Source organism: Clostridium sartagoforme (assembly GCF_004794105.1).
Lineage (GTDB): Bacteria > Bacillota > Clostridia > Clostridiales > Clostridiaceae > Clostridium > Clostridium sartagoforme_B.
On record NZ_SRYR01000014.1, the window covers coordinates 1 to 57,671 of the forward strand.

Annotated in this window: 46 protein-coding genes, 3 tRNA genes, 1 rRNA gene and 1 other annotated feature (1 of these 51 running past the window's edge); of the genes, 41 read left to right on the top strand and 9 right to left on the bottom strand. The window is 29.4% G+C overall.

What is annotated here, in order from left to right:
- Nucleotides 1-2 precede the first annotated feature (2 nt).
- From rrf to E5347_RS15245, 6 genes are all read left to right on the top strand, one after another.
- Nucleotides 3-119: ribosomal RNA gene (gene rrf / locus E5347_RS15225) — 5S ribosomal RNA — on the top strand.
- Between the two features lie 7 nt (nucleotides 120-126).
- A tRNA-Ile gene (locus E5347_RS15230) sits at nucleotides 127-203 on the top strand.
- A gap of 5 nt (nucleotides 204-208) precedes the next feature.
- Nucleotides 209-284, top strand: a tRNA-Ala gene (locus tag E5347_RS15235).
- A 353-nt stretch (nucleotides 285-637) separates the two neighbouring features.
- On the top strand, nucleotides 638-793 hold the full coding sequence (locus tag E5347_RS16980; RefSeq protein WP_168354983.1) for a hypothetical protein: 156 nt from the start codon (nucleotides 638-640) through the stop codon (nucleotides 791-793).
- 144 nt (nucleotides 794-937) lie between these two features.
- Nucleotides 938-1,381 carry a hypothetical protein gene (locus E5347_RS15240; RefSeq protein WP_136008085.1) on the top strand — a complete coding sequence of 148 codons (444 nt, stop codon included), beginning with the start codon at nucleotides 938-940 and terminating at the stop codon, nucleotides 1,379-1,381.
- A 106-nt stretch (nucleotides 1,382-1,487) separates the two neighbouring features.
- Nucleotides 1,488-1,946, top strand: a complete 459-nt coding sequence (locus tag E5347_RS15245) for a VanZ family protein (RefSeq protein ID WP_136008086.1) — start codon at nucleotides 1,488-1,490, stop codon at nucleotides 1,944-1,946.
- A gap of 141 nt (nucleotides 1,947-2,087) precedes the next feature.
- On the opposite strand, the gene cls is transcribed toward E5347_RS15245, so the two are convergent.
- On the bottom strand, nucleotides 2,088-3,527 hold the full coding sequence (gene cls, locus E5347_RS15250) for a cardiolipin synthase (RefSeq protein ID WP_136008087.1): 1,440 nt from the start codon (nucleotides 3,525-3,527) through the stop codon (nucleotides 2,088-2,090).
- 319 nt (nucleotides 3,528-3,846) lie between these two features.
- Between cls and E5347_RS15255 the strand changes: the two genes are divergently transcribed.
- Entirely contained in the window at nucleotides 3,847-5,388 is a 1,542-nt protein-coding gene (locus E5347_RS15255; RefSeq protein WP_136008088.1) for an AbgT family transporter, read from the top strand.
- A 214-nt stretch (nucleotides 5,389-5,602) separates the two neighbouring features.
- On the opposite strand, the gene E5347_RS15260 is transcribed toward E5347_RS15255, so the two are convergent.
- Complete coding sequence (locus E5347_RS15260; RefSeq protein WP_136008089.1) at nucleotides 5,603-6,835, bottom strand: helix-turn-helix transcriptional regulator; 1,233 nt, start codon at nucleotides 6,833-6,835, stop codon at nucleotides 5,603-5,605.
- A gap of 262 nt (nucleotides 6,836-7,097) precedes the next feature.
- Between E5347_RS15260 and E5347_RS15265 the strand changes: the two genes are divergently transcribed.
- Together E5347_RS15265 and pulA are read left to right on the top strand one after the other, a co-directional pair.
- Entirely contained in the window at nucleotides 7,098-9,248 is a 2,151-nt protein-coding gene (locus E5347_RS15265) for a TIM-barrel domain-containing protein (RefSeq protein ID WP_136008090.1), read from the top strand.
- Between the two features lie 18 nt (nucleotides 9,249-9,266).
- Nucleotides 9,267-11,162, top strand: a complete 1,896-nt coding sequence (pulA, locus tag E5347_RS15270; protein ID WP_136008091.1) for a type I pullulanase — start codon at nucleotides 9,267-9,269, stop codon at nucleotides 11,160-11,162.
- A gap of 160 nt (nucleotides 11,163-11,322) precedes the next feature.
- On the opposite strand, the gene E5347_RS15275 is transcribed toward pulA, so the two are convergent.
- Nucleotides 11,323-13,269, bottom strand: a complete 1,947-nt coding sequence (locus E5347_RS15275) for an amylo-alpha-1,6-glucosidase (protein ID WP_136008092.1) — start codon at nucleotides 13,267-13,269, stop codon at nucleotides 11,323-11,325.
- Nucleotides 13,270-13,704: 435 nt separating this feature from the next.
- Here E5347_RS15275 and malQ point away from each other — a divergent pair, with 435 nt between their 5' ends.
- The 11 genes from malQ (at nucleotide 13,705) to E5347_RS15330 (ending at nucleotide 29,325) form a co-directional block, all read left to right on the top strand.
- A complete protein-coding gene (malQ, locus tag E5347_RS15280; RefSeq protein ID WP_136008093.1) occupies nucleotides 13,705-15,183 on the top strand; it encodes a 4-alpha-glucanotransferase in 1,479 nt (492 codons plus the stop codon).
- Nucleotides 15,184-15,188: 5 nt separating this feature from the next.
- Complete coding sequence (locus E5347_RS15285; protein ID WP_136008094.1) at nucleotides 15,189-17,642, top strand: glycogen/starch/alpha-glucan phosphorylase; 2,454 nt, start codon at nucleotides 15,189-15,191, stop codon at nucleotides 17,640-17,642.
- A gap of 63 nt (nucleotides 17,643-17,705) precedes the next feature.
- The gene (locus tag E5347_RS15290; RefSeq protein WP_136008095.1) at nucleotides 17,706-19,016 is read left to right on the top strand and encodes a sugar ABC transporter substrate-binding protein; all 1,311 of its coding nucleotides are present in this window, start codon (nucleotides 17,706-17,708) and stop codon (nucleotides 19,014-19,016) included.
- Between the two features lie 66 nt (nucleotides 19,017-19,082).
- A complete protein-coding gene (locus E5347_RS15295) occupies nucleotides 19,083-19,568 on the top strand; it encodes a hypothetical protein (RefSeq protein WP_136008096.1) in 486 nt (161 codons plus the stop codon).
- A gap of 14 nt (nucleotides 19,569-19,582) precedes the next feature.
- A complete protein-coding gene (locus tag E5347_RS15300) occupies nucleotides 19,583-21,670 on the top strand; it encodes a carbohydrate ABC transporter permease (protein ID WP_207670499.1) in 2,088 nt (695 codons plus the stop codon).
- A gap of 2 nt (nucleotides 21,671-21,672) precedes the next feature.
- A complete protein-coding gene (locus E5347_RS15305; RefSeq protein WP_243109799.1) occupies nucleotides 21,673-22,572 on the top strand; it encodes a sugar ABC transporter permease in 900 nt (299 codons plus the stop codon).
- Nucleotides 22,573-22,582: 10 nt separating this feature from the next.
- Entirely contained in the window at nucleotides 22,583-23,668 is a 1,086-nt protein-coding gene (locus E5347_RS15310; protein WP_207670500.1) for an ABC transporter ATP-binding protein, read from the top strand.
- A 702-nt stretch (nucleotides 23,669-24,370) separates the two neighbouring features.
- Nucleotides 24,371-26,446: an elongation factor G gene (gene fusA / locus E5347_RS15315; protein WP_136008098.1), complete on the top strand. Its 2,076-nt coding sequence runs from the start codon at nucleotides 24,371-24,373 to the stop codon at nucleotides 26,444-26,446.
- A 130-nt stretch (nucleotides 26,447-26,576) separates the two neighbouring features.
- Nucleotides 26,577-26,813, top strand: a complete 237-nt coding sequence (locus E5347_RS15320) for a hypothetical protein (RefSeq protein ID WP_136008099.1) — start codon at nucleotides 26,577-26,579, stop codon at nucleotides 26,811-26,813.
- A 129-nt stretch (nucleotides 26,814-26,942) separates the two neighbouring features.
- Complete coding sequence (locus E5347_RS15325; RefSeq protein ID WP_136008100.1) at nucleotides 26,943-28,181, top strand: competence/damage-inducible protein A; 1,239 nt, start codon at nucleotides 26,943-26,945, stop codon at nucleotides 28,179-28,181.
- A gap of 196 nt (nucleotides 28,182-28,377) precedes the next feature.
- Complete coding sequence (locus tag E5347_RS15330) at nucleotides 28,378-29,325, top strand: CPBP family intramembrane glutamic endopeptidase (RefSeq protein ID WP_136008101.1); 948 nt, start codon at nucleotides 28,378-28,380, stop codon at nucleotides 29,323-29,325.
- 33 nt (nucleotides 29,326-29,358) lie between these two features.
- On the opposite strand, the gene E5347_RS15335 is transcribed toward E5347_RS15330, so the two are convergent.
- The gene (locus tag E5347_RS15335; protein WP_136008102.1) at nucleotides 29,359-29,784 is read right to left on the bottom strand and encodes a hypothetical protein; all 426 of its coding nucleotides are present in this window, start codon (nucleotides 29,782-29,784) and stop codon (nucleotides 29,359-29,361) included.
- Between the two features lie 125 nt (nucleotides 29,785-29,909).
- Between E5347_RS15335 and E5347_RS15340 the strand changes: the two genes are divergently transcribed.
- The 5 genes from E5347_RS15340 to E5347_RS15360 all read left to right on the top strand — a co-directional run bounded on the left by E5347_RS15340 (nucleotide 29,910) and on the right by E5347_RS15360 (nucleotide 31,621).
- Nucleotides 29,910-29,985 (top strand) — tRNA-Phe (locus E5347_RS15340).
- 355 nt (nucleotides 29,986-30,340) lie between these two features.
- Nucleotides 30,341-30,535 carry a hypothetical protein gene (locus E5347_RS15345; RefSeq protein WP_136008103.1) on the top strand — a complete coding sequence of 65 codons (195 nt, stop codon included), beginning with the start codon at nucleotides 30,341-30,343 and terminating at the stop codon, nucleotides 30,533-30,535.
- 175 nt (nucleotides 30,536-30,710) lie between these two features.
- Nucleotides 30,711-30,920 carry a helix-turn-helix transcriptional regulator gene (locus tag E5347_RS15350; protein ID WP_136008104.1) on the top strand — a complete coding sequence of 70 codons (210 nt, stop codon included), beginning with the start codon at nucleotides 30,711-30,713 and terminating at the stop codon, nucleotides 30,918-30,920.
- Entirely contained in the window at nucleotides 30,914-31,393 is a 480-nt protein-coding gene (locus tag E5347_RS15355) for a DUF6442 family protein (RefSeq protein WP_136008105.1), read from the top strand. Before E5347_RS15350 ends, E5347_RS15355 begins: the two co-directional genes overlap by 7 nt.
- Nucleotides 31,394-31,408: 15 nt before the next feature.
- Complete coding sequence (locus tag E5347_RS15360) at nucleotides 31,409-31,621, top strand: hypothetical protein (RefSeq protein WP_136008106.1); 213 nt, start codon at nucleotides 31,409-31,411, stop codon at nucleotides 31,619-31,621.
- Between the two features lie 37 nt (nucleotides 31,622-31,658).
- Here E5347_RS15360 and E5347_RS17130 read toward each other — a convergent pair whose 3' ends face one another.
- Nucleotides 31,659-32,351: a CDGSH iron-sulfur domain-containing protein gene (locus E5347_RS17130; protein ID WP_243109800.1), complete on the bottom strand. Its 693-nt coding sequence runs from the start codon at nucleotides 32,349-32,351 to the stop codon at nucleotides 31,659-31,661.
- 323 nt (nucleotides 32,352-32,674) lie between these two features.
- Here E5347_RS17130 and E5347_RS15370 point away from each other — a divergent pair, with 323 nt between their 5' ends.
- Entirely contained in the window at nucleotides 32,675-33,247 is a 573-nt protein-coding gene (locus E5347_RS15370) for a histidine phosphatase family protein (RefSeq protein ID WP_136008107.1), read from the top strand.
- Nucleotides 33,248-33,554: 307 nt separating this feature from the next.
- A complete protein-coding gene (locus E5347_RS15375) occupies nucleotides 33,555-33,854 on the top strand; it encodes a Dabb family protein (protein ID WP_136008108.1) in 300 nt (99 codons plus the stop codon).
- A 49-nt stretch (nucleotides 33,855-33,903) separates the two neighbouring features.
- Here the strand turns inward: E5347_RS15375 and asnS are convergent, their stop codons facing one another.
- Nucleotides 33,904-35,298, bottom strand: a complete 1,395-nt coding sequence (asnS, locus tag E5347_RS15380) for an asparagine--tRNA ligase (protein ID WP_136008109.1) — start codon at nucleotides 35,296-35,298, stop codon at nucleotides 33,904-33,906.
- Nucleotides 35,299-35,406: 108 nt separating this feature from the next.
- Nucleotides 35,407-35,657, bottom strand: a binding site (T-box leader).
- A 53-nt stretch (nucleotides 35,658-35,710) separates the two neighbouring features.
- Nucleotides 35,711-36,409: a metallophosphoesterase family protein gene (locus E5347_RS15385; RefSeq protein WP_136008110.1), complete on the bottom strand. Its 699-nt coding sequence runs from the start codon at nucleotides 36,407-36,409 to the stop codon at nucleotides 35,711-35,713.
- Between the two features lie 589 nt (nucleotides 36,410-36,998).
- Here E5347_RS15385 and E5347_RS15390 point away from each other — a divergent pair.
- Nucleotides 36,999-38,078, top strand: coding sequence for a M24 family metallopeptidase (locus E5347_RS15390; protein WP_136008111.1), 1,080 nt, complete (start codon nucleotides 36,999-37,001; stop codon nucleotides 38,076-38,078).
- A gap of 112 nt (nucleotides 38,079-38,190) precedes the next feature.
- Here the strand turns inward: E5347_RS15390 and E5347_RS15395 are convergent, their stop codons facing one another.
- Nucleotides 38,191-39,009 carry a purine-nucleoside phosphorylase gene (locus E5347_RS15395; RefSeq protein ID WP_136008112.1) on the bottom strand — a complete coding sequence of 273 codons (819 nt, stop codon included), beginning with the start codon at nucleotides 39,007-39,009 and terminating at the stop codon, nucleotides 38,191-38,193.
- Nucleotides 39,010-39,258: 249 nt separating this feature from the next.
- Complete coding sequence (gene murC, locus E5347_RS15400; RefSeq protein WP_136008113.1) at nucleotides 39,259-40,635, bottom strand: UDP-N-acetylmuramate--L-alanine ligase; 1,377 nt, start codon at nucleotides 40,633-40,635, stop codon at nucleotides 39,259-39,261.
- A 290-nt stretch (nucleotides 40,636-40,925) separates the two neighbouring features.
- On the opposite strand from murC, the gene purR reads away from it, so the two are divergent.
- From purR to mazG, 13 genes are all read left to right on the top strand, one after another.
- Nucleotides 40,926-41,744 (top strand): pur operon repressor, encoded by an 819-nt coding sequence (gene purR, locus E5347_RS15405; RefSeq protein WP_136008114.1) that lies wholly within the window; start codon nucleotides 40,926-40,928, stop codon nucleotides 41,742-41,744.
- Nucleotides 41,745-41,882: 138 nt separating this feature from the next.
- The gene (spoVG, locus tag E5347_RS15410; protein ID WP_136008115.1) at nucleotides 41,883-42,167 is read left to right on the top strand and encodes a septation regulator SpoVG; all 285 of its coding nucleotides are present in this window, start codon (nucleotides 41,883-41,885) and stop codon (nucleotides 42,165-42,167) included.
- Nucleotides 42,168-42,452: 285 nt separating this feature from the next.
- The gene (gene glmU, locus E5347_RS15415) at nucleotides 42,453-43,826 is read left to right on the top strand and encodes a bifunctional UDP-N-acetylglucosamine diphosphorylase/glucosamine-1-phosphate N-acetyltransferase GlmU (protein WP_136008116.1); all 1,374 of its coding nucleotides are present in this window, start codon (nucleotides 42,453-42,455) and stop codon (nucleotides 43,824-43,826) included.
- Between the two features lie 243 nt (nucleotides 43,827-44,069).
- A complete protein-coding gene (locus E5347_RS15420; protein WP_136008117.1) occupies nucleotides 44,070-45,029 on the top strand; it encodes a ribose-phosphate diphosphokinase in 960 nt (319 codons plus the stop codon).
- 177 nt (nucleotides 45,030-45,206) lie between these two features.
- The gene (locus E5347_RS15425) at nucleotides 45,207-45,893 is read left to right on the top strand and encodes a response regulator transcription factor (protein ID WP_136008133.1); all 687 of its coding nucleotides are present in this window, start codon (nucleotides 45,207-45,209) and stop codon (nucleotides 45,891-45,893) included.
- A complete protein-coding gene (locus E5347_RS15430) occupies nucleotides 45,894-47,318 on the top strand; it encodes a sensor histidine kinase (RefSeq protein ID WP_136008118.1) in 1,425 nt (474 codons plus the stop codon).
- A gap of 26 nt (nucleotides 47,319-47,344) precedes the next feature.
- The gene (locus E5347_RS15435) at nucleotides 47,345-48,472 is read left to right on the top strand and encodes a S1C family serine protease (protein ID WP_243109801.1); all 1,128 of its coding nucleotides are present in this window, start codon (nucleotides 47,345-47,347) and stop codon (nucleotides 48,470-48,472) included.
- Between the two features lie 97 nt (nucleotides 48,473-48,569).
- Nucleotides 48,570-49,145, top strand: coding sequence for an aminoacyl-tRNA hydrolase (gene pth / locus E5347_RS15440; protein WP_136008120.1), 576 nt, complete (start codon nucleotides 48,570-48,572; stop codon nucleotides 49,143-49,145).
- An 18-nt stretch (nucleotides 49,146-49,163) separates the two neighbouring features.
- On the top strand, nucleotides 49,164-52,673 hold the full coding sequence (mfd, locus tag E5347_RS15445) for a transcription-repair coupling factor (RefSeq protein ID WP_136008121.1): 3,510 nt from the start codon (nucleotides 49,164-49,166) through the stop codon (nucleotides 52,671-52,673).
- A 99-nt stretch (nucleotides 52,674-52,772) separates the two neighbouring features.
- On the top strand, nucleotides 52,773-53,750 hold the full coding sequence (locus E5347_RS15450) for a peptidylprolyl isomerase (RefSeq protein ID WP_136008122.1): 978 nt from the start codon (nucleotides 52,773-52,775) through the stop codon (nucleotides 53,748-53,750).
- A gap of 370 nt (nucleotides 53,751-54,120) precedes the next feature.
- Complete coding sequence (gene spoVT, locus E5347_RS15455; RefSeq protein ID WP_136008123.1) at nucleotides 54,121-54,669, top strand: stage V sporulation protein T; 549 nt, start codon at nucleotides 54,121-54,123, stop codon at nucleotides 54,667-54,669.
- A gap of 98 nt (nucleotides 54,670-54,767) precedes the next feature.
- On the top strand, nucleotides 54,768-56,303 hold the full coding sequence (locus E5347_RS15460; RefSeq protein ID WP_136008124.1) for a putative polysaccharide biosynthesis protein: 1,536 nt from the start codon (nucleotides 54,768-54,770) through the stop codon (nucleotides 56,301-56,303).
- 18 nt (nucleotides 56,304-56,321) lie between these two features.
- Nucleotides 56,322-57,671, top strand: the 5' portion of a protein-coding gene (mazG, locus tag E5347_RS15465) for a nucleoside triphosphate pyrophosphohydrolase (RefSeq protein WP_136008125.1). 111 nt of this gene lie beyond the right edge of the window; only the first 1,350 of its 1,461 coding nucleotides appear in the window; it begins with the start codon at nucleotides 56,322-56,324; its stop codon lies off the right edge, out of view.

Consider the following 57,671-nt stretch of genomic DNA (forward strand, 5'->3'; position numbering starts at 1 on the left):
AATCTGGTGATGATGGCGTAGAGGAAACACTCCTTTCCATTCCGAACAGGAAAGTTAAGCTCTACAGCGTCGATGGTACTGCACGGGTGACTGTGTGGGAGAGTAGAACGTTGCCAGGTCCATTGAGGATCTTTAGCTCAGTTGGTTAGAGCAACCGGCTCATAACCGGTAGGTCCGGGGTTCGAGTCCCTGAAGGTCCACCATATTTGGGGGTATAGCTCAGTTGGGAGAGCACTTGCCTTGCACGCAAGGGGTCAAGGGTTCGAATCCCTTTACCTCCACCAAGAAGTTATGTATGACATAGCTTCTTTTTTTATTTATTAAATAAAACTATATAAGCTGGTATTAAAATGAATTTAGTAACATAAGCATTGTTTAGTATATAAAATACTATATATTATTTTTAGAAACACTTATAAAAAGTAATTATATTTAATATACTTATAAAGAAGAAAATAAGAAACTAATATTTTCTATTACATATAATATTAAATAAAATGTCGAAAAAGTTTTAAAAATTCCTAAAAGTTTAATTAGGAATACATTATAAAATAATATATAATTAATATATGGCCAAGTTATCTTTAAATTAGAATGTAAAAGTTTAAGGTCTTATCCTTAGATAGGGAGTGTTAGCATGGACAAGAAGGATGAATTAGAGAAAAGACTAATTAATTTGAAATTAGAAAAAAGGCAATTATTACTATCTGGGAAGAATACTAATAGGATAGATGAACTTATTAAAGAGGTTGAGGATGAACTTAAAGAAAATCAATATACTGAAGAAAATTAAGTGTTAGAAGGGTCTAAGTATAATTTAGGCCTAATTTACTTTATGCCATATATGTAGATAAATAATTAATAATAAGAATATTTTTTTAGCATACAGCATATTAAATTGTAAGGGAATATCTTTCCAATAAGAGGAGGAGTTAGTATGATAAGAACTGTTGTATGTGAAAAAGATGGGTGTAGTAGTAATAAGTTTTTTATAGGAAGTGAAGATGAAAAATTAAATTTGATTTGTGCTCAATGTGAATCAAGATATAGTATAGACTCTAAAGAGCAAGATTATATAATGCTACCAAATTGCTCTAATTGTAATAATGATACTTTTAAGGTGTATAGAGATATTGAGAATAAAAGTGTATATGCAAAGTGTTCAAAATGTGGAGCTGTACCTGAAAAAATATATATTGATTCTGATGGAATACAAGTATCATATGAAGCAAAACTTTTAAATGACATTAAGCAAATTATGTATCTAGTGGAACAAAGGATATATAATTTAGAAGTTAACATAAAGGATTTAGAAAGAAGTCAAAATATCTTAGAACAATCATTAGCATATATAAATAAGTATTTAGTTGAAAAAGATTAGTATAGAATGTAAATATAGTATATAATAAATTATTATGAGAATATAAATGTATTATTTATATTCTCATATATTTTAAAATATATTTATAGTACATATGGAGAGATTTATGAATAAGAACAAGAAGATATTTGCTTGGGGATTATTAGTTTTTTGGATGATATTAATATTTTTTATGTCTCATCAACCAGGGGAAGTATCAAGTAGCCAAAGTGATTTAGTTTTAAAATTATTTAGTTTAATAGGTATAGAACTTAATGATTATTTTGGAGAGTTAGCAACTTTTGTTGTAAGAAAAATAGCTCATTTTTCAGAGTATATGATATTATATTTATTAGCTTATAATGTTTTGAGGTTTTACGTTAATAATAGAAGAACTAGACTGTATTTAATAGGATTTGTATTTTTATATGCATGTAGTGATGAGTTTCATCAATACTTTATTCCAGGTAGAGTGATGGCATTCAAGGATGTAATGATAGATACCACAGGTGGCATTATTGGATTTATAATTGCTAGTTTAATTGAAAAGTATAAAATTAGAAAAGCAAAAGGTGTTGCTGCATAATGTAAAATGAAAACTTAATAATGAGAAATTAGTGAAAAAACTCTAAGGGAGTTTATAAAAACAATAATTTTTAATTTTTATGGGGCTGTTTGTAGACAGCCCCTTGTTTTATTTTAAAGAAGTATAAAGTTCTATGTATTGCTATAATATTGAAGATAGCAATCTAGAAAATCCATCTATTAGCTTTGTAAGTAAAGATCTATTTTCATACTCTTCATAGTTAAATGAACGACAGTTATCTAAAAGAGTATAAAATATATTGTTAAAATCCTTTGTTATGCTTCCATCATAGATAATAGTATTGACTTCATAATTTAGCTCAAAGCTTCTAATATCTAAATTAGCAGTTCCTATAGTGCATATTTTATTATCTACCATAAGTAGTTTAGAATGAATAAAAGCATCTTTATTGTATAAATAGATATTTGCACCTGAACGTTTTAGTTCTGCTAAATAAGTCTTAGATGCTCTATTTACTGTAAAGTGATCAGCCTTTTCAGGAAAAATAAGAGATACTTTAACACCACTTAGGGAAGCTATTCTTAATGCATCAATTAAACCTTCAGAAGGTATAAAATAAGGAGTAATTATATTAATACTTTCTTTAGCTACAGAAATCATTTTTATTAAAGCTTGAAGTATACTTGGGAATTCTGAGTCAGGGCCACTTCGTATTACTTGCATTGGAATGTTTCCCTTATAACCAAGAGGCTTAAAGTAATCTTCTATATTACTTAGTAAGGTGATTTCTTCATTATTATATTTTTTTATGCTAGAAAAGTCATCTAGGAAAACTGATTGTAAGCCTAAGGCACAATCACCTTCAATCATAATATGACAATCCTTCCAATCACCAAGTTTACCAAGACCAAGATATTCATCCCCTATGTTTATACCTCCTATAAACGCTATGCTTCCATCGATAACTACTATTTTTCTATGATTTCTATAATTTATTTGAGTATTTATAAGACGTAGTAAAGGAGCTAAAATATAAGAATAAAAAACAACTTCAATTCCTGCACTTTTTAGTTCTTTAATATAACTTCTTTTTAATCTAATAGATCCTACTTTATCTATAATGAATCTAATTTTTACTCCTTCTCTGGCCTTTCTAATTAGTATATCTTTTATTTCAGTTCCTATCTTATCATCTTTAACTATGTAATATTCGAGATGAATATGATTTTTAGCATTAAGTAATTTTTCTTTTAGTAATTTAAATTTATCTTCTCCTCCATCTAAGATTGTTACCTTATTGTTTGTGAATAAAGGAGAGAAGGAGTTTGAAGCAATTAAGTTTATTATAGGTTTATATTCTGTAAGAGAGTAGTTCTTTTTATATAGAGAACTCCAGCTTAACTTTATTGCCCTGTCTTTAAGCTTTTTATCTAAGGTATTTATTTTCCAGTTACGACCTAGAAATATAAATAAAGTTATTCCAACAGGAGGTAATATTAATAGTATTAGTATCCATGAAAGAGTTTTTTCAGGTCTTTTTTTACCAAATAAGATTATAATAAAAATAATAAATATGCTTGTAATATATGAAAGATATAAAATTATTTTAAATGCAAGTATTTAAAAAACCTCCTTCAAAAGTATGTATAAATTTACTTCTATTATATTACATTTTAAGAAAAATTAATAAAATGATAGCTTAATATTAAGTATAACCAATATTATATTTTCTTAAGCTTTAAAGAAAAATAGTAAAAATTTATCAATATAATTATAATTATATTAATAATTTTTAATGAATTTATCGTATAAACTTGTAAAAAGTCTAAAAAATATATATAATAGGGATATCTATTGTCAAAAAAATATGTATATTTAAATTTTAAGTTTAATGAAATTTTATATTAAAAATATTTGCAATTTAAGGGGGACATTTAAGATGAAAACAAAGGAAAAAAAGGCTAACCCTAATAGAGGGCTCTTAGCAGGAATTGAAAGGATAGGGAATAAACTACCTCATCCAGCTACAATATTCGTTATATTATGTGCTATTATTATCGGTGTATCAGCTATAATGGCTAAAATGGGGGTTTCTGTTACATACACAGGTTTAGATAGAAGCACAATGGAAATAAAAGAAATGACTGCAAGTGTAGTAAGCTTACTTACACCTGAAGGGATTAGATATATGTTTACTTCTGCAGTAAAGAACTTTACTAGCTTTGCTCCACTTGGAACAGTTTTAGTAGCTTTACTAGGAGTTGGAGTTGCAGAAGGTACGGGACTTATTGGAACATTATTAACTAAGCTTGTTACAAGCACTCCTAAGAGATTAATTACAGTTGTTGTAGTATTTGCAGGGGTTATGTCTAGCATAGCTTCTGATGCAGGATATGTTGTTTTAGTACCACTTGGTGCTATAGTATTCTTAAGCTTTGGAAGACATCCAATGGCTGGGTTAGCAGCTGCATTTGCAGGAGTATCTGGTGGATTTAGTGCAAATCTTTTAGTAGGTCCTACAGATGCATTATTAGCAGGTATAACTACTGAAGGTGCAAAGTTATTCTCTGATACAGCTTCAGTTGGACCAGCAGATAACTGGTACTTCATTGCAGCATCAACTTTTTTAATCACTATAATAGGAACTATAGTAACTGAAAAAATAGTTGAACCTAAGCTAGGTGAATATAAGGGTGAAGAAAAGGCAGTATTAACTGATATTACAGGAGAACAAAAAAGAGGGTTAAGATTTGCTGGAATTGCATTATTAATATTTTTAGTATTAATAGGTATAACTTTACTTCCAAATGGGATTTTAAGAAACCCAGAAACTAATGAGATACTTAACTCACCATTTATGGATTCTATTGTAATAATAATTGCGTTATTATTCTTTGTACCAGGTGTTGCTTACGGAATTGGAAGTAAGACTGTTAAGAATGATAAAGATGTAATAGCACTAATGGGTAAAAGTATGTCAACAATGGGAGGATATATAGTATTAGTATTCTTCGCATCACAATTTGTTCAATACTTTAGTTATACTAATATAGGTATAGTAATAGCAGTAAAGGGAGCAACCTTATTAGAAAATGCTGGATTTGTGGGAATACCGCTAATAATTTCTTTTGTAATATTAACAGCATTTATAAACTTATTTATGGGATCTGCTTCAGCAAAATGGGCTATAATGGCTCCTGTATTTGTTCCAATGCTTATGCAATTAGGTAATTCACCAGCATTAGTACAAATGGCTTACAGAATAGGTGATTCAACTACAAATATAATATCTCCTCTTATGAGTTATTTTGCATTAATAGTTGCTTTTGCTGAAAAGTATGATAAGAAGTCAGGAGTAGGAACATTAATATCTACAATGGTTCCTTATTCTATAGCATTCTTAATAGGATGGACATTATTACTTATTGTTTGGTTCGTACTTGGAATACCACTAGGACCAGCAATTGGTGTAACATTATAAGATTTTAATATATATAATGGGGATTTTTTATAAAAACATCCCCATTAATAATTTTAAGTAGATTAATATTGATGTAATTATTTAAGAAATACTAAAAAGAATCAGTTTTAAAGCTCCTAATGGAATTTTAAAACTGATTCTTTATTTTACATTGCGTAGTAGTAACATATTTTTCATTAGAGTAAATTTAATATTATTAAAAAATCATATTAAGTTATTCTAAAAACAGAGCATCTTTGTATCGTCTATTGTGAATATAATATTCTTTTAAATATGAAACAAAAACTTTCCTAAGCTCAACAAGCTTAGTAGTTCCATCTATAATATAAATTAATAGGCCTTCCCAAATTGGGCTTTTTAAATAATTATCATTTTCTAAATAAAATGTGAAGAACTTAAAGAATATATTTGACATTTCTTCACCTAGATGTTCAATGGAATCAGGTGAAAATAGCTTGTTTATTGATGTTCTTAACTTCTCTTTATCTTTCAAAGTAAAGTATATTAATGATTCTATCATGGAATCAGGTATTATAAGTCTATGGTCAATTAAGCCAGAATTGCTTCTTAAGCAGCTTAAAGCTTTATTGTAATCTTGAATTTTAAAATAAGACCAAGCAATAATAGAATTTGTATATTCAATGTAGTAGGAATTATTAAGCTTCTTTGCCATCCTAAGGGCCATTTTTAAGTAAGTAATAGCATCTGCATGATTATCAAGCATAAAGTAAACTTCAGCTGTCTTCTCATAGCTTTCCATTATGCTAATGAAATTTCCTTCTTCTACATATAAGGATAAGGCTCTTTTTATACTATCATAGGCTTTTATAGGGTTATTTTTTACTCTATAAACGTAAGAAAGCCAGTAATAACAATGGCCTGTCTCTTTTGAGGATAAGGCTTTTTCTATATAACTTTTACCTTCTTCAATATCACCTTTAACATTTAATGTATCAACACCAATATAAAAATTATATAAGTATTCCTGATTTTGAGATAATAAGTCATATGCTGCAAGAATGGAGTTTTTAGCACTTTCAAACTTGTCTCTTTCTGGTGTACTACAATATCTAGCAAGTTTAACTAGATAATAATCTAAAATTAGAGGTGAGGTAATATAAGCTTCTTCTTTTTCTTCTATTTCAATAAATAGCTTATTAGTATTATCAAACTCATTAAAATTTAGGTTATCAAAGAATTCTTCAAATTCTTGAAGCCCATCTTCTATAAATTCGTCATCATCATTGTACTTTAAACCAAGTCTGTCAAACAGAATAGAAATAACATCTTCACTAGGGAGTAGCTCTCCGTTTTCAATACGGCTTAAGTATGAAGGTACACAAATCCCTTTTGCTAATTCTTTTTGGCTCATATTCTTCTTTATTCTATTTAGCCTAACTATAGATCCAATTACCTTTTGATTATTTTTATATAATACATTATCCATTTAAAAACCTCTCATTTGTAAAATTAACAGCATTTTCTATAGGTTAACATAATAAAATTACATAAGCAATAAATCCTAACCTTATAATTAATATAACGTATGTGAAATTATAGGTAAATATTCTTAACTTAAATATATAAATATAGGTTAATTTCTCAATGGCTAATATGGCCTAATTTCATTGAAGGCATATAGGTATTTTGTTACTATAAAGTAAATTGAGGAACCTTAAAAAAGTATAAATATGGCTAGGAGGATATATATGAGAAAATACTATATAACTGAAAAAATAAGTAGATATGAGATAGGCAATCCAATAGAAACCGAAGCAGTAATAAATAAAGGTGATAAAAATTATCCTGGAGATTTTAAGTATTTTAATATAGAGATAGGTAATGAAATAAATCTTAATTATAAAATGAATAAAGATGATAAGGTATATGGTCTTGGACAAAATATGAGGGGCATAAACAAAAGAGGGTATATTTATGAAAGTTTTTGCAGTGATGATCCATGTCATACACCTGAAAAAAAATCTCTTTATGGGGCACATAACTTTTTTATAATAGAGGGAAGTAATACTTTTGGAATGTTTATAGATTTCCCAAGTAAAGTTACTTTTGATGTAGGATATAATGTAAGATCAAACTTTCATATTAATATAGAAGGTACAGATACTAATATTTATATTATTGAAGGAGAATCATTAAAGGAAATAGTTCATGAGTTCTTAAAGATTATAGGTAAAAGTTATGTTCCTCCAAAATGGGCTTTTGGATATATACAAAGTAGATGGGGATATAAAACAGGTAATGAAGTTGAAGAAATAGCAAATAAGTTTATTGAAAAGGGTATTCCTTTAGATGGTATTTGTTTAGATTTAGATTATATGGACGATTACAAAGATTTTTCATTAAGTGAAGAAAGATTTAGTGATTTTAGCTCTTTAAATAAAAGGTTAAAGGAAAATGGGATTAAAATTATTCCTATAATAGATGCTGGTGTAAAGATAGAAGAAGGATATGATATTTATGAAGAAGGAATAAGAGGCAACTATTTTGCAGTGGATAAAAACAACAATCCATTTGTTGCTGCAGTTTGGCCTGGAAAAGTTCATTTCCCAGATTTCTTAAATAAGGATGCTAGACTTTGGTTTGGAAGAAAGTATAAGGGCCTTATAGACAATGGAGTAGAAGGTTTTTGGAATGATATGAATGAACCGGCGATTTTTTATAGTGAAGGCGGAATAGAAGAGGCATATAGAAATATTGATGAGCTTAAGAAGCTAGAGCTTAATGTAGATTCTTTCTTTAAGTTAATGGATACAGTAAATAATTTAAAGAATAACGTTAATGATTATAAGAGTTTTTATCATAAAACTGAAAATGGACTAGTTAATCACTATGATGTTCATAATATTTATGGATATAATATGACAAAGGCTGCTAGTGAAGGCTTTGATACTATTGATGAAAATAAGAGGTTTTTACTATTTTCAAGGGCATCTTATATAGGAGCACATAGGTATGGAGGTATTTGGACTGGTGATAATTCATCTTGGTGGGAACATATAGTATTAAATATGAAGATGATGCCATCACTTAATATGTGCGGATTCTTATATTCTGGTGCTGATACTTGTGGTTTTGGTAGTAATATAGATCCAGAGTTAGCTATAAGATGGAATCAACTAAGCATATTTACCCCACTTTATAGAAATCATTCAGCCTTAGGAACTAAAGATCAAGAGCCTTTTGCTTTTGACTTAGAAGTAGAGAAAATAATCAAAAATACTATTAGATTTAGGTATGCAATTATTCCATACCTTTACTCAGAATTTATGAAGGCAGTAAATAATAGTGATATGTTTATAAAGCAACTAGGTATTGAATATCAGGATAAGCTTTCAAAAGAAGTAGAGGACCAATTACTTATTGGAGATTCTATAATGATTGCACCTATTTATGAACCAAATAAGAGGGGAAGGTATGTATATACTCCTGAAGATATGCTGTTATGGAAAGTAAAAGATCATACAAGTAAAGATTTTGAAATCATTAAAAAAGGACATAATTATATCGATATTGATATAAATGAATTCAGTGTATTTATAAGAAAAAATAAAATGTTAGTACTGGGAGAGCCTGCTCAAAGTACTAAAGATATAAATTCTGAAACCTTAAATATTATTGCCTTTGTGGAAAATGAAGCAGAATACACTTTATACGATGATGATGGAATTAGTAATGACTATAAAAAAGGTATTAATTCAAGTATAGATATTACTATATCTGTAGATAGAGATAAGCATAATATTAATGCAGTTAATAAGGGGAATTTAGAAGTTAAAAGGTTAAATGTAACTATAATCACTGGAGAAGGTAAAATAATTTCTGATGTAGTTAATTTATAAATATTATGGGGAGGGCATATGGTACAACTTGATATAAAGCAAATTAATGATTTGTATTATTATGATGGTGAAGATTTAGGTTGCACAGTAACAGCAGATTACACAACTTTTAAACTTTGGTCACCACTAGCTGATTCTATAGAAATATGTATTTATGAAAATTATAAAGATATAAATAAGAAAGTCTATAGTATGACAAAGAAGGAAAAGGGACTTTGGGAAATTACTTTTAAAGAGAATTTACAAGGGAAATACTATACTTTTCTATCTACTATTGATAATAATACTAAGGAAGGAGTTGATCCATATGCTAAGGCTCTTTCAGTAAATGGTGAAAAAGCTGCAATAGTTAATATGATTGAGACAAATCCAGCTGGGTTTATTAATCATAAAAGGCCAGAGAAGTTATATGGAACAGACTCTATTATCTATGAAGTAAGTATAAGAGATATTTCAAGTGATATTAATTCTGGTATAGAGAATAGGGGAAAGTATTTAGGTATTACTGAAGACAACACTGTTAGCAGTAGTGGAACTAAGACAGGATTATCCCATATTAAGGATTTAGGTATTACACATGTACAATTAATGCCTATATATAATTTTGATAGCATAGATGAGAGACAGCCTCAAGAAGATCAATATAATTGGGGATATGACCCAGCACATTACAATGCTCCAGAGGGAAGCTATGCCACAGATCCATATAATCCAATATGTAGAATAAAAGAATTAAAAGAAGCAATACAGGTATTACATGAGAATGGGCTTAATGTAATAATGGATGTAGTCTATAACCATATGTATGATGTTTTTAAATCAGGTTTTCACAAATTAATGCCAGATTATTATTTTAGGTACAATAATGGGAAGTTATCTAATGAAAGTATGTGTGGTAATGCTATTGCTTCAGAAAATGTTATGGTTAGAAAATTTATAGTGGACTCAGTAAAGTATTGGGTTACAGAATATCAAATAGATGGATTTAGATTTGATTTAATGGGTTTAATTGATATTGATACAATGAATTTAATTAGAGAAGAACTAAGTAAAATTGATTCTAATATAATTATTATTGGTGAAGGATGGGACATGAATAGCATTTTGTCTAAGGATAAAAAGGCAATTCAAAGAAATGCATATAAAATGAAGAATATAGGATTTTTCAATGATGTAGCTCGTGATGGAATAAGAGGAAATGCTTTCTCATTACATGATAAGGGCTTTATAAATGGTAGTTATAATAAAGAAATAGATATTAAAAAAACTATTGTAGGAGGTATTAAATATTCTGAAGAAATTAATACCTGGGGTGATGTAAATCCTAATCAAGTAGTAAACTATGTTGAATGTCATGATAACCATACTCTTTATGATAGATTAAAACTTACAATAAGTGATGAGAATAATCTAAAGTATATGCATAGGCTTGGTACTTCTATAGTTTTATTATCACAGGGAATTCCATTTATTCATTCTGGACAAGAGTTTTTAAGAACTAAGAATGGAATAGATAATACTTATAATTTAGGTGATGAAATTAATAAGATGGATTGGCTTAGAAAATCTGAAAATATGGATACTGTTGAATATGTAAAAGGGTTAATAAAACTTAGAAAAGAATATTCAGCCTTTAGAATGAGAAGCATAGAGGGAATAAAGTCTTGCCTAAAATTCATTAATTCGCCAGCGAATTCAGTAGCTTATAAATTAATTAATTTAAATGATGATATTAAAGAAATCATTGTAATTCATAATGCAAATGAATCAAATATAGAAGTTAACCTAGATAGGGAAGAAGTAATAAAAGTAGTAGTAAATAAGGAAGAGGCAGGCATAGATGTTATAAATGAAATAAAGTCAGATAAACTAATATGCGAGGGTCTATCAACTCTAGTTGGACTAATAGTTTAAAATGAAAAAATTAAGGTAATGAAAAAATGAAAGAATTAAAGAAGAGGTTTTGCTATGCAAAACCTCTTTTTTAAAAGATGAACTTATAAAAAATCTGATAGTCCTTAGAGTTGTGGTTTTGTCTGAGCTAGCCTTAGTTTTACCAAAACTCCTGCACAATTTATGACAAAATTGCTTCGTAGACTCTAAGGATTTCTCCAACGCTCCATCCTTGAGCAAAGCAGCCATTAGATTTTGTGGGATTTAAGCCGTCATAAATTTCAGCTATTTGTCCTACACATCCTTCTCTTAGGCAAGCTTCAAAGACTTCAAGTTGTTCTAAGACTTTATCCTTGGACTCTTTAGAATAATCATTTACTTTTAAGTATGAAAGATAATATCCTCCAAGGGGAAAAGGCCATACAGTACCTTGATGGTAGGACATATCTCGTTTAAAGTGACTACCACTATATTCAGGTACAAATTCCTTATCATATTTACTTAGGGTCCTTAGGCCATAAGGTGTATATAGAACTTCATAAACCTTGTCTACAACAGCTTTTGATTTTTCTTTTGATAAAGGAGTAAAAGGCACCATTACAGCCCATATTTGATTTGATCTTATTTGATAATCATAAGGATTACCAGAGACTACGTCTTTAAGGCAGTTTTCTTTTTCATTCCAAAACTTATTATTAAAGGAGTCTTTTACTTTCTCACTTAATGTAGAAAATTCTATAACATCTTCATTAAATTTAGTTCCAAAGAATTCTGCTACTTTTAATGCATTATACCAAAAAGCATTTATTTCTACAGGTTTACCATGTCTTGCAGTAGGTAAAATATTATCATATCTAACATCCATCCAAGTAACTTGGTCATAACCTTCACCAGCATGAATTAAAGCATCTTCATCCATATAAATTGCGAAGTCTGTTCCTTTCTTATACCACTTAATTATATATAAAACTGCTGAATATCCTTCATCACGAATAAAATCTAAATCACCACTTGATATATAGTATTCGTATAAGGCATAGACAAATAAAAGTGATGCATCTACAGTATTGTATAGTGGGTCATTTTCACCTTCAGGGAAAAGATTTGGCATTAAACCTTTATCTAAGTATTTAATAAAAGTTCTAAAAATATCCTTAGCATCTTCATATCTTTTTGTGCTAATACAGCAACCTAAAAGAGAAAACATGGTATCTCTACCCCAGTCTCCAAACCATGGATAGCCAGCCATAATTGTTTTTGAATTAGTAGAGTTCCTATGACTTATAAATTGGTCACTAGCCCTAACTAAGGTCTTAGCAATTTCATTTTCAAAGCCTGATTTATCTATTAAAGCCTTTTGTCTAGTAATTTCATTATTTATAATAGTTTGGACATCTTCACAGAATCCCTCCAAAGTAAAGATTAGCTCATAGGATTCTATTGATCCTTTATTGCAATCATAGAAGTATGAAATAAGAGTTGATCCAGATCCTACTGAATATCTTCCATCACAAGCATCATAATCAAAATAATAATCATTAATAAACTCTAATTCTCTTTGTAATTTTCTTGAATAGTTTGAATGGACATACATAGTGATATCATCAGTTGAAATTAGATTATCAATGATTTTATAGCTCTTAGGAGTACTTAAAATACTTCCTCTATCACAGAATTGCAATACTGGAATTACCTCAAGGGACACATTATATTCGGTTCTATTTTCTATTTCGTATTTAATTCCTAAGGTATTTTTACCATGTTCCATTACAATAGTCTTTTTAACTTCTATACCATCAAAGAAGTATGTCCAGGTAGGTAAATACTCCTGTGTGAAACTACTTAAGTTTTGAAAGCCTTCTTTATTTTTAGTATAGGAAACATATTCTTGAGAACTTAAATATACCTTTTTATCCCCAATATGAAGTATTTCTTCTATTTTACTAATTAAGGTTTTTCTTATATTTGGTGCAGTTGTACTTGCTACAAAAAGTGAATGGTCATTTCTTGTAAGGGAGTTAATAATAGTGGTACTTGAGTATCCACCTAGCCCATTAGTTAATAAATAGCAATATGAATTACCACTTTTAAAATCCTTAAAATCATTTTTTCCATAAATGAATTTCATATAAACACCTTCTTTATTTTATTATGTGAGAAATGTAGAGTGTAATTTGCCTTAAATAATCTGTAAATAATTCTTAAATTTTCCTAGAGTGTATCAAAGAGGCTAATATAAAGTCAAGATTGCATACTTTGAAAAGGGTAAAATGAGAAATTTTATAGTAATTTTAGTAGTTAAAGGAATCTAGAGATATCAATGCTTTAAGGAGGATTTTTCAAATATAAGTAGGGTAAAACACTAAAAAGTGAAAAATCTTAGGACAAAAACCAATGCTTAAAGAACCTTTCCAGCCCTTAGTTTTACATACCTAAAAAGCCGTAATATTGTTGACCTTACAAATTTTAGAATGCTATACTTTAGGTACAAGTTAATACTTTTCGAAAAGATACTTAAATAAAATTTAATTAAACAATACTGAGTAATGATAGAGGTTGTAGTATGAGAAAGAGTGGCATTATACTTCCAGTATTTTCTTTGCCTTCAAATCATGGAATAGGGACATTTGGAATAGAAGCATATAACTTTATAGATTTTTTAGAAAAAGCAAATCAAAGTTATTGGCAGATATTACCCCTTGGTCCTACTAGTTATGGGGATTCACCATATCAATCATTTTCAACATTTGCAGGTAATCCTTACTTTATTGATTTAGACTTATTAACTAAAGACGGATTATTAAAGCAGGAAGAAATAAATCCAATAGATTTTGGCAAAGACAAAAGATACATTGATTATGGAAAAATATATCTAAGTAGATATAAAGTTTTAAAAATAGCATTTAATAGATTTAATAAGAATAATAAAGAATATGAAGAGTTTAAGGAATCTAATAAGTTTTGGATTTATGATTATGCTTTATTTATGGCTTTAAAGGATTATAATGGCGGTAAAACATGGACTAGCTGGAATGAGGATATAAGAAGAAGAGAACAAGAAGCTCTTATTAAATACTCAACTCTTTTAAAGGATGAGATAGAATTTCAAATGTTTATGCAATTTAAATTCTATGAGCAATGGAATATCTTAAGAAGTTATGCTAAAGAGAAAGGGATTGAAATAATAGGAGATATTCCAATATATGTGGCAGAAGATAGTTCTGATGTATGGTCTAATCCAAAGTTATTTATGTTAGATAAAGATTTAATTCCTACTAAGGTTGCAGGATGCCCACCAGATGCATTTTCTGAAACAGGCCAATTATGGGGGAACCCAATATATAATTGGAAGGCACATAAAGAAGAACAATTCAACTGGTGGATTGAGAGAGTAAAATCATCATTAGGTTTATTCGATATAGTAAGAATAGATCATTTTAGGGGGTTTGCCGGATATTGGTCAATACCTTATGAGGATGAAACAGCAGCTAATGGAAGATGGGAAGTGGGACCAGGTATAGAATTATTTGATGCAATAAAAAAAGAACTTGGAGATATAAATGTAATTGCAGAGGATTTAGGATATATAACAGAGGATGTTAAACGATTACTTAATTATTGTGGATTTCCTAGTATGAAAGTTTTACAATTTGCCTTTGATCCTAAAGGCGATAGTGAGTATTTACCACATAATTATAATAAGAATACAGTAGTTTATACTGGTACTCATGACAATGATACTATTAAGGGATGGATTGAAAGCTTAAGTGAATCAGAAAAAGAGTTTTGTATGGCTTATACAGGAATGAAGAATGAAGATGATGCTTGGGCTTTAGTTAAAACTGCTATAGCAAGTACAGCGGAAACTGCAATAATTCAGATACAAGATATATTAGATATAGGCTCAGAAGGTAGAATAAATATTCCATCCACCATCGGGTTAAATTGGAGATGGAGGATGGATAAAAATTATCTTACTGATGAATTAGCAAATAAACTTAAAAGCCTGAGCACATTATATAGAAGGAATATGAAGGAGTAGTTTAAATGCAAATAAACAGTTTAATGAAAAAAATAAAAGAAGGTCTTCTTAGGGATTATGATAAGGAAGTAGATAGAGCTTCAGTACAAGAAGTTCATAATGTAGTTGCAAAGATAGCAATTACAGAAATTTCTAAGGCTTGGCATGAATCAGAAAATAGATTTAATACTAATCGTCATGCATACTTTTTATCAGCAGAATTTTTAATGGGAAGAGCAGTTCAAAATAACTTAATATGCATGGGGATATATGATGAAGTAAAAGAGGCCTTGAATCAATTAGGGTTTGATATTAATAAATTCGAAGAAATTGAGGATATGGCATTAGGAAATGGTGGACTTGGAAGACTTGCAGCTTGTTTCTTAGATAGTGCAGCAAGTGTTAATGTTCCTCTAAAAGGGTATGGTATTAGATATAAATATGGTCTTTTCAAACAGAAAATAGAAGAGGGATTCCAAAAGGAATATGCAGATAATTGGACTAGCTTTGGTGACGAATGGAGTCTTAGAAGATTTGAAGATTCAATTAAAATTAGGTTTAAAGATATAGAAGTTTTAGCTGTGCCATATGATATGCCAATTATAGGATATGAAAATGATAATATTGGAACATTAAGATTATGGCAAAGTGAAGCAATAGAGGATTTTGACTTTGATCTATTTAATAATTGTAAATATGATGAAGCAATTAGGAATAAGACAATTGCTGAAAATATCTCAGCTGGTCTTTATCCAAATGATAATACTTATGAAGGTAAAATATTAAGATTTAGACAACAATACTTCTTCTCTAGTGCATCATTACAAGATCTTATAAGAAAGTACAAAGAGCTTCATGGAAAAGATTTTAGTAAATTAGTCAGCTTAAATACTATTCAATTAAATGATACTCATCCAGTTATAGCAATTCCAGAGTTTATTAGATTGATGACTTTAGAAAACAATGTAGAATTTGATGATGCATTTAATATGGCTAAAGAAATTTTCAATTATACTAACCATACAGTTATGGCAGAAGCCTTAGAAAAATGGGATGTTAATTTAGTAAAGGATTTAGTACCAGAAGTATATGAAGTAATTGAAAAAATAAATGAAAAGCTAATTGAAGAGCTTACTGATTTAAAGGTGAAAAAAGAAGATTTAGATAAGTATGAGGTTATTAAGGATAATCAAGTTCATATGGCTAGATTAGCTACTTATATAGGTAAGTATATAAATGGTGTAGCAGAGATTCATAGTGAAATATTAAAAAAGGATACTTTAAAAGAATGGTATGAAATTTATCCAGATAAGTTCCAAAATAAAACTAATGGGATTACTCAAAGAAGATGGCTAGCAAGTTGTAATAAGGAATTGACAGAACTTTATAGTAGGTTACTTGGAGATAAGAGTTTTTTAAAGGATTTATCAAAGCTTAAGGAATTAGAAAAGTATTCTGAGAATAAAGATATTATAGATGAATTTATTCAAATAAAGAAGAATAAGAAAAGAGAACTAATTGATTATATTTATAAACATGAAGGAATAAAACTAGAAGAACATTTTATATTAGATGTTCAAATAAAGAGACTTCATGAGTATAAGAGACAGTTTATGAATGCTTTATCAATTTTAGATATCTACTTTAGGTTAAAGGATGGAGAATTAAAAGATTTTACTCCAACAGCATTTATATTTGGAGGAAAAGCAGCTCCAGGATATGCTAGAGCAAAGGCAATAATTAAATTTATAAATGAAATAGCAGACTTAATTAATAATGATAAAGATGTTCAAGATAAGTTAAAGGTTGTGTTCGTACAAAATTACAATGTTTCATATGCAGAAAAGCTTATACCAGGAGCAAACGTATCTGAACAAATTTCTACAGCTGGGACTGAAGCATCTGGAACAGGTAATATGAAGTTTATGCTTAATGGAGCAGTAACTTTAGGAACATACGATGGAGCTAATATTGAGATAGTAAGAGAAGCTGGAGAGGAAAATAATTATATCTTTGGTGCAACTGAAGAAGAAGTTTTAAGAATTAAAGATAGTTATGATCCAGTTGAAATTTACAATAAGGATAAGCATATAAAGAGAGTAATCGATACCTTAGTAGATGGAACATTCAGTGATGGATATGAAGAGGAAGAAGTAACTGAAGTAAAAGATGGAGTAGAAGAAGCAACAGATGAAAATATAGAAAAAGAAGAAATAGAAACAGTAGAAGAAAAATTAATAGAAGGAACTTTTAAAGAGTTATATTATGCATTGCTAAAGGGTACTCATTGGCATAAGGCAGATCATTATTTTATCTTAAATGACCTAGAAAGGTATTTTAATGCTAGAATAAAATTAAGTAATGATTACAAAAATGAGTATGAATTTGCAAGAAAATGCTTTATAAACTCAGTGAATGCAGGATTCTTTAGTTCAGATAGAACAATTAAAGAGTATGCAGAAGAAATTTGGAAATTATAGTATTAAAAGAAAGTTATTAAATTTAATATATAACTTAAATTATGTTATGGAGGAGTTAGAATTATGAAGAGAAAAAAACTTTTATCAACAGTTTTATTAGGTATTATGTCAATGAGCCTAGTTGCATGTGGTAGTAATGGAGATAAAGATACAGGGGAAGCAACGCCTGCTGACAACGAAGCTACAATTACAGTTCAAGTAGAAAAAGAATGGGTACCTTATTATAACCAAGTAAAAGAAAGAGTATTAAAGGAATATCCAAAAGCAACTATAAACTTTAATGAAGTTGGATCATTTGAGCATTTAGATGCTCTTGATAAGACTGATGCAACAAATCCAGATATAGCAGATGTATTTGCACTTCCAGCAGATAGATTATATGGACTAGCAAATAATAATGTATTAGCACCTATGGATGCTAAGGCAATGGCAGAAAAGGTTGGAGGATTTAAAGATTTTGATGGAGGCTTAGGTGGAAACTTTAAAGTTGGTGATGATTACCTAGCGTTCCCATATAATATTGAAACATTAATAGCATATGTTAATAAAGAAAATGCAGCAGCAGCAAATATAGATACAAGTAAGGATATAGAATTTACAAGCCTTGACTTTGGAAAGATGTTAGTATCAGCTCATGATGCTTGGTTTGGAGTAGCATTTGCTAATTCAGCTAATTTTGAATTCTTAGATAAAGCTGATGATGGTACATTAACAACAGATGGTACTAAAGCATGGGCTGATTTATCAGCAGATCAAAAGGGATTATTCGAAGCTTTATATAACTATTGGAAACCTCATTATGAAAACAATACTGATCTTTGGGATAAAGATGCAGTTTCAGGTTATTTAGATGCACAATTCTCAGCTGCTAATGGTGCTGCTATTAGAATAGATGGACCATGGGCAACTACTGGATTACAAGATAAAGTAGGTGCTGATAACTTAGAAGTAGTTCCATTATCACAAATCACTGTAAATGGAAAAGCTCTTAACCAATGGAAAGGCGGATGGGGCCTTGGTATTAATGCAAGAGTTGAAGAAGATGCAGATCAAATGGCTTTAGCTCAAAGCTTTATTATGGAAGTAGTTAACCCTACTTATGCAAAAGACTTATTTAATTCAACTGGTAAGATTTTAGAAAATGTTGAAGCTTCTGCTTATGATGGAATTGGCGGAATGAATGAAAAAGTAATTAAAGCTACTTATGCTTCATATGAAGGTGCAGTAAATAGACCATTATTCATTGAATATGGTAAGGTTTGGGATACATGGCAAAATGCTTTATTATCATGGTCAGGACAGAAACCTGCAAATGCTGAAGAAGCTTACAAACAAGTACAAGCATCTTTCGAAGCTATGATGGGAAGCTATTAATAGAAAGAAAAATTGAAAAGGAGACATTTGTTCTCCTTTTCTATTAATTAATTAAGGAGGAAACAGATGAGAGAGACAACTATGATGAACAAAAGGATATTTTATTTAATTGTAGGATTATGTGCAGTGATTATTATGTCATATTCATTAGAAGCATTTGCAAAGGCAAAGGATATAGGGCTATTTGAAAACTGGCTTAACAATCCTAACTTGAATATAGATAGAAGTCAAAGCATGGATGAAAGTTATTCACTTTATCTTACTACGATTTTATCTGTTTTCTTCATTAGAATTATAACCCCAGTGGCATTAAGTCTAAATACATACTTTGCTTTTATAAAACTTAAGGTTAATAAACTATTTATACTTATATGGACTATTTTAATTATTGGTTTATTTGCCCTTACATTAATAGGAGAGGCATATTTTTCACTTTTCCTTATTATCAGTGGAATTTGCTACTTAGGTATATTGGTTACTTTAATGTATTTATGGAAGGAAATTAATAATGAGAATAATATTAAAATTACAAGCAAGATACAGCAAGGTTAAAGGGGGAAGTAGTATTGAAAATATTAAGTAGGTATTTATATGATAATTTGGATAGAGAATATGAAAGAAAAAATTTATATTTAAAAGAAGTAGCTACCTTGCAAGAAAAAATTAAAGAATCAAGTAAAGAAGAAAAAGTTAAGCTTAATGCAGAGCTACAAGAAATAAAGAGAAATAAAAATAATAATAGTTATATAAAAAAGTTAAATGACTTTAAAGAAAAGGAAAAGTCACTTTTAAAGGAATTAGAAGAAAAATCAAAATCACTTAAAATTACTAATGGGACTTCTATTAAGAAGGTTGATGAGTTAGAAGTTAGATTATTTAAGGCTCATGAAAAAGAAAAATTTTATAAATCATATGTTGAATTAACTTATGATGCAGAACTTATTTATAAACAATGTAAAATAGAAATAGAACAAATTCCTCCAGTAATTGAATTTGCAAAGGAAAGCAAGAGAGAATTAGATGAAGCTAAAAAGGCTTTAGAAAAAATATCTCCAGAAGAAGAAAAGACTTTTAAGGAAGAATTTGATGCTTTTAAGATTCAGGAAAAGCAGCTATTAAAAGATAATATAAAAACTGTTAAATCTAGAACTAGTGAAGGTCTTATTTCTGATAAGGCAAAAGATGAATCTATTAAAAGATTAAAAAGAGTAACAAAGGAAAGAATCTTAGTTAAATCCTTTGAATCAAAAAAAAATTATTACTCAGAAATAGTAAAAAATAAAAAACATGAGTTAAGTAGGATTCTAAAACAAAAAATTAAAACTGTGAATATTAATGTATCAGATATTAGAAGAGTTGTACCAGTAGAAGTGGAAAAGACTGTTCCAATAGCATCATATATAACATTTTTATTCCCTGGACTTGGTCAACTGTTGAATAAACAGTACACAAAAGCGATTATAATGTTCTTAGCAACAATATATATATATGTAATTGCAATTCCATATGCTTTAGGTTTTGGTAACTATAGAGGTAACGGGATTGCGGGGCTTATTACTTTAGCAAAAGATGCAGGAAGATTAGATAGATCTATAATCTTTATGGTTGAAGGTATAGTGGCAGTAGTTTTCTTAACAATTGCATTGATTCTTATGATTTTATCCTTTAAAGATGCTAATAAAGTAGAGAAAGATACAATTAAAGGGGTAAGATATAGAGTTTGGTATGAAACTAAGCAAAGCTTATCAGAAGATGGATTACCATACTTAGTATCACTTCCAGCATTAATAATTATAGTGTTTATAGTTTTTGTTCCAGTGGCAACAACAATCCTTTTATCATTTACAGGAATGGATCCACAAAACCAAGCTAAATTTGGATGGGATGTACTAAGAAATTATAAGATGATTTTATTAGGACAAGGAATGGCAGGATCAATATTTTGGAAGATATTAGGTTGGACAATCATATGGACAATAGGAGCAACTTCATTAGGAATATTCCTTGGATTTGCATTAGCACTATTACTTAATAATGAAAGAATAAAAGGAAAAACATTCTTTAGATCAATTTATTTACTACCATGGGCAGTTCCAGCATTTATTACTATAATGTTCTTTAGTATTTTATCATCTCCAAATGGAGCTTTGACAGAATTATTAAGAGGAGTATTTGGGCCTGGCTTCCAGATAAAAAATGATCCTTTTGTAACAAAAGTAGTACTAATTTGCATTCAAGGATGGCTTGGAAGTTCATATATATTCTTATTAGCAACAGGAGTACTACAATCTATAAATAAAGAATTATATGAGGCAGCAGACATAGATGGAGCGAGTTCCCTTAGAAAGTTAACTAAGATAACAATTCCTCTAGTATTATTCCAAACAGCTCCATTACTAGTAGGACAATATACATTTAACTTTAATAACTTCTCTAATATATATTTATTTAACTCTGGAGGACCATTTAATCCAGTTTCATATGGTAACCTAGCTGGAGAAACAGATATTCTTATATCTTATATTTATAAGTTAACAATGGAAAATCAATATCAAGCATTAGGAGCTGCGATAACTATTTTAATTTCTATTGCTCTTATGATAGTTTCTTATATTGGATATAGAAATACTGATGCATTTAGGAAGGAGAAGTAGTAATGAGCATTTTTAATAAGAAAAAGAAAAATGATTTATATTTATCAGATAAGCCACCTTTAACAATGATGGGAAAAGTAGGGATTGGGATAACTTACGTAATCTTAATAATATGGGCATTACTAATTATAGTTCCTATCTCACAAATTATTATATCTTCTTTTAATGGTGTACAAGGGAAATACTTAATTTTAAATGATGGATTTGAATTTAGTTTAGAGCATTTCAGGCATTTGTTTAATGATACTTTGTATTTGAAATGGATGGCAAATACATTATATATAGGAATAGCTACAGCTATTTTAACAGTTATAGTAATATCATTTACTGGTTATGCTTATTCAAGATATAGATTTAAAGGTAAGAAGATGTCTCTTATGGCAATAATGTTAATTCAAACTATACCAACATTTGCAGGGATAACAGCATATTTTACAATGCACTCAATTGTAAGTGATGTAATTCCAGTCTTTAGTCGTCAAATGATGCTAATTCTAATATATGCTGGTGGAGGGATAGCAAGTAACACCTTTTTACTTAAAGGCTACTTAGATTCAATATCAACAGAGTTAGATGATGCAGCTAAAATTGATGGATGTTCAGGAATGCAAATATATAGGCTTATAATAATGCCAATAGCAAGACCAATGCTTGCAATAATTGCATTATGGTCATTTATAGGACCATTTATGGATTTCTTACTACCAAAAGTATTATTGACTTCACCAGAGGACTATACTTTAGCTGCTGGATTATTTACTTTAGTTAATGACGTAAGAACAATAAACGAACCAGCCTTTGCAGCAGGTGGTCTACTAACAGCAATTCCAATTGTAATATTATTCTTAGCACTACAAAAACAATTGGTATCAGGTCTTTCTAATGGTGCAACTAAAGGATAGGAGAGTGTAGATTATGAAAGTAACATTAAAGAATATAGGAAAGAAATATGAAAGCAGAGAAGAATTTACTTTAAGAAATATTAATCTTGAAATAGATGATAAAGATTTTTGTGTTATATTAGGACCTTCAGGTTGTGGTAAAACAACATTATTACGTATGATAGCTGGTTTAAACTCTATTACAGAAGGAGACTTGATCTTTGATGATAAGAGAGTTAATAAATTAGCATCTAAGGATAGAGATATAGCTATGGTATTTCAAAGTTACGCTCTATATCCACATATGACAGTTTATGATAATATGGCATTTTCTTTAAGCATGAGAAAAGAAAGAAAAAATATAATAAATGAGCGTGTAACAGAAGCAGCGAAACTTTTACAAATAGAACAATATTTACAGTCTAAGCCATCTGATATATCTGGTGGACAAAGACAGAGAGTTGCATTAGGAAGAGCTATTGTTAGAAAACCAAAGGTATTCCTAATGGATGAACCTCTATCTAACTTAGATGCGAAGCTTCGTGAGCATATGAGAATAGAGCTTGTTAGAATTCATAAACAAATGGAGACTACAACAATTTACGTAACTCATGACCAAGTTGAAGCAATGACAATGGCAACAAAGATCATACTTATGAATGATGGAAAGATTCAACAAGTAGGTAAGCCAACAGAGTTTTATGAAAGGCCTCAAAATATGTTTGTAGCAAGATTTATTGGATCTCCAACTATAAACATGATAAGAGGAAAAGTGAAGGATGGTAAGTTTATCTCTGAAGATGGAATAATAAAGGTTACACCTAATGAGATAGATAAAAAAGCCCTAAAAAATTATGATGGAAAAGATGTTTTCCTTGGAATTCGTTCTGAAAGATTTTTAAGTGGTAAAACTGAGGAATCCTTTGAAGGTATAATTGATGTTATCGAAGTATTAGGTAAAGAGAAAACTTTATTTGTAAAGCTTAAGAGTGGAAAAGACCTTAATATCACTGTACCAGGTCATTATAAATATGAAATGGGTGAATCTCATAACTTTGGATTAGATGTTGATGCATTACACTTCTTTGATGCTGAAACGCAAGAAAGAATTAATTAATGCATAATTGATAATGCGTAATGGATAATTGAGGATAAAACTCCTATGGAGTTTTTTAAATAATTTAATTTAGTAATTCTGTAAGAATTACATCAATAATTGTTAACTATTAATTGGTAACTATTAATTGCAAAGAAAGGGTTGCTTTGAAGGCAGCTCTTTCTTATTTTTTAGAAATTTGTAGCTGCTTTAAATTTTATAGTCTTTTTTATCTATCTTTTTAATATTTATAGATAATATAGGAAGTTTTAATCATATTAAATTAAATATACTAATTATTAAACAAATAGACTGAATATTCTGGAAAATACAAATAATATATGTTATTCTATAATTATCTTATAGCTTATAAAAAAGATTACTAAAGATGTTCTATGCACAGATGACTTTTAATTATTAAATAATATATAAGTTGTAGTGAAGTTTTTATAGTTATTAATTTATATTTCATATGAAAAATATCTCTAAAATGAAATTGTATATTCAACTTATATACAAAATAAAAATATATATGCTTTCAATTGATATGATTTATTTCAAAAATATTTTTTACTTAAGATTCTATAAGTATAAAAAATGCAGATTATTTATTGAAACATATATATGTATTAAAGCATAAGTAAAAATAGTTTCAAAAGCTAATTAGATATTAAATGAAAGGCAGGTGAAATCATAATATTTGTAAAAGTATTATGAGGTAATATGAAAAATTACACTATAAAAAATTTAAGGAATATTGGTTTAATAGGACATGGAGGATCAGGAAAGACATCTTTAATAGAAGCTTTGTTATTTCATACTGGAAATACAGATAGGTTAGGGAAAGTAGAAGATGGAACAACAGTTACAGATTTTGACCCAGAGGAAAAGAAAAGAAAGATTTCTCTTTCAGTAGCTATAGCTCCAATAGAATTTAATGAAACTAAAATTAATTTAGTAGATGTACCTGGATATTTCGATTTTTCAGGAGAAATGATTCAGGGAATGAGGGCAGTTGATATTGCAACTATATTAGTTTCTGGAGTTTCAGGAGTTAAAGTTGGAACAGAAAAGGCTTGGGATTATTGTAATAAAATAAAATTACCGAGATCATTCTTTATTAATAAATTAGATAGAGAAAACTCTAGTTATGACAAAACCTTGGCCCAGTTAAAAGAAAAGTTCGGAATAAGTGTAGTTCCAATACAATATCCAATAGGAAGTGAAGATAACTTCAAGGGTGTAATAAATGTAATATCTAAAAAAGCAAGAATACATGATGAAAAGACTAATGAAATAAGAGAAGTTGATGTTCCAGAAGAATTATTAGAAAAGATAGATGAATGTAAGAGAATGATAATGGAAGCAGTAGCAGAGACGAACGAGGAGCTTCTAGATAAATACTTTAGTGAAGGCGAATTAAGTGATGAAGAAATTTATAATGGATTAATAGAGGGATCAGCTAGTGGAGATATTGCACCTGTAATGTGTGGTAGTGCTTCTAAAGCAATAGGTATGAGATGTTTCCTTGAAGATGTAGTAGAATGCTTCCCATCACCTAAATACGCAATTCCGCAAAAGGCACTTGATGTTAAGAGGGATGAAGAGGTTTTCATAGGCCTTGATGAAAATAAGCCATTTTCAGCTTTAGTATTTAAAACTATAGCCGATCCATTTGTAGGTAAGATGTCTTTATTTAGAGTTGTTACTGGAAAATTATCTAATGAAATTACTGTAGTAAATGCTAATAAAGATAAAACTGAAAAGTTATCTAATATTTTCTTTATGAAAGGAAAGAGTCAAATACCTACTAAAGAAGTAGTAGCTGGAGATATAGCTGCGGTTGCAAAGCTTCAATATACTGAAACTGGAGATACCTTATGTGATATAAATAATAAAGTGATTTTTGATAAGATGAACTTCCCAAGGCCTAATATATCTATGGCAGTACTGCCTAAGGCTAAGGGGGATGAAGATAAAATATCATCTGCACTACAAAAGTTATTAGAAGAAGATCCTACATTCTCTGTAAATAGAGATACAGAAAATGCAGAGACAATAATATCTGGAGTAGGAGAAACTCATTTAGAAGTTATAGCTAGTAAACTTAAAAATAAATTTGGAGCAGAAGTTATATTAAGACTTCCAAAGATACCGTATAGAGAAACAATTAAGGGCATAGCAGATGTGCAAGGAAAACATAAAAAGCAATCTGGTGGTCATGGACAATATGGTGATGTAAAGATTAAGTTTGAACCTAGAAGAGATGGAGAGAGTGAATTAGAGTTTGTAGATAATGTAGTAGGTGGGGTTGTTCCTAGAAACTATATACCTGCTGTTGAAAAGGGTTTAAGAGAATGTATGGATAAAGGTGTTTTAGCAGGATATCCTGTAGTAGGATTAAGAGCTACCTTACATGATGGATCATATCACCCAGTAGACTCTTCAGAAATGGCATTTAAGCTTGCTACTTCTATTGCTTATAAGAAGGGTCTGGAACAAGCAAAACCTATATTATTAGAGCCTATTTTGAAGGTGGAAATTTTAGTGCCAGATGAATATATGGGAGATATTATAGGAGATATAAATAAGAGAAGAGGAAGAGTATTAGGAATGGAGCAAGAAGGAAATCTTCAAAAAGTAAATGCTGAAGTACCTCTTTCAGAAATGTTTAAATACTCAACGGATTTAAGATCAATGACTCAAGCAAGAGGAAGCTTTACAAGTGAGATTGAAAGATATGAAGAAGTTCCAGAACTTGAGGCTAAGAAGATTATAGAAGAGATTGTAAAAAATTAACTTAGGTTATTGTGAATAAATAGAAGAATAGTATGAAAAAATAATTAAGTATAAATGTTTCAATTAATAATATACGTTATTATAATTTTATATACTATTCAAATACAAATGAAAAGCTAGGAGGATTGCTATGCCAGACTATAGGATGGATATAAATGGTGAGCTTGGGCTTAGTGAATATAGTAATATCTTTGACTATATGGGAGTTGTAGATAAAAGAGATAATTTCACAATAACTTTAGATAACGCCAAAGAAGATAATATAAATATAATTACATCCATGCTTAAAGATAGTAAGTTTTCCATTATACACGAAGGTGTTGATGATAGTGGAAAGTACTGTATAAATGCTAATAAGCAGGAGTAGTAAAATAATTAATTATTAATTGGGCTGTCTTTGTGACAGCCCTTAATTTTGTTAAAGATATATAAAAAATTTTTATAATACAAATATTTATGGTAAAATATAGTATATTACTAACGGAAGGTGATTATAATGAAAGCAGAATTAATATCAATAGGAACTGAATTATTGTTAGGGGATATAGTAAATACAAATGCACAATTTTTAGCAAAGGAACTTGCAACTTTAGGGGTGGATGTATATCATCAATGTGTTATTGGCGATAATGAAGATAGAATATTACAAGGCTTTAAAGAAGCTTTTGATAGATGCGATATAATTATTACTACAGGAGGTCTTGGACCTACACAAGATGATTTAACTAAGGAGCTTGCTGCTAAATACTTTAATAAAGAAATGTACTTACATGAAGAATCTTTAGAGTGGATAGGAAGATACTTAAATATAAAAGATGAAGAAGTTCTAGAAGCTAATAAAAATCAAGCATATATTCCAGAGGGGGCAATAGTGCTACATAATGATAATGGAACAGCACCAGGGGTTATTATAGAAGAAGATAATAAGATTTTAATAATACTTCCAGGGCCTCCAAAAGAAATGAAGGCTATGTTTAGTAGTCATGTTGTTAAGTACCTTGAAAAGCTAACTGGTAAGGTAATTAAATCTAGGACATTAAGGATATTTGGAATTGGTGAAAGCATAATGGCAAAGAGGATTAATGATATTATTCAAAATAGTACTAATCCTACAGTAGCACCATATGCTAAGGATTATGAAGTAACATTAAGAGTAACAGCTAAGGAAGATTGCGAAGAAAAATGTGAAGCATTAATAGGACCAAAATGTGAAGAAATAAAATCAATTCTAGGTGAATATATTTATGGAGAAGGAGAAGAATCTTTAGATTTGGTTGTGGCTAAGTTAATATGTGAAAAGAAGCTGACAATAGCTACAGCAGAATCATGTACTGGTGGATTGATTGCTTCATCATTAGTTTCTTATCCTGGTATATCAGAAGTATTTATGGAAGGTGCAGTAACTTACTCAAATGAAGCTAAGGTAAGAAGGCTTGGAGTAAAGGAAGAAACTTTAAATAAGTATGGCGCAGTTAGTGAAGAAACAGCAAAAGAAATGGCTGAGGGTATAGCTAGGGAAGCTAATACAGATATAGGAATAGCTACTACAGGTATTGCAGGTCCAGGTGGCGGAACAGAAGAGAAACCAGTAGGATTAGTTTATGTTGGAGTATTTATTAAAGGAAAGACTATAGTTGAAAAATTAAATCTATCAGGAAATAGAGAAGCTGTTAGAAGGAAGGCAACTATGAATGCCTTAAATATATTAAGAAAAGAATTAATAAGGAATTATTAAAAAGAAATAATCCCCTTAACTCTTTACGAATAAGGGGATTATTTCTTTATATAAATAAAATGGGGGAGAGGCGATTAACTGTGGAAACTTTCTCGCTTCATTTATAATTATGTACAGTATCAATGTCTTTTATACAGTAAAATGTGATTATTATAAATTTTAGATTAATTAACTTAATTAAGTGAAAGGAGAAAATATGAGTAAGGTATTAAGATCTAGTTTATATTTTTTATTTATATTAGTAGCGCAGGCTTTAGGGCCGAGTTTTCTAATATTATTATATAGAATGTTAGGAATCTCAGATCCTAAGCTAATATTATTTTTGAATCATCTTATTATATTAATAATACCAGCTATAATATTCTTACTAATAAGTAAGGAGCCAGCAAAGAAGACATTAAGGTTAAATAAGTTACATTGGCAAGACACCCTACTAGTTATATTATTAGGATTTGTGGTACAACCAGTTATGACTTTTTTTTCTCTTATTACAGTATTTTTCTTTAATAATAATGCTGGAGAATTTATGGGGAGTATTGTTTCAGCACCATACCCATTATTATTAGCAGTAATGGCATTATTACCAACTATATCAGAAGAAATTACACTAAGAGGAATAATCTTATCAGGATATAATAATAAAAATAGATATGTTGCAGCAGCTATTACAGGTCTATTCTTTGGAATATTACATTTAGATCCTCAGCAATTTTTATATACAGCAGCTTTAGGATTTATTTTTGCTTTAGTAGTAAGAATTACAGGTAGTATTTATTCTTCTATGATAATGCATTTTATAATTAATGGTACATCAGTTACTATGTTAAAGATAACAGAATTAATAAAAAATGTATTACCTATATCAAATGAAACTGCAGAAACTACACTTAAGAATATAAGTTCATCAGAGAAATTATTTTTATTTATATTTTACGGAACTATAGCTATAATATTTTCTGTTTTTGTTTTCTTAATAATCTATTGGTTAGATAAGATAAATAAAAAGAGAGTATTAACAAGTGGCTTAGAAGAGGTAGCTGAATTTAATAATGAAAATAAACCTGTTAAGAAAGAAAGAGTAATTAATATTCCAGTTATACTGGCAATAGTATTTTATATAGGATTGATGATTTTAGTAAATTAAAAATAAGGCTGCTAATTAAAGGCAGCCTTATTTTCAATTTCTTGATACAGAAGAACTATTACTATAAAATATAGAGATGTCTTTTGAATTAATCCAGCCCCTACAATTAATATCATCGCTACTAGGTAAGTTTACATAAAACCAAGTTTCGTTGTAGCAATCAGCACAATCTAAAACTCCAGCTTCAATAGAAGAAATAGTAGTTCTTAGAACTATTGAAGAGTTAAGGGGAGATAAGTATAAATTACTATTCGGTTTTATAGAACAGGATTTATAAGTAGGGATGAAAAATTTAACTATAACTTTTTCAGAATTTATCCTTTTATTACTATTATAACTACTATAAGATTTTCTTTGGGAAATCATTAATTGTTTTCTTAATAGCTCTATCTTTTTATTATAGTAATAGTAGGTAAATAACAAAGCTGAGATTAATAAGATAAATATAAAATACTTCATAAATAACTCCAAGTAGTACTATAGTGTATTATATTTATTAATAAATATAAAAATAACTATTTTTAAAAATAGTATTATTAAACATTGACAATTTGTGAAAAATTTATTAAAATATATATCGTTGAGGCTCGATAGCTCAGTCGGTAGAGCAGAGGACTGAAAATCCTCGTGTCCCTGGTTCGATTCCTGGTCGAGCCACCAGGTAAGGGTTGTCTTAGACAACCCTTAATTAATAACTAGAAATGAATTGTTTAGTATAGAATTAATTAAAGATTATTAAGAATAAGTATAGTAAAAACTCTTTTTAAGGGTTTTTTTATTTTGCTTTTTTTAGAAAATTATATTTTACAAGTTAATGAATTTTATACAAAAGGTTATAAAAAACCTATAAAAGTTTTAAAAAATAAATAATAAAGTATTAAATAACCCTTTACAAGTTATAATAGATGATATATAATAAAAATATATTTAATCATACCTTAAGTTTTCGTTAAGAATTATTTAAGAAGTGCCTATTATAATATAGTGTATAAAGTATAAAAGGGGTGTTACAGTTTTGGAAAAGTTAATTTTATCAGATCAGGATTATGATTACTTGGCAAAAGGAATAGCTCTAGGAGCTGGAATAGGAATATTATTAGGGTTTTTTATTGATAATATTATATTAACTTTTTCAGCTGGATCAGTTATAGGTATAATATCAGCATTAGGATATTCTTTTTATAAAAATCTTAAGAGAAAACAAAGGTAAAATAGCTAATAAGTAAATTAATATAGATTCCCCAAAAAATTGTGTTTTAAATAAAGCTGTTACAGAAAGGTAGCAGCTTTATTTTTTTATAAAATGTAAAATAAGCTTGACATTAAATGTAAAGCAAGCTATACTAAAGATGTAAAGGGTGCTTTACAAAACTGGAGGTGATAAATTGCGAACTAAGATACAGGAATTAAGAAAAGAGCGTAAAATTACGCAAAGTGAACTAGCTGACGCCCTAGATGTTACTAGGCAAACAATAATTTCCTTAGAAAGTGGTAAATATAAAGCCTCGTTAGTTCTTGCACATAAGATAGCTCAATATTTTGAATTAAGAATAGAAGATGTATTTATTTTTGAGGGAGATGAGAATTTATGTTAGGAATTTTTTGTGGTAATGAATGTAGTACTAATGAAGAATATAAAGGATTTATAAAGAAAAGAATTGTATGTTTTATTGGAGTTATAATTCTTGGTGTAATTACTTTGATAGTTACTTTTTTAGGAAATAAAATATTTAGCGGAAGCATTAGCGAAAAAATGCTAGGGGTATATACTGGATTTGGCTCTGGATTAATATTTGCAGGGGCAATACTTTTAATTAAAAATAGTGTACTTCTAAAAAATGAGGAAAAGTTAAGAAAAAGTCATATTGAAAATACAGATGAGAGAAATAAAGAAATAAGTTTAAAAGCCACAAGAGTTGCCTTAGGTGTCATGTTAGTAACTATGTATTTAGTAGCTTTAATTGGAGGGTTATGGTATCCAGAGCTTACGAAAATATTATTAATATTAGTAGGTATTTTTCTATTAGCATACTTAATAGCTTATAAAGCTATTTCAAGAAAGATATAAGGGAAGTGAAGATTTGTGAAGAAGTTAAATAATTATCTTTTATTTGGTCTGCTTATAAATTCATTCTGGTTAGCATCAAGATATTTATTTCCTCTACCTGAATTTATAAATGGATTTTCTGTGGGATTAAGTATCACATTGATTCTATGGGGAGCTTATATTGAAAGTCATGATATAAGCAAGATAAAAGATTTTAAAAGAAAAGTTTTACTACGAATAAAAAATTAATGAATTAAAGGAAGTGGATTTACACTTCCTTTAATTTTTAAAGCTTTAAGTGAGATCCGTCACAATATGGTGGAGTTTTAGTATGATTACAAGCACATAATTTTGCCTTTCCAGTCTTTTTGGCTACAAAAGACAATGGGACGAAGTCAGTTCCTATATGAGCACCATTGCAGAATGGAATATTAGAACTTTTTCCACATGAGCACCATAAATAAGTTTCATTTTCTTTAAGATCTACTAAAATTGGAGTTTTCTTTGCAATTAAAGATTTATCCATAGCAACTTCTTCAGTAGATTCTTTAAGAAGCTTATCATATTCCTCCTTTATTTCATCAGCTAAGCCTTGATCTTGCTTAGCAACATTAACTATGTACATTAGAGTACTTCCAGGGAAGATAACGTCTTTTTGTAAATATGTAATTTCTAAAGATTTTCTGGCAAGAGATATTATACAATTGTCGTTATGTTCTAAATTACATTCTTTACATACTCGGCAGATGCTTGCTATGCTTTTTGCAATAAGAGTCTTATTATATAATTTAGTATCATTTTTTGGAATCATCTTTAAGCCATCTTCTATATATTGATTTCCTTTTACCTTAGCAGTTTCTGCAGCATTTTTAGCAAAACCTATATTACATTTTGATGGTATACATTCAGGGGTATTATAAAATTTACATTCAAAGCAAATATCATTTAGATTTTCTTCGATTTTTTCATAGAAGTTCATTTGCATCCTCCTTTATTTTAAGTTTAAATTATAAAGTTAATAACTTAATATTGTAATTGACGTATTACAAGAAATATATATATATTATACCATAATTAGACATAAGAATAATGACTTAAGTAACTTAATAGATTAAAGTAAGGTAATAAATATAGTTTATTGATAAGCGCTGTATAATGTAATAAAGCTAAGATAAAATTAAGTTTAAGAAAATCTTTTCTTATAAATAAAATAGATACAAATACAATTAATGTATTGACTTAGAGTTAACTCCAACTAGTAGAATAATAATATATAGTATTGGGAAGTAAGGAGATGGAAATATGAGAAAAATATTATATTTAATGAGACATGGACAAACACTATTTAATGCAAGAAGAAAGGTACAAGGGTTTTGTGATTCACCTCTTACAGAAGAGGGAATAAGACAAGCTAAGGTTGCAGGAGAATACTTCAAAGATATTGAAATTGATCATTTTTATTCTTCAACTCAAGAAAGAGCTTGCGATACTTTAGAGATTATAACTGATAATAAAGTTCCATATGTAAGATTAAAAGGATTAAAAGAAATGAATTTTGGAATGTTTGAGGGGGAGAGTGAAGATTTAAACCCTAAAGGACCAAAGGAGTATGAAACATTTTTTGTTTCATATGGTGGTGAGTCTTCAAATGCTGTAAGAGATAGAATGGTAAAGACTTGTAGAGAAATAATGGAAAAAGAAGATCATAAAGTTGTTTTAGCAGTGTCTCATGGAGGTGCATGTTTTAACTTTTTAAAAGCATGGCAAGACCCTGCAGAGGAGCTTGAAAAGGGATTCCCAAACTGTAGTATTTTTAAGTATGAATATCAAGATAAAAAGTTTAAGCTGTTAGAGGTTATAAGGCCAGAGGTATAAAATATTGATTGCCTGAATGTATGTAAGTAAGTATTAAATAAGCTCTTTATCTATATAGAAAATATTTCAAATTACTGTATAATAAAATTAGAATAGATAAGTTGTTTTAAAGATTTCATATTTAGTGAGCTTTATTTCCTTTTAAAAATATTTTAAATATGGAGTTATATCGACAGCTTATATAAAAATTTAAAAACTATATGCTTTCAAATTATATAGCTTAATATAAAAGTGATTTTTAATTTAAATTTTATAATACTATAAGATGTAATTTATTTATTGAAACATATATAGAGGAGGAACTAATATGATTAGACATATTGTATCTTGGAATTATAGAGAAGACCTATCTAAGGAAGAGAATTATAAGAATGCTAGAAAAGTAAAGGAAGATTTAGAAGGATTAAAGGATAAAATAGAAGGAATAAAATTTATAGAAGTAATTATAGATCCTATAAAATCTTGTACTGCTGACGTTATTTTAATAAGTGAATTTGAAACAATGAAAGAATTAGATTACTATCAAGTTCATGATGAGCATGTAAAAGTAGGAAAGTTTATACGTGCTAATTTAACTAATAGACAATGCATTGATTATGAGTTTTAAAATAAGTATAATAATACCCCTAGTAAAGTAGTTACTAGGGGTTAATTTATTAGAAATCAGATTGTCCTGTAGTTCTTGGGAATGGAATTACGTCTCTGATATTTGACATACCTGTAATATACATGATAAGTCTTTCGAAGCCTAATCCAAATCCAGCATGCTTAGTTTCTCCGTATTTTCTAAGTTCTAAATACCACCAATAGTCTTCTTCTTTAAGACCTAGTTCAGACATTCTCTTAGTTAATACATCGATTCTTTCTTCTCTTTGGCTTCCTCCAATAAGTTCTCCGATTCCAGGAACTAATAGGTCAGTTGCAGCAACTGTCTTTCCATCATCGTTTAATCTCATATAGAAAGCTTTTATATCCTTAGGATAATCAGTTACGAAAACTGGTTTCTTAAAGTGTTCTTCAGTAAGATATCTTTCATGCTCTGTTTGTAAGTCGATTCCCCATTCTACTGGATATTCAAACTTCTTATCTGCTTTCTTTAAGATTTCAACTGCTTCAGTATAAGTTACTTTACCGAAGTTAGATGAAACAACATGGTTTAATCTATCTAAGATACCTTTATCAATAAATTGGTTAAAGAATGCCATTTCTTCTGGACATTCAGCTAAAACATATTCTAAAACATATTTAAGCATATCTTCAGCTAATTCCATATCGTCTTGTAAGTCAGCAAAAGCTATTTCAGGCTCTATCATCCAGAACTCAGCAGCGTGTCTAGCTGTGTTTGAATTTTCTGCTCTAAAAGTAGGTCCAAATGTATAAATGTTTCTAAATGCTAATGCATAACATTCACCATTTAATTGTCCTGATACAGTAAGGTTAGTTTCTTTACCGAAGAAATCTTCCTTAAAGTCAATAGCTCCATCTTCAGTCTTTGGTACATTGTTCATATCTAAAGTAGTTACTCTAAACATTTCACCAGCACCTTCAGCATCACTTCCAGTTAAAATTGGTGTGTGAGTGTATACAAATCCTCTTTCTTGGAAGAACTTGTGGATTGCATAAGCAGCTACTGAACGAACTCTAAATACAGCTGAAAAAGCATTACTTCTTGGTCTTAAGTGAGCTATAGTTCTTAAATACTCAAAGCTATGTCTCTTCTTTTGAAGAGGATAGTCTGAATTAGATAATCCTTCTATTATTACTTCTTTAGCTTGAATTTCAAAAGGTTGCTTAGCTTCAGGAGTAGCAACTAAAGTTCCTACAACAGTTATTGATGAACTGATAGGTAATTTAGAAACTTCTTTAAAGTTTTCAATTTTGTTATCAAAAACAACTTGAATATTCTTAAAGAAAGTACCATCATTTACTTCAATAAATCCAAAAGCATTAGATGCTCTTAATGTTCTTATCCATCCAGAGATTGTTACTTCTTTAGATAAGTATTCTTCTTGATTTCTATAAAGAGATTTTACATAGATTACTTTACTCATTTTTTTTCCTCCTAGTTAAAATATTTATAAAAAATTCTAAAGGTAATATGGCCTCAGATTTTTTTTTGCTAATTAAAAAAGTGTATAAAAAAACCTCTCATCCCCAAAATAAGGGACGAAAGGATATTCGCGGTACCACCCAAATTGCTATAAATAGCCACTCATTAGACACATATAATGTCATTCAAGTAAATAACGGCCTGAATCCGTCTAAGTCTACTTAAGTGATACAAAAATAATCACTCTTTCGGTTAGAAACTCAGAGATGTTCTTCACTAAAGATTTCGTATAAGGCTTACACCATCCCTTATTCGCTAAGACTACCTTCAAATAGCTACTCTTCTCTTCACAGTAATAATATATACAGTTTATTAAGATTCTACATCAATTTACTAAGCTTTGCAACTTTTATTTATTCATTTCCACTTTCATAAGATGCAACTAATTGAGATGGAAAGTTTAACATCTGTGCATCTTTAACTATTCTCTTATACTCATATTCAATTTCTTTGAACTTTACATCTATATTTTTATCTTCATTTATATTTATTATACAATAAGTAGCATTAGGTCTGCCTATTTTTGGTTTACCTACGCTTCCTACATTTATAAATGTTTTATTATTAAATTTTTTATATGATGGAATATGAGTATGAGCACATACTAGAATATCTTCTTCTAAGTTTTCCATAACTTTTTTAGTCTCATTACTATCTTCGAAAAGATATTCATTTATTCTATTAGGACTTCCATGAGTAAATTTAATCTTTATCCCCTTAATATCATAGTTTAGTTCTGTTGGTAATTCTGATAAGTAATATTTATTTGAAGCACGAACTTCTTCAGATGCCCAAGGCAATGCAAAGGAGTTAATGGAAGTGTCTCTTATAAAGGTGAAAGCCCCATCCACTATAGAAGCGTCGTAATTACCCTTTATGCAAGGTATTTCTCTTCTTTTAATTAGTGCTACTACTTCATTTGGGTGAGGACCATATCCAACTAAATCTCCAAGACAAACTACTAAATCAACTCTTTCATCATCTATATCCTCTAAAACCTTCATTAGTGCATAAATATTCCCATGTATATCTGATATGGCAGCTATTTTCATAAGTAATCCTCCTTAATAAATATAATTAATTATAGCACTAGTAATTATTCATATAAAGTGATTCTTATCTTCAGGTGGAGTTTTCTTAAAAAGTAGAGAATCAAAATATTGTATTTTGTGTGAATCACTTTCACAGAGTACAGGATGTTTACTCCATCTGAAGGTTAGAAGAACTAATCCAGGCGCGTAGCAGTGCTTAGCTCCCACTTATAGAAGAGGGAGTATTAGCAATGGTAGCGATCGGATAAATACATATGAGTGGTAATTTTTATTGAATTTTTATTTCTTTTTTAAAAGAAAAGTATTAGGATAAAGAAAAGAAGGTTTGCAAATAGCTAATATAATATTCATAGTATTTTATTAATAAGTTATTATACATATGGTTTAATTAGTAATTAACATATTTATAGGTTTATAAAAGTAATAACTATTATGTAAGTAAAATCATATAAATTGGAAACAGTGATTTTTAAGTTTTTATTTAAGTTTTAAGGAAATTTGTTACCTTAAATATTTTAAATATAACTTAATAAAATGTATAATATAACTTATAACTTATATACTTATATAATTAAATAGAGGTGAAAAAATGAAGATAGATAGAGTTAATAATGTATTAAGAGAAATGGAAAAGCAAGGTTTAAGTCAGATGCTAGTGTCATCACCACCAGCTATATTTTATTTAACTGGTAAGTGGTTTTCACCAGGAGAAAGATTAGTTACTTTATACTTAAATACTAAAGGAAGTCATAAGCTTATTGTTAATAAGTTATTCCCAGTTTACGAAGACTTAGGAGTAGACTTAATTTGGTACACAGATATAGAGGATCCAATACAAATATTATGCACAGTTGTGGAGAAAGAAGAAGTTATAGCTGTGGATAAAAATTGGCCAGCACATTTCTTAATTAGACTTATGGAAAATAAGGGAGCAAAGGCTTTTGTTAATGGTTCTCCTATTATTGATAGATTAAGAATGATTAAAGATGCCGAAGAAATAGCTTTAATGAAAAAGTCATCAGAAATTAATGATAAAGTTATGCTAGAACTTTGGGATAACTTAAAAGAAGGAAAGACTGAAAAGTACTATGCAAGTCTTTTAGCAGAAATTTATGAAAGCCATGGAGTAAATGAATTTTCATTCCCGCCAATAGTAGCTGTTAGTCCTAATGGAGCTGATCCTCATCATCATTCAGATAAAACTCCAATAAAGAAGGGGCACAGTATAGTAATTGATATTGGGGGAGTTTACAATTCATACTGCTCAGATATGACAAGAACTGTATTCTTTGGAGAAGAGCCAAGTGAAAGACATGCAGAAGTTTATAATACAGTTAAAGAAGCTAATTTAAGTGCTATAAGAAAAGTAAAAGCAGGAGTTAAGTTCTCTGAAATAGATAAGGCTGCTAGGGATTATATAGAGAATGCAGGTTATGGAGAATACTTTACTCATAGAACTGGTCATAGCATAGGAATAGAAGATCACGACTTTGGAGATGTAAGCTCAACTAACAATGAAGAAGTAAAAGAAGGAATGGTATTCTCTATAGAACCAGGAATATACCTAAAAGACGATATTGGAGTTAGAATAGAAGACTTAGTATTAGTAACTAAAGATGGATGTGAAGTACTAAACTCAGTAACTAAAGACATAACAATAATTAAATAAAAAAATTGAGCTGTCCTAAAGACGGCTCAACTTTTATTTTTTAAAACTCCGAAAGGAGTTTTTTCATTAATTCTTCATTATACATTCTTCATTTTTCATTGTGCGATAGCACCTATATTACTTCAATTATTTTATTCATTAATGAAGTGAATTTTTCTTTTACCATATTAGAAGTCTCAACTACTTCTTCATGATTTAATGGTTGATCTAGTATTCCAGCAGCCATATTAGTTAAGCATGAAATACCAAGAACCTTCATTCCAGAGTGAGCAGCTATTATAACTTCAGGAACTGTAGACATTCCAACAGCATCAGCTCCAAGAACTCTAGACATTCTTATTTCAGCAGGAGTTTCATATGTAGGACCGCTAAACATCATATAAACACCTTTCTTTATATCGATGTTTAATTCTTTAGCTACATCTTCTGCCTTCTTAATAAGTTCAGGAGTATAAGCACTAGACATATCAGGGAATCTTGGACCGAATTCCTTAAGATTTGCTCCTATTAGTGGATTATCTCCAGAGAAGTTAATTTGATCATTTATTATCATTAAGTCTCCTGGCTTAAAGCTTGTATTTACAGCACCAGCAGCATTAGTTACTATTAGTTTTTCTACTCCAAGAAGCTTCATAACTCTTACTGGGAAAGTAACTTCACTTAAATGGTATCCTTCATAAAAGTGGAATCTTCCTTGCATTGCTATAACAACTTTTCCATTAAGCTTACCAATAACTAATCTTCCTGCATGACCTTCTACAGTAGATACAGGGAAATGAGGTAGTTCTTCATAAGGGAAAAATTCAGGTTCTTCTATAGAATCAGCTAAAGAGCCAAGCCCAGAACCTAAAATTAAACCAATTTCAGGCTTATATTTAGACTTTTCTAGAATGAAATCAGCAGCAACTTTAATTTTTGTTGATAAATCCATATATTACACCTCTTATAAGTTTTATTTTGTAACTTAAATATAACTTAGTTTAATGAAAAGATAAAGGAAATTTAAATAATATTTTTTAAATGCGAAGCATTTAAAATGAAAAATGAAAAAATGAAGGAATGAAAGAATGAAGGAAGGAGGTTTTGCATAGCAAAACCTCCTTTATTCTAAAGGGATTCCTATAAAAAAATTGAAAAGAATTTTTATAAGCATTCTTTCATTTTTAAATTTTTTCATTCTTTAATTATTTAAAATGATGTCTGCAACCTTAACTACATCTCCAGCACCTACAGTTAAAACAATATCATCTTTTTCTACTTTAGATTTTAAGTAAGCTGCAGCTTCCTCATGACTATGAACATTTATACACTTAAGACCAGTGGCTCTAATTGCATCTCCTAATTCATCAGATGAAACAAGTCCTGTATCTTTTTCTCTTGCTGCATAGATGTCCATAAGTAGCAGTTCATCTGCTTCATTAAAGCAAGTAGTGAAGTCATCAAATAAAGTTTTTGTTCTAGTGTAGGTATGAGGTTGGAATACTGCATAGATTTTGTTATTAGGTATTAACTTAGCAGTATCTAATGTAGCTTTTATTTCAACTGGATGATGAGCATAATCATCTATAATAGTAGCTCCATTAAATTCACCCTTATATTCAAATCTCTTGTGAGCACCCTTACATTCTTTTAATCCTTCAATGATAGATTCGTATGGAAGGTTAAATATTAAGCCAACAGCTATAGTTGATAAGGCATTTAATACATTATGCTTACCAGTTGTGCTTAAAGTCACTTCAAATAAGTCTTTGTTGTCCTTATTTACAGTAAAGGTAGCACAACCCTTATTATCAAATCTGATATTAGTAGCTCTAATATCACCTTCATTAATTCCGTATCTGATAACATTACATTTAGCTTTATCTAATACTTCTTTTACATTATCATCTTCACAGTATCCAATTAAATATCCGTCTTTAGGAATTATATTAGAGAATTTCTCGAAAGTTTCTTTTATATGATTTAAGTCTCTATAATAATCTAAGTGATCAGCATCAATATTTAAGATAATACCTATATATGGATAAAATTTTAAGAATGATTCCTTATATTCACATGCCTCAGTTAAGAAGTATTCGCTATCACCTATTTTAAAGTTACCATCAATAACATCTAATTCTCCACCCACTAAGATAGTAGGGTCTAAATCAGCTTTTAAAGTTACATGAGATAACATTGAAGTACACGTAGTTTTTCCGTGAGTACCTGCAACAGCAACGTTGAACTTATGTCCTTTCATAATTAATCCTAAGAATTCAGCTCTATCTACTAAGGTAATGTTTTTATCCTTAGCTTCAACTATTTCAGGATTATCTGAAGGTATAGCAGCTGTATAAACTACTAAGTCAACATCTTTTAAGTTTTCTCTATTGTGACCTATGTAAATTTCAGCACCTTCAGTTTTTAGCTTATTAGTTAATTCTGATTCCTTAGAATCAGAACCAGATACTTTAAAACCTTTAGTAAGTAAAAGTGCTGCAAGACCACTCATGCTTATTCCACCAATTCCTATAAAGTGGACTTTTTTATTTATATCTCTATTAAGATCGAATAACAAAATATCAACTCCTTTATTATTGAAAACAACATATTAATTTATTTCAAATAGGTTTCACTTTATAATTATATACAAATTTAAGAAAATGAACACATTAAAAAGCTATATATTCAATAATTTAGGTGATTTTTACGAAAAACTTCTGTGGGAAAGATTAACAATACAACTTATTTGCTTTGTAAATGATTAAAACCTATTGATATTGAGAAAAATATAGAATAAAATATGAATATTAGTATGATTAAATTTAAAAATAATTCGGAAAATTTTACAGATGTAGGTGATTAATTTTGGAAAAGTTAAGTAGAAATAGTAGGGTTGTTGCCATTACCAAAATATTAACTGAAAACCCTAATAAGGTTATTGGCCTTAATAAGTTTTCAGATTTATTAAATGCTGCTAAATCAACCATAAGTGAAGATATAGTTATAGTTAGAGAAATTTTAGAAAAGTTAGAAATGGGGAAGGTTGAAACTATCGCAGGAGCAGCTGGAGGAATTAAGTATATTCCAGGGATAGAAAACGAAAGCAGAAAAAAGTTTGCTGAAGATTTATGCGAAATGTTAAAGGATGAAAGTAGAATAATACCAGGTAACTTTATTTATATGACAGATTTAATGTATAATCCACAAATTATAAGTAAAGCTGGAGTTATTTTATCTTCTGTTTTCTGCAATAAGGAAGTTGATTATGTAGTTACAGTAGAAACTAAGGGTATTCCTTTAGCTTATGAAGTAGCAAGAAATCTAGGTATCCCACTAGTTATTATAAGAAGAGATAACAAGGTTACAGAAGGATCTACAGTTACTATTAACTATGTATCTGGAACTAGTGGAAGAATTCAACAGATGTCATTATCTAAGAAATCAATGAAGGCAAAAAGTAAATGTATATTTATAGATGATTTCTTAAGAGGTGGTGGAACTGCTGAAGGAATTAAGGATTTATTAAAAGAGTTTGAAAGCGAACTTATAGGTATTGGAGTGCTAGTTGACAATATAAGTGTTGCTCAAAAAAGAGTAGATGACTATATTTCAATTGTAGAACTTAAACACTTAGGAGAGTCGAAAAATTTAGAAGTGAAGCCTTCAAATTTGATTTTTGAATAGAATAAGGAAAGAAAACTACAATAAAGTTGCAAAATTTATTAAAAAATTAAAAAAATTTTAAAAAGTTTAAAATTTCAAGAGGATTTTTACAAATTTTATAGAATTTAATATCTATCAGAGCAACGGAGGTGTAGTGCAATGACAATAACTGATGTAAGAATTAGAAAGATAGCTTCAGATGGAAAAATGAAAGCTATAGTTTCTGTTACATTTGACAATGAGTTTGTAGTTCATGACATTAAAGTAATCGAAGGGCAAAATGGATTATTTATAGCAATGCCAAGCAGAAAGACACCAGATGGAGAGTTTAAGGATATAGCACATCCTATAAACACAGACACTAGAGAAAGAATTCAAACATCAATCTTGGAAGCTTATGAAAAGGCTAAGGTTGAAGATGAGTCAGAAACAATCGTTGGATAATGTAAGAAAAAAGAGTATATTGCAAAATTATAATAAAAATAATTTTGCAATATACTAAATGGTTAAATAGTTATTAAGATTAGGAATGTTTCACAAGTAACAAATAATTTGTGAGACAGGCCTTTTTTTGCATACAAGGGTTTAATTAAGAATTCTGGCATTATATAGGGATAAATAAGGTTGAAATACTGACTTTAATACAATATAATAGAATGAGATGTTCACGAACGTTTTTTAAAAAAGTTACAAATTTGTCCTTAACATTTGACAGTGAGGTGTGTTTTTATGTATAAATGTTCATTAATATTAGCAGCGGGCCAAGGAAAAAGAATTAAATCAGATTTACCTAAGGTTTTACATAAAGTTGCTGGTAAAGAAATGGTTAATCATGTTATTGATACAATGAGAAAAGCTAGCATTGAAGATATAAATGTTATTATAGGTAAGGGAGCGGAGCTTGTAAAAGAAAAGACAGCTTCTAGAAATATAAGTTATTCCTTACAAGAAGAGCAACTAGGTACAGGTCATGCTGTAAAGTGTGCTATTGATTTCCTAAAGGGAAAGAAAGGTGTAGTTGGAGTATTTGCAGGAGATGCACCTTTAATTAAATCAGAAACAGTAGAAAAATTATTTGATTTACACGTTTCAGGTAACAACGCAGCTACTTTATTAACTTCAATAGTTGAAGATCCAACAGGATACGGTAGAGTTGTTAGAAATGGCGATGATGTATTAAAGATAGTTGAGCATAAGGACTGTAATGAAGAAGAGCTTAAAATTAACGAAATGAATGCAGCTATTTACTGCTTTGATATAGAAAGTTTATTAAACTCTCTTGAAAAGTTATCTAATGATAACAATCAAGGTGAATATTATTTAACAGATGTTATAGGAATACTAAAAGAAGAAGGCAAGAAAGTAGGAGCTATAGAGATAGATTATGAAGAAACTATAGGTGTAAACTCTAGGGTGCAACTTGCTGAGGCAGAAGAAATATTAAGACAAAGAATTAACTTAAAACATATGGAAAATGGAGTTACAATAATAGATCCAAGGTCAACGTATATAGGTGATGATGTAGAAATAGGTAAGGATACTATTATTTATCCAGGGAATGTCATTGAAGGTAATACTAAAATAGGTGAAGGGGTTACATTATATCCAAATTCACGCATAGTAAATAGTATTATTTTAAATAATGTAGAAATTCAATCTTCAGTTATAATAGATAGTAAAATCGGGGAAAGTACCACTGTTGGACCATTTGCTTATATAAGACCTGAGTCTGTAATAGGTGATAATGCAAGAATAGGTGATTTTGTTGAAATTAAAAAATCTACTATAGGAAATAATACTAAGGTATCTCACTTAACTTATATAGGAGATGCTAAGGTTGGAGAAAACTGTAATTTTGGATGTGGAACAGTTGTAGTAAATTACGATGGAAAAGATAAGCATACAACAGTTATAGGAAACAATAGTTTCATTGGATGTAATACTAATTTAGTTTCACCAGTTAAAGTAGAAGATAATACTTATATTGCAGCAGGTTCAACAATAGTAAATGACGTGAAAGAAGGAGAACTTGCAGTAGCAAGGGCTAAACAAAGAAATATTGAAGGTTGGGTTAGTAAGAGAAAACTTACTGATAAAAAATAATATATAAGTTGCAATAAAGTTTTTACATTTTATTAATTTATACATCATATTAAAACGTTAATAAATTGAAATAGCTTGACAACTTATATAAAAATTAAAAGATAGATGCTTTCAATATTATGTAGTTTACTTTAAAAGTATTTTTTACTTAAAGTAACATAAGTATTAAAAATGTAGATTACTTATTGAAACATATATATTAATAAACAAAAGTGCCAAAAATATTAAGGAGGTCCTCATATAATGATAACCCATGGAAAAGATATAAAGATATTTACTGGAAACTCACATCCAGAATTAGCAAAAGAAATTGCAGACATTTTAGGATTGCCGCTAGGTAAGGCTAAAGTTTCTACATTTAGTGATGGAGAAATATCAGTTGATATAGGAGAAACAGTAAGAGGGGCAGATGTTTTCATAGTACAATCAACAAGCTCACCTGTGAATAATAACCTTATGGAACTATTAATAATGATAGATGCCTTTAAGAGAGCTTCAGCAGGAAGAATAACAGTTGTTATGCCATACTATGGATATGCAAGACAAGATAGAAAGGCTAAATCAAGAGATCCAATTACTGCAAAGTTAGTAGCAGACCTTTTAACAGCATCAGGTGCACATAGAGTATTAACTATGGACTTACATGCAGCACAAATTCAAGGATACTTTAATATACCTGTAGATCATTTATTAGGATCACCAATATTAAGCCAATACTTCCTTGACAAAGGATTTGATGATAAAGATGATGTTGTAGTTGTATCACCAGACTTAGGTAGTGTTACAAGAGCTAGAAAGTTTGCTGATAGATTACATGCTCCAATAGCAATCATTGATAAGAGAAGACCTAAAGCTAATGTTTCAGAAATAATGAATATAATTGGTGAAGTAAAAGGCAAGAGATGTATCTTAATAGATGATATGATAGATACAGCAGGAACTATTGCAAATGCTGCAAATGCTCTTAAGGACTTAGGAGCTACACATGTTTATGCATGTTGTACTCATGGAGTTTTATCAGGACCAGCTTTTGAAAGAATAAATAATTCAGCGATAGAAGAATTAGTTATGCTAAATACTATAAAGTTACCAGAAAAAGATGATTTAGTTAAGTTTAAAGCATTATCAGTGGCTCCTTTATTCGCAGAAGCAATTAAGAGAATTTACGATGATGAACCAATAAGTAAGTTATTTGAAGTTTAATACATATTAGGATAAAAAGCCTCTAAAAAGCACAAACTTTTTAGAGGCTTATTAATTATAAGAAAAGGAAAAACCAGTTAATAATCTGTTACAAATATTAATTATTATTTATAATTTATTTAAAAGCACTCATATTATTTTTAAATGAATTATAATAAAAACAAGGATGGTGTTAATATGGATAATAAGTTTGGAAAGATATTAATAGTAGATGATGATGAGAATATATGCGAAGTTATAAATATGTACTTGGTAAGTGCAGGATATGATACAAAAAGATGCAATAATGGAAGAGAAGCTTGCAATTTATTTACTGAATACAAGCCAGATATAGTATTGCTAGATATAATGCTCCCGGGTATGGACGGAATAGAAGTATTAAAATGGATTAGAAAAAATAATGAAATACCTGTAATTATGCTTACAGCTAAAGGTGATACCTTTGATAAGGTATTAGCATTAGAAATTGGTGCTGATGATTATATAGTAAAGCCCTTTGAACCTAAAGAATTATTAGCTAGAGTTAAGGCGGTTATGAGAAGATACAACTATGATGAAAAGGATACAGAACTAATAACTCTTTCTGATTTAACGGTAGATTCAGCTTCATACAATGTAGTATATAAAGGCGAAGAAATAAAGATGCCACCAAAGGAATTTGAACTTCTTCATTATTTAGCAAGTAATAAAAATAAAGTTTTTACTAGAGAGCAATTGCTTTGCGAAGTTTGGGGATATGATTATCCAGGAGATTCAAGAACTGTTGATGTACATATTAAGAGATTAAGAGAAAAAATCAATGGTGGAGAGAACTGGCAAATTGAAACAGTTTGGGGAGTAGGATATAAATTTGAGGTGAAATAGATGAGGAAAAAGGGGCTAATTTATAAGTTATTACTTACTTTTTCCTCTATTACTGCAGCAGTTATGATTTTAGTAGGAATGTTTTTATCTACTTGGATAAATAGAGAGTACTCTAGGCAAGAGTCAGAAAGAGCTGCAAAATATATAGAAATTGTAGAAGAAGCTACTTCTGAATTTTTAAATAAAAATAATGAATTAGGCTATGAAGATTTAAAAAATACTATGAAAATTATCAAGGTATCTGTAGACATGGATTCTATAATTGTAGATAAGCAGGGATATGTTTATACAGTTTCAGATGAAAGATTAGATTATCTAAAGTATTCAAAGTTAGATATTAAAGATAGTGATATGGAATTATTAAAATCAGGACAGACGCTTCAACATAATTTTATAAGAAGAGACGATGAAATTAAGGGTAAGGCATACTTAAGGCCTTTATTTAGTAATAATAATTTTAATGGAGTAATTATATTAACTAAGCCTATATCATCTGTAAACACTTCAAATCTATATACTATTATATGGCTTTCAGTTTTAAGTGCAGTTATATTGTCTAGTATAGTAGCCTATCATTTTGCTAAAAAAATATTAATTAAACCTTTATCTGAAATTAATAATGCAGCTAAAAAGTTAGCACAAGGTGAAGTGGAAAAAAGAGTTTATATAGATTCTCAAGATGAGATAGGAGATCTTGCTGAATCCTTTAATATAATGGCTGAATCACTAGAGAAGGTAGATACTGTTAGAAGAGAATTTATATCAAATGTATCTCATGAGATTAGATCCCCAATTACTTCAATTAAGGGATTTATTACTGGAATTATTGATGGAGTAATTCCAAGGGATAGAGAAAATTATTACTTAAATATAGTTAATGATGAAGTAAGTAGACTTTCAAGACTAGTAACAGATTTACTGGATATATCATCTATGGAATCTGGGAAATTTAATCTTAACATTATAAAGATGGATATAAATGAAATAATAACACTTTGTACTTTAAATTTAGAAGGAAAAATAAAAGAAAAGAATATTAAGGTAGACGTTATATTTAATAAAAATCATGAATACTGCCTAGGTGATAGAGATAGGATTATTCAGGTTGTTACTAATATTTTAGAGAATGCTATTAAATATGGAAGGGAGCAAGGGGGTAGAATTCAAATTGAAACCTATGCTAAGGGAGATCACATATATGTAAGCATTTTTAATAATGGACCTAATATTCCAAGAGAAGATATCAATAAAATTTGGGAAAGATTTTATAAAACTGACAAATCAAGAACAAATAAAGTTAGTACAGGTCTAGGATTATCTATAGTAAGGCTTATATTAACTCAACATAACCAAGACATATGGGTTAATAATATTCCAGATAAAGGGGTTAAATTTACTTTTACTCTAAAAAGAGAAGAAAAATAGATAAAGTATTGTAAGGGGTGATGAGGATGAAATATGATGAAAATTTAAATGAAAATGAAGATTTATATGATGATAATCGTCCTCCAATACGATTTAAAAGAAAAAAGGCTAAGTCTAACTTAATTATATTTTTTAAAAGTATTAGTTTATTCTTTATAGTTGGAATATTTGGAGCTTTGTCTGCAGGTATATTAGTTGAGTTTAAATATAATAATTTAAATAGGGTTCTGAAAGAAAGAAGCAATATTATCTTTGATTATTCTACTCTAATAAACAATGTTAAGGACTCAATAGTAACTATTGCCTCAGATAAGAATTATTTAACAGAAAATAGGTATATTGAAGGGAATTCTACAGGGATTATAGTAGAGAGTAACGGAAGAATACTAACTAGCTATTCTAAAGTAAAAGAAATGAAAGATATTTACGTTAAGGTTCCAGGAGCAGGGAATGATCCAATAAAAGCAGATATAGTAGTTTTTAATGAGGATATAGATGTAGCAATAATTCAAATAGTTTACAATGGTAAGCTAAAACCTATTAAGATTGCCTCAAAAGAAGAGAAAATTGTAGGTGGAAGAATTACATTAATTAGTAACTCTGTAGGAGATAGTTACGTAGATAATGTTATACCTGGAATTATAACTTCAATTAACAGAAGCATGGAAGTAAATAATACAGAGTATAGTTTAATGGAAGTAAATACACCTATTACAGAAGTTAACACAGGTGGACTTATATGTAATTTAAAAGGAGAACTTATAGGATTTGCTAGTAAGAAGGTAAATGATGCTATGAACAGAAAGGATATGTACTATATAGCTGATTTTACATCATTAGATGATATTATTAAATCTACTAATGAAATAAAAGATATATTAGGAATTATTGAAGGTGGCTTTAGTGAAAATGAAGATCTTGATGATGAAATAGGATTGTATGTGATTAGAATAAAAAAAGATAGTTCATCTTATAAAGCTGGATTAAGGCCTACCGATATAATATTAGAGATAGATGGGCATAATATAAGTGATATTAATGAAATATATGGCATATTAGATAAAAAGAATAATAATGATATACTTAACTGCAAAGTTATGAGATCAGGAAAAATAATAGAATTAAAAATACAATTAGACAACATAAAAAAATAGTAACTCTTTAGTTGCTATTTTTTTTAAAGGACTTTTATTATTGTAAAAAACTAGTATAATAATAAATATGCCAAATAAACAATAGGAGGAAAGAGCTATGTTTTTAGTTGTAGGCCTTGGCAACCCAGGGGATAAGTATGATGGAACTAGACATAATATTGGATTTGAGACTATAGATTACATTGCAAGCAAGTATAATATAGATGTTACTAGGGTAAAATTTAAAGGTGTAATTGGAGAAGGATTTATAGGGGGAGAGAAGGTTATACTTTTAAAGCCAACAACATATATGAATTTAAGTGGAGAAAGTGTTAGGGAAGCAATGAGCTTCTATAAGTTATCAGAAGAAGATATCATTATAATTTATGATGATATTAGCTTAGAGGTTGGTAAAATAAGAATAAGAGAAAAAGGAAGTGCTGGTGGGCATAATGGAATTAAAAGCATAATTTCAAATATAAACACAGATGTATTCCCAAGAATAAAGATTGGTGTAGGACAACCAACTGGTGATTTAGTCTCTCATGTTTTAGGAAGATTTAGCAAAGAAGAAGCAGAAGACTTAAAGGAAGTTATAGAAGTTTCTTCAAAAGCTGTTGAAATAATAATGAAAAGTGGAACAAAAGATGCAATGAATAAATTAAATGGATTTAAGCTGTCAAAAAATGCGTAGTAAGGATGGTGTATTTTAATGAGATTAAAGGGAGTATTGCAGCCCTTAAGTGAAAACTCTACTTTTAATGAAATAATATCTAGCATTAAAAATAAAAAATATCCAATCAGTATAAATGGATTATCTGATTCGGGTAAAAGTTATGGAATATATGGTATTTTTGAAAAGATAGATTCCTCCATGGTGATATTAACTCACAGTGACATGGAGGCTAAAAACATATATGAGGACCTAAGTTTTTATACAAATGATATATATTATTTTCCTGCAAAGGAAGTGGTTTTTTACAATATAGATGCTATTTCAGGTGATTTAAGATGGGCTAGGTTAAAAGTAATAAAAGAGATGATGAAGGATTCTAAGAAGATAATAGTAACTTCAATAGATTCTCTTACTTCAGTCTATACACCTAGAGCATTATTTGAAGAATATAATTTTGAATTAAAGGTTGATGATGAAGTTGATTTTAAAGCTCTATCTCAAAAGTTATTAGAATGTGGATATGAAAGAGTTGAAGCTGTTGAAGGTAAGGGAGAGTTCTCCTTAAGAGGTGGAATATTAGATGTTTTTCCACCAACGACTACTTATCCATATAGAATAGAGCTTTTTGGTGACACTATAGACTCTATAAGAACTTTTAATACTGAATCACAGAGAAGTATTGAAAAGGTTGACATGATGGAAGTGTTTCCTGCTAAAGAAATTATATTAAATGAAGAAGCCCTAAATAGAGGAAAAGAAAGCATCTTAAAGGAATTTGAAGAAATTAAGGGTAAGGGAAGTTCTGATAAGGAGAGGATAGAAAAGCTTGAAAAAATAGTAAAAGCTAATATAGAAGCCTTAACTGAATTGCTTACTTTTGAAACTGTAGATAGTTATTTGCCATACTTTTATGAAAAACCAAATAGCTTTTTTGACTATGTGAAAAATTATACATATGTCGTAGATGATATTAAAAAATGTGAAGGTAAACTAGAGAGTTGTTACTTTGAGTTTATTGAGAATTATGAAGCTTTCCTACAAAGGGGAGGTGTTTTGCCGTCTCAAAATAGACTTTTAATAGATAAGAATGATTTATTAGAAAGATTAGATAATCAAAAAGTTATAACTTTAGATGTTTTTGAAGCTAATAGCAATTTCTTATCACCTATTTCAAAATATAATATTAATGCATTAACATTAAATAGTTATCAAGGGCAATTAGATTTATTAATTGAAGATATTAAGGAAAAGAAGGAAAAAGGATTTAAAACTATTATCTTATCTGGTACAAGAACAAGGGGAGAAAGACTTGTAAATACATTAAGAGATAGAGAAATAGAGAGTTCTTACAGAGAAGATATACAATCTATAGAGTTTGGAGAAGTAGTTATTACTTTTGGCAATCTTTTAAAGGGTTTCGAGTATCCAGATTTAAAAATATGTATTATATCAGATAAAGACGTATTTGGAGAAGCTAAAAGAAAGATTTCTAAGAGAAAGAGCCAGAAAAAAGGCGTAGGAAAAATAAAGAGCTTTGCAGAATTAAAGCTTGGGGATTATGTAGTACATGCAAATCATGGAGTTGGTGTGTATAAAGGGATTAAGCAAATTGAAGTAGGGGGACATAAGAGGGATTACTTAGATATAGTTTATGATAAAGGTGATAAGCTATATGTTCCTGTAGATCAATTAGATTTAGTTCAAAAATATATAGGTAGTGAAGGAAAAACTCCTAAGGTAAATAAATTAGGAAGTAATGAGTGGACTAAAGCTAAGGCAAAAGTTAAGAAATCAATAAATGAAATAGCTGAAGATTTAGTTAAGTTATATGCTACAAGGGCTACTCTTAAGGGATATAAGTTTAGTAAAGATACTGAATGGCAAAGACAGTTTGAAGACGAGTTCCCATTTGAAGAAACTCCAGACCAATTAACATCATTAGAAGAAATAAAGGCAAATATGGAATCAGATAAGCCGATGGATAGACTTTTATGTGGTGATGTTGGATATGGAAAAACTGAAGTTGCAGTAAGAGCAGCATTTAAAGCAGTAATGGATGGAAAGCAGGTGGCTTTCTTAGTTCCAACTACTATTTTAGCAGAGCAACATTATAAAAATATGCTTAAAAGATTCTCAGACTTCCCAGTTAAGATTGATATGATTAGTAGGTTTAGAAGTGCTAAGGAACAAAAACTTACATTACAGGCAGCTAAGGAAGGTAATGTTGATATAGTTATTGGAACTCATAGATTAGTTTCCAAGGATATAGTATTTAAGGATTTAGGTCTATTAATAATAGATGAAGAACAAAGATTTGGAGTTGCTCAAAAAGAAAAAATTAAGAGTTTAAAGAAGAATGTAGATGTATTAACTTTAAGTGCTACGCCGATTCCAAGAACTCTTCACATGTCCTTAACTGGAGCTAGAGATATTTCTGTTATAGAAACACCTCCAGAAGAAAGATATCCAATACAAACTTATGTAGTTGAACAAAATGATCAGCTTGTTAGAGATGCTATATTGAGGGAAGTGAATAGAGAAGGTCAAGTTTATTATGTTTATAACAGAGTTGATAGCATAGATGCTATGGCTAGGTATATTAGTGAACTAGTTCCTGAGTGTAAAGTTGGAATAATACATGGGCAGATGACTGAAAGACAGTTAGAAAAAGAAATGATTAGTTTTATGAATAGGGAATATGACATCTTAGTATGTACAACTATTATAGAAACTGGAATAGATATACCTAACGTTAATACTATGATAATTCACGACTCTGACAAAATGGGATTATCCCAGCTATACCAATTAAGAGGTAGAGTAGGAAGATCCAATAGAATAGCTTATGCATATTTTATGTACACTAAAGATAAGGTTCTTACAGAAGTAGCTGAGAAGAGGCTTAAGGCCCTTAAGGACTTTACAGAGCTTGGATCAGGATTCAAAATTGCCATGAGAGATTTAGAAATAAGAGGAGCAGGAAATATGATGGGCTCAGCTCAACATGGGCATATGGCAGCTATAGGTTATGATTTATACTGTAGGATGTTAGAAGATACTATTAAGATAGTTAAAGGTGAGATTGAGAAGGAACCAATTGAAACAACAGTAGATATTAAGGTTGATGCATATATACCTGGCACCTATATTGAGGATGAAATTCAAAAAATTGAGGTTTATAAAAAGATTGCTGCAATAGATGGACTAGATGATTATATGGATATTAAAGCAGAGCTTGAGGATAGATATTCAGAAATTCCTGATCCAGTATATAATTTAATGGATATAGCTTATATAAAGGGTAGGGCAAAACAGCTTTCTATAGAAGAAGTTAAAGAAATGCCAAAGGAAATAAGATTTATATTTGCTGATGGAGCAAGTAATATAAATAATATATATAAGAATTTGTTAGAAAACTATAAGGATAAGGTATTCTTAATGTTTGGAGAAAAGCCATATTTTGCAGTAAGATTATCAGAAATCAAAAAAGAAGGTATGCTAGGACTATTTAAAGAGATGCTAGACAACCTAATTAAAAATATTTAAAGCTAATATAAAAAATTGAATAACTGACACAATATTGATATACTATTGATGTAGAATTAAAGGGATTGAAACAAATTATATAGAAATGAGGGAACATCATTGATTAGAATTAAAAAATTAATAGCTGTGGGAGCACTAAGTATTTTTGCTTTTTCAGCAGTAGGTTGTGAAATGATTCAAAGAACGCCGGAATCAATTAAAAAAACAGTTTTAGCTAAGGTTGGGGATTTAAAAGTTACAAGAGGAGAAGTTGATGAAATAGCAGATCCTTATTTAAGCCGATATGGTGAAGATTATGAAACTAATCCTGATTTAGCAGAACAAGTTAAAGAATTAAGAACTCAAGCTTTAAATCTTTTAGTTGAACAAAAAATGATGCTTAAAAAAGCAGAAGAGCTAGGATTAGAGCCTACTCAAGAAGAGATAGATGCTGGTGTTACAGAATATATTGAAGGTTTAAAAGAACAACTAGGTGGAGAAGAAGCCTTTACTAAAGCTTTAGAAGATATTGATTTAACTTTAGAAGAATATACAGCTAAGTTAAATGAGAGTATTAAAGTAAATCTTTCAACAAATAAAGTTACAGAAGAAATATTTAAGGATATAAATACTACAGATGATGAACTAAAGACTTACTATGATGAGCATTTAGATAGCTTTAGAGAAGCTAATGTATCACACATTCTAATTAAGGATGAAGCAAAGGCTAAGGAAATAAGAGAAAGGGCTGTTAATGGTGAAGATTTTGCAGCTTTAGCTAAGGAATTCTCTGAAGATCCTGGAACTAAAGAAAATGGTGGTAGTTTAGGTGTTACAACTTATGATACAACAAAGTATGTTACAGAATTTACAGAAGGCTTTAAGAAATTAAAAGAAGGTGAAATTTCTGATCTTGTAAAAAGCACTCATGGATATCATATAATTAAAGTTACTGATTATAAAGAAAAGTCATTTGATGAATCTAAGGAAACTATAAAGTCTACTTTAGAAAATGAAGAGAAAAATGAAATATATACAACTACTATAGAACAATGGAAAAAAGATCTTAAAGTTAAAACATACGAAAAAAGACTTTAATTAATAATTAATAAGAAAAACTTAGGGAAACCTGAGTTTTTCTTGTTAAAATGCGAGGAATCTTAAAATGAAAAAATTAAGGTAATGAAAGAATGAAGGAAGAGGTTTTGCTATGCAAAACCTCTTTTATTTATAATCATTCTTTCATTTTTTAATTTTTTCATTCTTTCATTAATAAAATGCAGCGCATTTTATTACTTGGAGCTTGCGAGGTCAGGTCAGACGAGCATAATATGTTAAAAACTCCTACTTAATTTAATATAAAATATATATTATTATAAATTTTGGTTATATGGGTATAAAATTTCTAAGTAGTCAAATAATAATATTGCAACTAATTATTATAAATGTAAGGAGGTATCTCGGAATAATGAAAGCAACAGGGATAGTTAGACGAATTGATGACTTAGGAAGAGTTGTTATACCAAAAGAAATAAGAAGAACTTTAAGGATCAGAGAAGGAGATCCTTTAGAGATTTTCACTGATAGAGAAGGTGGAGTAATATTAAAGAAATACTCACCTATTGGAGAATTAACTGACTTTTCAAAGGAATATGCTGAAAGTTTACAACAAGCAATAGGACATATTGTTTTAATCGCAGATAAGGATGCTTTTATTTCAGTTAGCGGTGCTTCTAAAAAGGACTATATCGAAAGAAAGGTAAGTTCAGAATTAGAAGAAATAATGGAAGAAAGAAAGGCTGTTTTAATAACAGAACAAAATAAAGCAATTCCATTACATAACGATGAAGAAGGTGGAAATTACGTAAGTCAAGTTATATCACCTATAATAGCTGAAGGCGATGCAATAGGTGCTGTTATTATACTATCTAAGGAGTCAGGAGAAAAGCTTGGAGAATTAGAGTTAAAGCTTGCAGAGACAGCTTCTTCTTTCTTAGGAAAGCAAATGGAACAATAGAACTAATTAATAAAATATAAAGTTATCAATAAAAGTAATAATACCTCTAAACTTAAAATAAAAATTTATTAACAGCAATTTAAGTTTGGAGGTATTTTATGAAGAAACAATCATTAATAAAGGCAAGTTTAATTTTAGGAATAGCAGGAATAGTTGCAAGGTTTTTTGGATTATTCTTTAGGTGGCCGCTGATTATGCTTATTGGTGATGAAGGTGTTGGGTATTATCAAATGTCATACCCTCTATATATGTTTTTCGTTGCAATGGCTTCAGGAGTTCCTGTAGCAATTTCAAAAATGATATCAGAAAAGAAGGCTAAGGGAGATATAGAAGGTATATTTGTAATAGTAAAAGAATCTACATTGTTAATGATGCTACTTGGAGTTGGTACAACCCTTATATTATTCTTTTTTGCTAAACCTATTATAAGATTTGTTCAGTGGGATATGAAATCATATTATGCATTACTTGGAATATCCTTTGCACCTTTTATCATTTCTATAATGACTATTTATAGAGGGTTCTTCCAGGGGCTTCAAAACATGACTCCTTCAGGAGTATCACAGATTCTAGAGCAGCTTGGTAGAGTGGTAATTGGAGTAGGACTTGCTATTTTCTTATTACCTAAAGGAATTGAATTTGCAGCAGGGGGAGCAGCTTTTGGTGCAGCAGCAGGAGGAGTAATAGGTGCAAGTTACCTTTATGAAAAATATAAAAAAGTAAAAAAGGAAATGTGGAATAAGCGGGTTAAGAGCAATCCTGAAGTACTATCTTCGATTTTAAGAATAGCCCTGCCCATATCTTTAGGTGCTACAGTAGGAACTATTATGAGTTTAATAGATTCTATACTAGTTCCACAAAAGCTCCTACAATCTGGCTTAACATCAGAAATGGCAACAGTTCTATACGCTCAACTAACAGGAAAAGCAAATGTAATTACTAATATACCATTAACGTTGTCAATGGCGTTAGGGACAGCTTTAATTCCTATCATAGCAGAAAACTATATAATGAATAGAAGAAAAGATGTACAAGATAAGGTTCAACTATCTATTAAGTTATCAATGCTTATAGCGATGCCATGCACTCTTGGACTATATTTTCTAGCAGGCCCAATTATGATGGTTATATTTCCCGGGAAATATGATGGCATATTAATTCTTAAGTATTTATCAATATCTGTGCCATTTATTATAATAACGCAAACTACTACATCTATAATGCAGGGTATAGGTCATTATATAAGACCAATAATTAATTTGTTTATTGGCTGCATAGTTAAAGTTGTATTGACTTATTTATTAGTTCCTATTCCAGAGATAAATATATATGGAGCTGTTATTGCCAGTATAGCTGCATATATTATAGCTACTGTATTAAATATGATATCTATAAAAAGAAAGCTTAGACTTAGCTTAAATGTAATTCAAACTTTTATTAAACCAATTATTGCATCTGTAGTTATGATAATAATATCCTTATTCTCCTATTCTTTTGTATATAATAAAACTGGAAGTAATACTTATTCTTGCTTAATAGCTATATTTTTAGGTATTATTATATATGGAATACTAATATTAACTTTAAGAATATTTAGTATAGATGATATAAAAAATAGGATAGTAAAAAATTAAAGATAAGGAGAGATCCTAATGATAAAGATAATAGGTTTAGGACCTGGATCACCAGAAGCTTTAACTATTGGAGCTGTTAAAGCATTAGAAGAAGGAAAAAATGTTTTTTTTAGAACAGGAAAACATCCTTCTATTGATTACCTAAAAGATAAAATTAGTGAGTTTAAAACATATGACCATTATTATGAGACATCAGAAAATTTTGACGAGGTTTATGATAATATAGCTAAAGATATAATTAATAACTATAAGGAAAGTGAAGAGTTAGTTTATGCAGTTCCTGGACACCCTTTAGTTGCTGAAAAATCAGTATTTAATTTAATATCTTTATGTGAAGAAAAGGGAATTAAATATAAGATATATCCGGCAGTAAGCTTTATAGATTCTATGATGGATATGCTAAAGATAGATCCTATAGAAGGACTTAAGATAATAGATGCTTTTGATATTAACAATCAAGTCCTAGACAAAAGAGTAGGAACGATAATAACGCAAATTTATAATCCTATAATAGCTTCTGAAGTTAAACTTAAGCTTCTTGAATACTATAATGATGAAACAGAAATAATATTTGTTAGAGATGAAGATATAAATAGCAGAGATTCTGTAAGAAAAATTCCATTATATGAGCTTGATATGCAAGAGGATATAGATTATTCAACATCAATTTATATACCAAGGAATGAAGATAATAGAAAAGATTTTAATGATTTAGTTGAGATTATAGATATACTAAGGGGAGAAAATGGTTGCCCATGGGATATGGAACAAAGTCATGAAAGTATCAAGAATCAAATTGTTGAAGAGGCTTATGAAGTTGTTGAAGCAATAGAAAAAGATGATATTGATGGGTTAATAGAAGAACTAGGAGATGTTTTACTACATGTAATTTTCCATGCTTCCATAGGAAAAGATGATGGATATTTCAATATTTCTGATGTTATAGGAGCTATTTGCGAGAAAATGATTTATAGGCATCCACATGTCTTTGGAGATGTTAATGTAGAAAATAGCGGAGAGGTCTTAGTAAATTGGGAAGAGCTTAAGAAAAAGGAAAAAGACTTTGAAACTATTACAGACGAAATGAATGGAATAGCTAGAACACTGCCTTCTTTAATTAGAGCGAATAAGGTTCAGAAAAAGGCTGCAAAGGTAGGCTTTGACTGGGATAGAGTTGAAGATGCTGCTTTGAAAGTTGAAGAAGAATTAAAAGAGGTATTAGATGTATATAAATCCAATAATAAGGAGAAAATAAAAGGTGAGGTAGGAGACTTGATCTTTGCATGTGTTAATATAGCAAGACTATTAGACATAGATGAGGAAGATGCTTTAAATTTAACTATTAAAAAATTTATAAATAGATTTTCT

Coding starts and splice junctions, on each gene's coding strand:
- E5347_RS16980 (WP_168354983.1), top strand. CDS start 638: ATGGACAAGAAGGATGAATTAGAGAAAAGACTAATTAATTTGAAATTA.
- E5347_RS15240 (WP_136008085.1), top strand. CDS start 938: ATGATAAGAACTGTTGTATGTGAAAAAGATGGGTGTAGTAGTAATAAG.
- E5347_RS15245 (WP_136008086.1), top strand. CDS start 1,488: ATGAATAAGAACAAGAAGATATTTGCTTGGGGATTATTAGTTTTTTGG.
- E5347_RS15255 (WP_136008088.1), top strand. CDS start 3,847: ATGAAAACAAAGGAAAAAAAGGCTAACCCTAATAGAGGGCTCTTAGCA.
- E5347_RS15260 (WP_136008089.1), bottom strand. CDS start 6,835: ATGGATAATGTATTATATAAAAATAATCAAAAGGTAATTGGATCTATA.
- E5347_RS15265 (WP_136008090.1), top strand. CDS start 7,098: ATGAGAAAATACTATATAACTGAAAAAATAAGTAGATATGAGATAGGC.
- pulA (WP_136008091.1), top strand. CDS start 9,267: ATGGTACAACTTGATATAAAGCAAATTAATGATTTGTATTATTATGAT.
- E5347_RS15275 (WP_136008092.1), bottom strand. CDS start 13,269: ATGAAATTCATTTATGGAAAAAATGATTTTAAGGATTTTAAAAGTGGT.
- malQ (WP_136008093.1), top strand. CDS start 13,705: ATGAGAAAGAGTGGCATTATACTTCCAGTATTTTCTTTGCCTTCAAAT.
- E5347_RS15285 (WP_136008094.1), top strand. CDS start 15,189: ATGCAAATAAACAGTTTAATGAAAAAAATAAAAGAAGGTCTTCTTAGG.
- E5347_RS15290 (WP_136008095.1), top strand. CDS start 17,706: ATGAAGAGAAAAAAACTTTTATCAACAGTTTTATTAGGTATTATGTCA.
- E5347_RS15295 (WP_136008096.1), top strand. CDS start 19,083: ATGAGAGAGACAACTATGATGAACAAAAGGATATTTTATTTAATTGTA.
- E5347_RS15305 (WP_243109799.1), top strand. CDS start 21,673: ATGAGCATTTTTAATAAGAAAAAGAAAAATGATTTATATTTATCAGAT.
- fusA (WP_136008098.1), top strand. CDS start 24,371: ATGAAAAATTACACTATAAAAAATTTAAGGAATATTGGTTTAATAGGA.
- E5347_RS15320 (WP_136008099.1), top strand. CDS start 26,577: ATGCCAGACTATAGGATGGATATAAATGGTGAGCTTGGGCTTAGTGAA.
- E5347_RS15325 (WP_136008100.1), top strand. CDS start 26,943: ATGAAAGCAGAATTAATATCAATAGGAACTGAATTATTGTTAGGGGAT.
- E5347_RS15330 (WP_136008101.1), top strand. CDS start 28,378: ATGAGTAAGGTATTAAGATCTAGTTTATATTTTTTATTTATATTAGTA.
- E5347_RS15335 (WP_136008102.1), bottom strand. CDS start 29,784: ATGAAGTATTTTATATTTATCTTATTAATCTCAGCTTTGTTATTTACC.
- E5347_RS15355 (WP_136008105.1), top strand. CDS start 30,914: ATGTTAGGAATTTTTTGTGGTAATGAATGTAGTACTAATGAAGAATAT.
- E5347_RS17130 (WP_243109800.1), bottom strand. CDS start 32,351: ATGAACTTCTATGAAAAAATCGAAGAAAATCTAAATGATATTTGCTTT.
- E5347_RS15370 (WP_136008107.1), top strand. CDS start 32,675: ATGAGAAAAATATTATATTTAATGAGACATGGACAAACACTATTTAAT.
- E5347_RS15375 (WP_136008108.1), top strand. CDS start 33,555: ATGATTAGACATATTGTATCTTGGAATTATAGAGAAGACCTATCTAAG.
- asnS (WP_136008109.1), bottom strand. CDS start 35,298: ATGAGTAAAGTAATCTATGTAAAATCTCTTTATAGAAATCAAGAAGAA.
- E5347_RS15385 (WP_136008110.1), bottom strand. CDS start 36,409: ATGAAAATAGCTGCCATATCAGATATACATGGGAATATTTATGCACTA.
- E5347_RS15390 (WP_136008111.1), top strand. CDS start 36,999: ATGAAGATAGATAGAGTTAATAATGTATTAAGAGAAATGGAAAAGCAA.
- E5347_RS15395 (WP_136008112.1), bottom strand. CDS start 39,009: ATGGATTTATCAACAAAAATTAAAGTTGCTGCTGATTTCATTCTAGAA.
- spoVG (WP_136008115.1), top strand. CDS start 41,883: ATGACAATAACTGATGTAAGAATTAGAAAGATAGCTTCAGATGGAAAA.
- glmU (WP_136008116.1), top strand. CDS start 42,453: ATGTATAAATGTTCATTAATATTAGCAGCGGGCCAAGGAAAAAGAATT.
- E5347_RS15420 (WP_136008117.1), top strand. CDS start 44,070: ATGATAACCCATGGAAAAGATATAAAGATATTTACTGGAAACTCACAT.
- E5347_RS15425 (WP_136008133.1), top strand. CDS start 45,207: ATGGATAATAAGTTTGGAAAGATATTAATAGTAGATGATGATGAGAAT.
- E5347_RS15430 (WP_136008118.1), top strand. CDS start 45,894: ATGAGGAAAAAGGGGCTAATTTATAAGTTATTACTTACTTTTTCCTCT.
- E5347_RS15435 (WP_243109801.1), top strand. CDS start 47,345: ATGAAATATGATGAAAATTTAAATGAAAATGAAGATTTATATGATGAT.
- pth (WP_136008120.1), top strand. CDS start 48,570: ATGTTTTTAGTTGTAGGCCTTGGCAACCCAGGGGATAAGTATGATGGA.
- mfd (WP_136008121.1), top strand. CDS start 49,164: ATGAGATTAAAGGGAGTATTGCAGCCCTTAAGTGAAAACTCTACTTTT.
- spoVT (WP_136008123.1), top strand. CDS start 54,121: ATGAAAGCAACAGGGATAGTTAGACGAATTGATGACTTAGGAAGAGTT.
- E5347_RS15460 (WP_136008124.1), top strand. CDS start 54,768: ATGAAGAAACAATCATTAATAAAGGCAAGTTTAATTTTAGGAATAGCA.